The sequence below is a fragment of the Cupriavidus sp. C3SS-1 genome (assembly GCF_057073755.1).
Genome location: NZ_CP172701.1, coordinates 287,169 through 342,376 on the forward strand (window position 1 = coordinate 287,169; position 55,208 = coordinate 342,376).

The 55,208-nt window shown below is 61.6% G+C and carries 58 protein-coding genes (1 of these 58 only partly in view); 32 read left to right on the plus strand and 26 right to left on the minus strand.

Going from position 1 to position 55,208, the window contains the following annotated elements; translation table 11 throughout:
- Positions 1–905 precede the first annotated feature (905 nt).
- Positions 906–1,166, plus strand: a complete 261-nt coding sequence (locus tag ACIGJC_RS29835; protein ID WP_483715156.1) for a hypothetical protein — start codon at positions 906–908, stop codon at positions 1,164–1,166.
- Between the two features lie 787 nt (positions 1,167–1,953).
- On the opposite strand, the gene ACIGJC_RS29840 is transcribed toward ACIGJC_RS29835, so the two are convergent.
- From ACIGJC_RS29840 to ACIGJC_RS29905, 14 genes are all read right to left on the minus strand, one after another.
- The gene (locus ACIGJC_RS29840; protein ID WP_483715158.1) at positions 1,954–3,660 is read right to left on the minus strand and encodes an ATP-dependent helicase; all 1,707 of its coding nucleotides are present in this window, start codon (positions 3,658–3,660) and stop codon (positions 1,954–1,956) included.
- Entirely contained in the window at positions 3,650–3,820 is a 171-nt protein-coding gene (locus ACIGJC_RS29845; protein ID WP_483715159.1) for a hypothetical protein, read from the minus strand. Before ACIGJC_RS29845 ends, ACIGJC_RS29840 begins: the two co-directional genes overlap by 11 nt.
- Positions 3,821–3,903: 83 nt before the next feature.
- Positions 3,904–4,779, minus strand: a complete 876-nt coding sequence (locus tag ACIGJC_RS29850; protein ID WP_483715161.1) for an ATPase — start codon at positions 4,777–4,779, stop codon at positions 3,904–3,906.
- A 79-nt stretch (positions 4,780–4,858) separates the two neighbouring features.
- A complete protein-coding gene (locus ACIGJC_RS29855) occupies positions 4,859–5,476 on the minus strand; it encodes an IncC plasmid conjugative DNA transfer DtrJ family protein (protein ID WP_483715162.1) in 618 nt (205 codons plus the stop codon).
- Between the two features lies 1 nt (position 5,477).
- On the minus strand, positions 5,478–5,723 hold the full coding sequence (locus ACIGJC_RS29860) for a hypothetical protein (protein ID WP_483715215.1): 246 nt from the start codon (positions 5,721–5,723) through the stop codon (positions 5,478–5,480).
- Positions 5,695–6,201 carry a hypothetical protein gene (locus ACIGJC_RS29865; protein WP_483715163.1) on the minus strand — a complete coding sequence of 169 codons (507 nt, stop codon included), beginning with the start codon at positions 6,199–6,201 and terminating at the stop codon, positions 5,695–5,697. The genes ACIGJC_RS29860 and ACIGJC_RS29865 overlap by 29 nt, the downstream gene beginning before the upstream one ends.
- A gap of 6 nt (positions 6,202–6,207) precedes the next feature.
- Positions 6,208–8,064, minus strand: coding sequence for a conjugative transfer system coupling protein TraD (traD, locus tag ACIGJC_RS29870; RefSeq protein ID WP_483715165.1), 1,857 nt, complete (start codon positions 8,062–8,064; stop codon positions 6,208–6,210).
- A gap of 4 nt (positions 8,065–8,068) precedes the next feature.
- Positions 8,069–9,346: a TraI domain-containing protein gene (locus ACIGJC_RS29875; protein WP_483715203.1), complete on the minus strand. Its 1,278-nt coding sequence runs from the start codon at positions 9,344–9,346 to the stop codon at positions 8,069–8,071.
- On the minus strand, positions 9,346–10,329 hold the full coding sequence (locus ACIGJC_RS29880; protein WP_483715167.1) for a type IV secretion system protein: 984 nt from the start codon (positions 10,327–10,329) through the stop codon (positions 9,346–9,348). Before ACIGJC_RS29880 ends, ACIGJC_RS29875 begins: the two co-directional genes overlap by 1 nt.
- 16 nt (positions 10,330–10,345) lie before the next feature.
- Positions 10,346–11,092 (minus strand): conjugal transfer protein TrbJ, encoded by a 747-nt coding sequence (locus ACIGJC_RS29885; RefSeq protein ID WP_483715169.1) that lies wholly within the window; start codon positions 11,090–11,092, stop codon positions 10,346–10,348.
- Positions 11,093–11,123: 31 nt separating this feature from the next.
- Positions 11,124–13,568, minus strand: a complete 2,445-nt coding sequence (locus ACIGJC_RS29890; RefSeq protein ID WP_483715171.1) for a VirB4 family type IV secretion system protein — start codon at positions 13,566–13,568, stop codon at positions 11,124–11,126.
- Entirely contained in the window at positions 13,562–13,891 is a 330-nt protein-coding gene (locus ACIGJC_RS29895; protein ID WP_223999991.1) for a conjugal transfer protein, read from the minus strand. The genes ACIGJC_RS29890 and ACIGJC_RS29895 overlap by 7 nt, the downstream gene beginning before the upstream one ends.
- Positions 13,892–13,893: 2 nt before the next feature.
- On the minus strand, positions 13,894–14,244 hold the full coding sequence (locus ACIGJC_RS29900; protein ID WP_483714533.1) for a TrbC/VirB2 family protein: 351 nt from the start codon (positions 14,242–14,244) through the stop codon (positions 13,894–13,896).
- A gap of 18 nt (positions 14,245–14,262) precedes the next feature.
- A complete protein-coding gene (locus ACIGJC_RS29905; RefSeq protein WP_483714535.1) occupies positions 14,263–15,312 on the minus strand; it encodes a TadA family conjugal transfer-associated ATPase in 1,050 nt (349 codons plus the stop codon).
- Between the two features lie 430 nt (positions 15,313–15,742).
- On the opposite strand from ACIGJC_RS29905, the gene ACIGJC_RS29910 reads away from it, so the two are divergent.
- The 16 genes from ACIGJC_RS29910 (at position 15,743) to ACIGJC_RS29985 (ending at position 32,279) form a co-directional block, all read left to right on the plus strand.
- The gene (locus ACIGJC_RS29910) at positions 15,743–16,450 is read left to right on the plus strand and encodes a VirB8 family type IV secretion system protein (protein ID WP_483714536.1); all 708 of its coding nucleotides are present in this window, start codon (positions 15,743–15,745) and stop codon (positions 16,448–16,450) included.
- Between the two features lie 2 nt (positions 16,451–16,452).
- A complete protein-coding gene (locus ACIGJC_RS29915) occupies positions 16,453–17,343 on the plus strand; it encodes a TrbG/VirB9 family P-type conjugative transfer protein (protein ID WP_483714537.1) in 891 nt (296 codons plus the stop codon).
- Positions 17,344–17,447: 104 nt separating this feature from the next.
- Positions 17,448–18,617, plus strand: coding sequence for a TraB/TrbI/VirB10 family type IV secretion system protein (locus ACIGJC_RS29920; RefSeq protein ID WP_483714539.1), 1,170 nt, complete (start codon positions 17,448–17,450; stop codon positions 18,615–18,617).
- A gap of 31 nt (positions 18,618–18,648) precedes the next feature.
- Positions 18,649–19,407 carry a lysozyme family protein gene (locus tag ACIGJC_RS29925; protein ID WP_483715204.1) on the plus strand — a complete coding sequence of 253 codons (759 nt, stop codon included), beginning with the start codon at positions 18,649–18,651 and terminating at the stop codon, positions 19,405–19,407.
- A complete protein-coding gene (locus ACIGJC_RS29930; RefSeq protein ID WP_483714540.1) occupies positions 19,404–20,717 on the plus strand; it encodes a TrbG/VirB9 family P-type conjugative transfer protein in 1,314 nt (437 codons plus the stop codon). Before ACIGJC_RS29925 ends, ACIGJC_RS29930 begins: the two co-directional genes overlap by 4 nt.
- A gap of 8 nt (positions 20,718–20,725) precedes the next feature.
- A complete protein-coding gene (locus tag ACIGJC_RS29935) occupies positions 20,726–21,151 on the plus strand; it encodes a lytic transglycosylase domain-containing protein (protein WP_483714541.1) in 426 nt (141 codons plus the stop codon).
- A gap of 322 nt (positions 21,152–21,473) precedes the next feature.
- On the plus strand, positions 21,474–21,713 hold the full coding sequence (locus ACIGJC_RS29940) for a toxin co-regulated pilus biosynthesis Q family protein (RefSeq protein ID WP_483714542.1): 240 nt from the start codon (positions 21,474–21,476) through the stop codon (positions 21,711–21,713).
- A 71-nt stretch (positions 21,714–21,784) separates the two neighbouring features.
- Complete coding sequence (locus ACIGJC_RS29945) at positions 21,785–23,392, plus strand: type II secretion system protein GspD (protein ID WP_483714543.1); 1,608 nt, start codon at positions 21,785–21,787, stop codon at positions 23,390–23,392.
- Positions 23,393–23,407: 15 nt separating this feature from the next.
- Positions 23,408–24,094 carry a type IV pilus biogenesis protein PilP gene (gene pilP / locus ACIGJC_RS29950; protein ID WP_483714544.1) on the plus strand — a complete coding sequence of 229 codons (687 nt, stop codon included), beginning with the start codon at positions 23,408–23,410 and terminating at the stop codon, positions 24,092–24,094.
- 3 nt (positions 24,095–24,097) lie between these two features.
- Positions 24,098–25,327, plus strand: a complete 1,230-nt coding sequence (gene pilO2, locus ACIGJC_RS29955; RefSeq protein ID WP_483714545.1) for a type 4b pilus protein PilO2 — start codon at positions 24,098–24,100, stop codon at positions 25,325–25,327.
- A gap of 86 nt (positions 25,328–25,413) precedes the next feature.
- A complete protein-coding gene (locus tag ACIGJC_RS29960) occupies positions 25,414–27,129 on the plus strand; it encodes a GspE/PulE family protein (RefSeq protein ID WP_483714546.1) in 1,716 nt (571 codons plus the stop codon).
- On the plus strand, positions 27,126–28,166 hold the full coding sequence (locus ACIGJC_RS29965) for a type II secretion system F family protein (protein WP_483714548.1): 1,041 nt from the start codon (positions 27,126–27,128) through the stop codon (positions 28,164–28,166). Before ACIGJC_RS29960 ends, ACIGJC_RS29965 begins: the two co-directional genes overlap by 4 nt.
- A gap of 33 nt (positions 28,167–28,199) precedes the next feature.
- The gene (locus ACIGJC_RS29970) at positions 28,200–28,700 is read left to right on the plus strand and encodes a type 4 pilus major pilin (protein WP_483714550.1); all 501 of its coding nucleotides are present in this window, start codon (positions 28,200–28,202) and stop codon (positions 28,698–28,700) included.
- Positions 28,701–28,737: 37 nt separating this feature from the next.
- Entirely contained in the window at positions 28,738–29,217 is a 480-nt protein-coding gene (locus ACIGJC_RS29975) for a hypothetical protein (RefSeq protein ID WP_483714551.1), read from the plus strand.
- A gap of 7 nt (positions 29,218–29,224) precedes the next feature.
- Positions 29,225–30,463: a shufflon system plasmid conjugative transfer pilus tip adhesin PilV gene (gene pilV, locus ACIGJC_RS29980; RefSeq protein ID WP_483714552.1), complete on the plus strand. Its 1,239-nt coding sequence runs from the start codon at positions 29,225–29,227 to the stop codon at positions 30,461–30,463.
- Positions 30,464–31,055: 592 nt separating this feature from the next.
- Entirely contained in the window at positions 31,056–32,279 is a 1,224-nt protein-coding gene (locus ACIGJC_RS29985; protein WP_483714553.1) for an ISL3 family transposase, read from the plus strand.
- A 406-nt stretch (positions 32,280–32,685) separates the two neighbouring features.
- Here the strand turns inward: ACIGJC_RS29985 and ACIGJC_RS29990 are convergent, their stop codons facing one another.
- Together ACIGJC_RS29990 and ACIGJC_RS29995 are read right to left on the minus strand one after the other, a co-directional pair.
- Positions 32,686–33,726 (minus strand): CAP domain-containing protein, encoded by a 1,041-nt coding sequence (locus ACIGJC_RS29990; protein WP_483714554.1) that lies wholly within the window; start codon positions 33,724–33,726, stop codon positions 32,686–32,688.
- Positions 33,727–33,782: 56 nt separating this feature from the next.
- The gene (locus ACIGJC_RS29995) at positions 33,783–34,310 is read right to left on the minus strand and encodes a tripartite tricarboxylate transporter substrate-binding protein (protein WP_483714555.1); all 528 of its coding nucleotides are present in this window, start codon (positions 34,308–34,310) and stop codon (positions 33,783–33,785) included.
- A gap of 171 nt (positions 34,311–34,481) precedes the next feature.
- Here ACIGJC_RS29995 and ACIGJC_RS30000 point away from each other — a divergent pair, with 171 nt between their 5' ends.
- Positions 34,482–35,699: an RNA-guided endonuclease InsQ/TnpB family protein gene (locus tag ACIGJC_RS30000; protein ID WP_483714557.1), complete on the plus strand. Its 1,218-nt coding sequence runs from the start codon at positions 34,482–34,484 to the stop codon at positions 35,697–35,699.
- A gap of 670 nt (positions 35,700–36,369) precedes the next feature.
- On the opposite strand, the gene ACIGJC_RS30005 is transcribed toward ACIGJC_RS30000, so the two are convergent.
- Together ACIGJC_RS30005 and ACIGJC_RS30010 are read right to left on the minus strand one after the other, a co-directional pair.
- Positions 36,370–37,557, minus strand: coding sequence for a FlhC family transcriptional regulator (locus ACIGJC_RS30005; protein ID WP_483714558.1), 1,188 nt, complete (start codon positions 37,555–37,557; stop codon positions 36,370–36,372).
- 71 nt (positions 37,558–37,628) lie between these two features.
- Entirely contained in the window at positions 37,629–38,795 is a 1,167-nt protein-coding gene (locus tag ACIGJC_RS30010; RefSeq protein WP_483714559.1) for a hypothetical protein, read from the minus strand.
- Positions 38,796–39,562: 767 nt separating this feature from the next.
- Here ACIGJC_RS30010 and ACIGJC_RS30015 point away from each other — a divergent pair.
- The 6 genes from ACIGJC_RS30015 (at position 39,563) to ACIGJC_RS30040 (ending at position 43,309) form a co-directional block, all read left to right on the plus strand.
- Entirely contained in the window at positions 39,563–39,868 is a 306-nt protein-coding gene (locus tag ACIGJC_RS30015) for a hypothetical protein (protein WP_483714560.1), read from the plus strand.
- Positions 39,869–39,968: 100 nt separating this feature from the next.
- The gene (locus ACIGJC_RS30020; protein WP_483714562.1) at positions 39,969–40,397 is read left to right on the plus strand and encodes a hypothetical protein; all 429 of its coding nucleotides are present in this window, start codon (positions 39,969–39,971) and stop codon (positions 40,395–40,397) included.
- A gap of 8 nt (positions 40,398–40,405) precedes the next feature.
- A complete protein-coding gene (locus ACIGJC_RS30025; RefSeq protein WP_483714564.1) occupies positions 40,406–41,167 on the plus strand; it encodes a hypothetical protein in 762 nt (253 codons plus the stop codon).
- Positions 41,168–41,186: 19 nt separating this feature from the next.
- Complete coding sequence (locus ACIGJC_RS30030; protein ID WP_483714565.1) at positions 41,187–41,675, plus strand: single-stranded DNA-binding protein; 489 nt, start codon at positions 41,187–41,189, stop codon at positions 41,673–41,675.
- 261 nt (positions 41,676–41,936) lie between these two features.
- Entirely contained in the window at positions 41,937–42,980 is a 1,044-nt protein-coding gene (locus ACIGJC_RS30035) for a primase-helicase zinc-binding domain-containing protein (RefSeq protein WP_483714567.1), read from the plus strand.
- A gap of 110 nt (positions 42,981–43,090) precedes the next feature.
- Entirely contained in the window at positions 43,091–43,309 is a 219-nt protein-coding gene (locus tag ACIGJC_RS30040) for a hypothetical protein (RefSeq protein ID WP_483714568.1), read from the plus strand.
- Between the two features lie 693 nt (positions 43,310–44,002).
- Here ACIGJC_RS30040 and ACIGJC_RS30045 read toward each other — a convergent pair.
- A complete protein-coding gene (locus ACIGJC_RS30045) occupies positions 44,003–45,025 on the minus strand; it encodes a PRTRC system protein D (RefSeq protein ID WP_483714569.1) in 1,023 nt (340 codons plus the stop codon).
- Positions 45,026–46,158: 1,133 nt separating this feature from the next.
- Here ACIGJC_RS30045 and ACIGJC_RS30050 point away from each other — a divergent pair.
- Together ACIGJC_RS30050 and ACIGJC_RS30055 are read left to right on the plus strand one after the other, a co-directional pair.
- Positions 46,159–47,340 carry an integrase domain-containing protein gene (locus ACIGJC_RS30050; RefSeq protein WP_483714570.1) on the plus strand — a complete coding sequence of 394 codons (1,182 nt, stop codon included), beginning with the start codon at positions 46,159–46,161 and terminating at the stop codon, positions 47,338–47,340.
- A 257-nt stretch (positions 47,341–47,597) separates the two neighbouring features.
- Positions 47,598–47,984 carry a hypothetical protein gene (locus ACIGJC_RS30055; protein WP_483714572.1) on the plus strand — a complete coding sequence of 129 codons (387 nt, stop codon included), beginning with the start codon at positions 47,598–47,600 and terminating at the stop codon, positions 47,982–47,984.
- A 283-nt stretch (positions 47,985–48,267) separates the two neighbouring features.
- Here the strand turns inward: ACIGJC_RS30055 and ACIGJC_RS30060 are convergent, their stop codons facing one another.
- The 4 genes from ACIGJC_RS30060 to ACIGJC_RS30075 all read right to left on the minus strand — a co-directional run bounded on the left by ACIGJC_RS30060 (position 48,268) and on the right by ACIGJC_RS30075 (position 50,371).
- Positions 48,268–48,423, minus strand: coding sequence for a hypothetical protein (locus ACIGJC_RS30060; protein ID WP_483714573.1), 156 nt, complete (start codon positions 48,421–48,423; stop codon positions 48,268–48,270).
- A 13-nt stretch (positions 48,424–48,436) separates the two neighbouring features.
- Positions 48,437–49,387: a DNA/RNA non-specific endonuclease gene (locus ACIGJC_RS30065; RefSeq protein ID WP_483714574.1), complete on the minus strand. Its 951-nt coding sequence runs from the start codon at positions 49,385–49,387 to the stop codon at positions 48,437–48,439.
- 51 nt (positions 49,388–49,438) lie between these two features.
- On the minus strand, positions 49,439–50,047 hold the full coding sequence (locus ACIGJC_RS30070; protein ID WP_483714576.1) for a hypothetical protein: 609 nt from the start codon (positions 50,045–50,047) through the stop codon (positions 49,439–49,441).
- 69 nt (positions 50,048–50,116) lie between these two features.
- On the minus strand, positions 50,117–50,371 hold the full coding sequence (locus ACIGJC_RS30075) for a hypothetical protein (RefSeq protein ID WP_483714578.1): 255 nt from the start codon (positions 50,369–50,371) through the stop codon (positions 50,117–50,119).
- A gap of 84 nt (positions 50,372–50,455) precedes the next feature.
- Between ACIGJC_RS30075 and ACIGJC_RS30080 the strand changes: the two genes are divergently transcribed.
- Positions 50,456–50,587, plus strand: coding sequence for a hypothetical protein (locus ACIGJC_RS30080; protein WP_483714579.1), 132 nt, complete (start codon positions 50,456–50,458; stop codon positions 50,585–50,587).
- Between the two features lie 36 nt (positions 50,588–50,623).
- Here the strand turns inward: ACIGJC_RS30080 and ACIGJC_RS30085 are convergent, their stop codons facing one another.
- From ACIGJC_RS30085 to ACIGJC_RS30095, 3 genes are read right to left on the minus strand one after another with little or no spacing between them, the layout of a single operon-like run.
- Positions 50,624–50,749 (minus strand): hypothetical protein, encoded by a 126-nt coding sequence (locus ACIGJC_RS30085; RefSeq protein WP_483714580.1) that lies wholly within the window; start codon positions 50,747–50,749, stop codon positions 50,624–50,626.
- A gap of 23 nt (positions 50,750–50,772) precedes the next feature.
- The gene (locus tag ACIGJC_RS30090) at positions 50,773–52,233 is read right to left on the minus strand and encodes a 3'-5' exonuclease (RefSeq protein ID WP_483714582.1); all 1,461 of its coding nucleotides are present in this window, start codon (positions 52,231–52,233) and stop codon (positions 50,773–50,775) included.
- Between the two features lie 2 nt (positions 52,234–52,235).
- The gene (locus tag ACIGJC_RS30095) at positions 52,236–52,718 is read right to left on the minus strand and encodes a hypothetical protein (protein WP_483714584.1); all 483 of its coding nucleotides are present in this window, start codon (positions 52,716–52,718) and stop codon (positions 52,236–52,238) included.
- Positions 52,719–52,867: 149 nt separating this feature from the next.
- On the opposite strand from ACIGJC_RS30095, the gene ACIGJC_RS30100 reads away from it, so the two are divergent.
- The 5 genes from ACIGJC_RS30100 to ACIGJC_RS30120 form a co-directional block, all read left to right on the plus strand.
- On the plus strand, positions 52,868–53,347 hold the full coding sequence (locus tag ACIGJC_RS30100) for a hypothetical protein (RefSeq protein ID WP_483714585.1): 480 nt from the start codon (positions 52,868–52,870) through the stop codon (positions 53,345–53,347).
- Positions 53,348–53,503: 156 nt separating this feature from the next.
- Entirely contained in the window at positions 53,504–53,704 is a 201-nt protein-coding gene (locus tag ACIGJC_RS30105) for a hypothetical protein (protein WP_223999917.1), read from the plus strand.
- A 244-nt stretch (positions 53,705–53,948) separates the two neighbouring features.
- Positions 53,949–54,209, plus strand: coding sequence for a hypothetical protein (locus ACIGJC_RS30110; RefSeq protein ID WP_483714586.1), 261 nt, complete (start codon positions 53,949–53,951; stop codon positions 54,207–54,209).
- Between the two features lie 134 nt (positions 54,210–54,343).
- Positions 54,344–54,829 (plus strand): hypothetical protein, encoded by a 486-nt coding sequence (locus ACIGJC_RS30115; protein ID WP_483714587.1) that lies wholly within the window; start codon positions 54,344–54,346, stop codon positions 54,827–54,829.
- A gap of 74 nt (positions 54,830–54,903) precedes the next feature.
- On the plus strand, positions 54,904–55,208 hold the 5' portion of the coding sequence (locus tag ACIGJC_RS30120; RefSeq protein ID WP_483714588.1) for a hypothetical protein. It continues 34 nt past the right edge of the window; only the first 305 of its 339 coding nucleotides appear in the window; it begins with the start codon at positions 54,904–54,906; its stop codon lies off the right edge, out of view.

The following is a 55,208-nucleotide window of genomic DNA, read 5'->3' on the forward strand; positions in this document are numbered from 1 at the left end:
CGCCATCAATACGTCACGGTGAAGCGATGGCAGCACGAGTGGAGCGCCCCCCCATTGTGAACATACTCCAAACTGCGCTCATGCGCGTCGAAGCACGCAATTTGTCCGGGCCGCCGCACCTTTCAAGTGCGACTGAAGACCTCGAATCGCCTCCACACGCGTTGTAGCGCAAAACTGGATACCGGCAATCACGCACTTCAAACCGATTGAGGCGCAGGTCTGGCGAGTACTAGGGAACGGAGATGCTCGATAGCGTCGCGCGCCCTCGTAGAGGAAGGCGGGGTCGCCTTTGCTACCGGCTGCGAATCGTCTAAGGACAGCCCGGCTGCAGCCCTGTCCATCTCAATGAGCCATTTGTGCCCCCGAGCGTGCCCCAAAGAACTTCGAAGTCCGTTGGTCTCGGTGATCACAATGGATGCCGAGTCGACCTCGTAAATCCGCCCGCACGGCGCTGACACCCGCTTGCCGCGGTACCTCTCTACGAGTTGGGCGACCTGCTGCTGCTCCAGAGCCGCTCTAGCCGTGGCCGCGCGCTCATCTTCCTCTCGAGCCTTCTGCACTCGGGCTATATGACCAAAGTCGATGGGCCTTTCGAGCAGCGACTTAAGGTAGGCGAACAGCTCTCGCCCTCGGAGTGGCTTCAGAGCATGGCCGGCCACCGACACGATGTCCGAGAGCCGGTGGCCACCGTTCCGAGCAAGCCGCATGAGTAGAAACAGTCCAGATGCTTTGAGCTCTTGTTGTTGCACTAGTGGCACCAGATCGAAGGGCACTGCTTGATTGTTAATTCGCACAAAGGATCCCGACCCGGGATGTTTCTTCGTAGAAGACTGCTTGGGGTTGTTTACGCCGCTCACTCGTGAGAGAGGTGCAGAGCAGAGCCCTGATCCCACTGGAGCGATCTCGTGATCCATAGTGGCGCTAAACTGCCGATTCGCCATCCCAATGTGTTGGAGCAACTTTTCAGTGAACGCTATTCGCCCAACTACGTGGAGATTTGCTCTTGTGCGTTGTTGACGTTCACGCTCAATCAAGCCGGCTCGCTCAAGCGCTCCAAGCGCCCGATAGACGGTGGCCTCGCTGATCGCAAGGTGCCCTGCAATCGTCGCCTTCTTCAAGAAGGCGAGCGCCGTGGGGTCCGACTTGTTCAGCGCAAAGCGTATTAGCGTGGCCAGTACCTGCCGCGTCGTGATGTGCAATGCCCGAAACTCTTCGGACTCATAAGCCAATGCAATCGCTCTAAGGATGCGTTCGGGCAGCCGGTCGGCGTCACACCTCGCAGCTTTGGGTCGCTTAGTATTTGTGTCGACCGCGGCCAGAGAATGCGGCGCAGTGCCGCATGACGACTGTTTTCGGGCGAACGAGTGCCCTTCGAAGCCTGAATACATCTTCGCTCAAGTCAAACATGTGGAAACGAGCGTTGACAGCGAAGAGAGAGCTCCATACACTCGAGCCGTCGCTGGTCGAGAGGTTGTTGAAGCTAAGTCTTCGCTTACACGCCTTCTTTTCAAGCAAGAGCCTGGAGCGCCAACTCCAGGCTTTTGTTTTTTCAGAGCTACTTATGGGATCAAGACTGGCCTCCAAAGATTGCTAGGACGTCGGCCTAAGCGCAGTGGATTGATGACCGCGAATACGAGCGGCGTTCTGGGGCGATGCTCACGGGCAACCCGATTTGAGGGGCACGAGCGAAAATCTGCAGTGAGATCCTGGGGCACATGTTCACGCCGTTAGCAGTCAGCCCCGACCAAGTCGTTGTGTGCCGTCGATAGAACAGCGTGCGGCGTGAAATGACGGAAGTCCACCATGCAGGAAGTCACAGCGTTTGCGCGATCGTCTGAAAGGTCATCAGGTCGCTAGTGAAACGCCGTTCGAGTGCTGCGTGACTGAAGACCTGCGCCACATTCGCGGCGTTGCCACAATCTGGAGACCATCGCTGGTCAGATAGTTTGAGCATCATTCCAGCCGCGCCTCAAGGACGAAGCGTGAAGTCGGATTCTTCTTTGCCGTGCTGATCCGCAACTGTGCGCGAGCGCGTGTCACCGCTACATAGAACAGCCGCCGCTCTTCAGACTCGGTGCTTTTTTCATCCGGCACCACCGTTTCTTCGGCCCGGATGATCCATACCCGATCCCATTCGAGCCCCTTGGAACTGTGCATGGTGGTGAGAATGAGCGCGTCGGGCGCGGGCTCGTTATTGTCGCGGCGTAGGAAGTCCAGGCGCTCGGAGAATGGCCCGTTGAGCCGCGTGAGAACGTCGTAGGTCGTGGTAATGGCGCGCTTGGCCTGATCCATATCGGTGTGTTGCAACATCCACTCTCGCACCCCTTCGAGCACCAGCGAGTAGAACTGCCGGTCACAGAGAGATCGCCATTCCGCGAGCCGCTTCATCAGTTCACGGTACCGGTCAGCAGAATTCTCGGACAGGCCCATTTCGAGCAATTCCTTCTTCTGCCGTTGGTCCGTACTCGCACGGCCCTTTCGGTGAATGAGCTTGAGCTCTTGCGTGCCGATCCCGGCAAAGGAGAGCAGGGCGTCGACCCCGGCCGTCTTGGTCTTCTGCACCAGTTCAAGCAGGTTGCAGATCAACGCTGCCTCGGGCCGGTTCAGAATCGACTTGCCGGACGCCCGGTAATACTTGACGCCGTGCGATCGGCAGACGGCTTCTACGGGATCGAGAATCCGGTTCGTCCGCGCGAGTACTGCAGTGGACTGGCCTTCCCGCAGCGCCGGCGCAAGGTACTCCATGGCGGCCACCGCCTCGGCGTACTCATCCGGATAGCGCTGGAACAACACCTCGCCGCCCGGTCCCTTGTGCGCGACCAACTCCTTGGGAATCCGGTCGCGGTTGTTCCGGATGATCCTGTCGGCCGCGCCAAGGATCTCCGCGTAGCAGCGGTAATTCTTTCCCAACACCACCGGCTGCGCCTCGAACTGTCGAATGAACGATTCCATGCCGCGGAAGCCCAGCGCCGAGCGAAAGCCGTAGATGCTCTGGTCGTCGTCCCCGACCACGGTCACGATCGACCCGGCCTGGGCGTGCAATGCAATCCACTGATACTGCAGCGGATCCGTGTCCTGAAACTCGTCTACAAGCAAATAGGTCAACGGGTAGGGCGCGATGGTGCCGCGCTGCATGCCATCGACCGCCAGGCGAAGCATGTCCTGGAAGTCGATCTTCCCGTTTCTTTCCAGTGCGTCCTGATAGCTTTGGTACAACAGCGCCTCAGGGGTGTCAGCTTGTACCTGGCCGAAGTTGGTCTTGATTGCCTCGATGGCGGCAATGGCGTCCTCCACCTTCCAATCCAGTCCCGCGTCAGCGAGGACCTGGATGAGCAGACCAGTGCGGTCGCCATCGGTCGCAATGTCTGGGGCGCTCTCGCCCCCTCCACCCAACTGCCTGTACGCAAGCGAGTGGAAAGTACCCGCAAGCAGCCGCTTCTTGGCGCCCGGGCCGGCTAGCGCCAGGATACGTTCGCGCAGCTCCAATGCGGCATCCTTGCTGAACGTCACCGCTCCAACCGTTGCGTCGAGCTCGCCGAGGAGCATTGCCGCTTTGGTGGCAATGGTCTTAGTTTTCCCCGCGCCCGGGCAGGCGACCGCGACGCAATGCCGCCGCAGTTCCACCACTTCGCGCTGCGCCGGATTCAGTTCATCCAGCATGAGCCACCTTTTCATCGGGATAGAGGATCACAACAATATGATCCTCCGCGCCGCGCCAGTGGATCCCCTCGTCGTCGCGGATCACGAGCGTGCCGGACTCTTCATCGTGGGAAAGGACCACGCCTTCGCCGAATGATGCGAGATCGGTCTGGAATTCCACGGTAGCGTTCACAAGGCTCATGTTGGAGCAGTAGGTATTGGAGAAGTGTGCCGCCCATCTGACGAAGGGCGGCCAGGCATCACTCAGACGCCGCGAACTGTTGTCATCAGCTTCAGGTGAGTCATGTAGCTGCGCAGGCCGAGCGGATGGAAGGTCCGCAGGAAACGCGCGACTTCATCGTTGATATCGGACTGGTCGCGAATGCCGTTCCACACCATGAAGTCGAACTGGTCCATGGCGCGATCGAACTTTGCGAGGAGGCCCAGCACCCGCATGGAGAAGCGCGAATAAGCTTCCACGGTCAGGTTCAACGAGGGCACGGTGACGGTCGGCTCAAACACGATATCGTTCTTCGCGCGCATCTCCGCCTCCCGTTGCGTGCGCAGTGCCTCGGCGACGCGCAACTGCCCGTCGACATAGTCTTCCAGCCTGGACAGCGTGCGCTCGAAGTAGTCCTCCAGCGTCGCCAACTCTCCCTTGGCAAACGTACTGCTGCCGAAGCGTTGCAGGTTGATGCTCATGCGATTCATGAACGGCCACCACTGTTCGAACAGCGGGCGCAGACGCGTGTGATTGAGCTTGATGGCGACGGGCACGACAGCCGCGCCGGCAAGCTGCCGCGTGAGAATCTGGCTGCCGATCTCGCGGCGCCGACGAATGATCGCAGCGCGGTCCTCCGGCTTCAGATCGCGAAAGCGCTTGCGCGTGTTGGCGACCTCGGCCTTCTTTTCCTCGGCTTCCGCCGAAGTGATTAGGCCTTCCTTACGCAGCGTGTCGGCTGCGGCGTCCATCTCCAGCAGCTCGCGCTCGAGCGAGCCATCGTCAGCGCCATCAGTCGCGCCGGCCGCGGCGCCTGCCTCACCTATTACGGAGGTGGCGTGGGCCAGAGTGTCGGCCGCAGCAGCGTGCAGGGCTTCGTCCTGCGGAGTGACAACGGCGGTGTCGGTGATGGTGGTCATGCGGTTTCTCCTGAAAGGACCCCCAAGATGGGCGATCCGCGTTGAATGTATGAAAGTGCGGTAGAGCAGGTGAGTACGGCTAACGGTTCACGTGAAACGAGGCGGCGAGGCGCCAGGACAGGCTCCCTACGCCCGCGACGGCAAGCGTCCATACCGATGCGGGCAGCGAGATCGGCAGGAGCATTGCCACGGCACTGAGGCCCATTGCAGCAAGGAGGCCGTGTGCGGCCAGGTGGAAGCCAACAGGGCTTGCAACGCCGGCGGCAGCCGCCCGGATGCGTCGCTGGACCGCGCCGTCGTTGAGCATGACGGCGGCAAAGATCAGCGCGCCCCCTCCCCAGTTGCCGGCAATCGTGGCCCGATACACAGCGCGGTACAGTTCCATCCAGAAGCGTTGCATCCAACCCGCGGCAAAGCCGGCCGAGCCACCGTCGCCGACCACGGACTGGTTGGTGGAGCCCGCACAGGAGCGTCGGATCATGCCCGAGTCGACAAACCAATCGCGAAAGCGCTGGTTGGCGCGATCGGCCAGCGCAGCGGCCAGATCCTCCCCAAAGACTGATTCGACAGATGCCTGTTCTGCCGCGTCAACTTCGAACTTTGCGCTGTCGGGCAGGAGGGGCACGAGTGTCGCCATTAATACTGGCGTGACGACCAGCCACAGCCGCATGTGGGAAACGAAACGACTATTGGACATATCAGCGCAGTAGGGAATGAAGCGCGAGACACGGAATCGCGAGCAAGGCGAACAGGCCGCCCCAGAACAGCACAGGGCGGGACTGCTCGACTTTCAGCAGCGCCAAGGCGAACGCATGGCGACCGTTGGCGAACATCTCCGGTACCACGGCATTCGGGTCGCTAGAGCGAACCCAGGCCCGCATGTCGTCCACCTCGACGCGCGTCACGCGGGCGAGCCTAGCGATGAGCGAGTTGGCTACAGGCATCGTATTCCTCGAAGTAGCGGCGGAAGGTCGGTCCCTTGAGGACGCGTGCGGCCAGCTGGAAGGCGGCGCTGCGCGGCGTGATTGGCTCGGGGCAGGGCTCATCGACCATACGGCAGACATAGCCTGGCGCCTGGCGCGCCTCGAACAGCGGGATCGGCTCCAGGAACGGCGCCCAGACCACGTATTTCTCGCCTTTGAAGGCGGCGTAGCGCTTGGCATACAACTCGTGCGAACGGCCGAATAGGCCGCGCATGAAGGCGATGTTGCCGGAGCCCTCCTTGCGCTCGGCCTTGTAGCCGGCCAGCGCATCTACCAGCATTTCCTTCACCAGCGGCTCGTCGCGCACGATGAAGTTCAGGCCGATGAAGTCCACGAGACGGGTGCAGACGTCGTCCAGCTCCGGGAAGCAAATGAACACGGGCGACAGCTTGGCCGAGAGCTTGTGCTCTTTGACGATCTGGCGAAACAGGCTGGTCATGCGAACTTATCCTTCGATGATGGGAATGCGACCCTGGTAGACGGCGCCACCGGAGACCCGCAGGAAGTACTGGAGATTGGGCAACTGCGTAATCAGGCGCACGGGAATCAGCGGAACCTTCTCAAGTTGCCGGGAACGCGACACCGACCCGCTGAACTCGCCCACGTGGGCCTCACTGCCGGTGCTCGTCGTGCTCGACTGGACGATATTGGTGATGGCGGTTTCGCCCACCTTGTCCGAGAACCACTGCGCCGTGTCGGTGTCTTCCAATCGTAAGATGATCTGGTTGTTGAGGTTCGCCAAAACCTGCAGCATTTTTGCTGCGTTTCCGAGTTTGGCCTCCAGATCGGACCGGCTCTGGAAGGCGACGAAGGCCTTGAAGCCCGCGCCGCGCCCCTTGTTGAGAATCTGGATTACCTGCTCGTTGATCGCCTCGGCCACCTCGTCGATGATGAGGACGACACCGGGTGGCTTGTCGTAGAAGTTGTAGATGGTGCCGGCCACCGAAGCGATGTCGGACAGGATCATCGAGGCGATAGCCTTGGCGACAATGCTGTTGGACATGGAATCAAGCCCGACACACAGCACCGCCTTCTGCTTGATGATCTTGTCGATGTCCCAGATTTCGCGGTCGTCCTCGAAATCGTCCGCCTTTGGCGCGAGCATCAATCCGGTCTCGCCGGTCGCCAGCATCTGCAGCAGCGGCAGCGCCGATGCGATGATGCGCATGTAGTGCTCGCGGTCGTGTGTGAAGGTCGAGACCAGGCCATCGATCGACTCGTGTCCTTGCCCGACATTGGCGAAGCGCTGGAGGTAGAGCTGCACCATGCCGTCGAGCACCGTTGCGCCGCTCTTCTGGCCGAGCTTCTGCATGAAGCCGTTGACCTCTTCCTCCCAGTCGGCCAGTCCGTGTTCGGGGAAGAAACGCTTGAGGCAGCGCTCCAGCAAGTTATTGATGCCGGACTGCGCGTAATTGAGGATGGAGCGCAGGTTGGGCTTGTCGCCGACGTACAGCTCACCCTTGACCGCGCGGTCGATGAAGAGAAACGCGAAATCGCGGAACGGGCCTTGCTCCATCAGCTGCGCGATCCGACTGGGGATCTCCGAAGGCTGCGACCAGTTCTCCAGTGGATTCAGGCGAATCGATTCAGAAGGCGCGGCCTGCTTCCAGTACAGAAACTTGCGTCCGGTGCGCTCGCATTCGCGCTTTACACGGTCCTTCAAGTCCCGGTCGTTCTTTGGATCAATGATAATAATCACGTCCTCGGCGTTGTGGATCACCTGCGTTGCAATGAGCTCGTAGGTACGAGTTTTGCCCGCGCCGGTGGTCCCGCCGACCGCAGTATGTCCGCCCAGTGCCTTGTAGTGCAAGGGCACCGGAGCCTTGTTCGGCTCCATACCGTGGATCCATGACTGCCCTTGTGGCGTATGGTCACGGATGCTCTGGGCAGGGCCGAAACGGGCCTCGATCGCACTGCTGACTTTTGGTGGCAACCACCGCGGCAGGCCGGGGATTTCGGAGGATGGCATACGCAGGATGTCGTGCGCGATCTGGCAATGCTTCTGTGTCCACTCGAAGCCCGTTCCGAGATACATGGCGTCGTCGCTCTTGCGCAGCTTGGCGCTTGCAGAGAGCAGTTGGTCGATGTTCACCTTGGCGAGCCATTTGGTCGAAATGGCCATGCGAAATGACAGTGCTCGCCAGACCTGGGTGCTTCGCCAAAGCAGCATCGCTACGCATGCGGCGGCGAAGTATCCTGCATGGGGCATGCCAGACGCAGCAATCAGAGGAACACTCCCGGCCCATCCGGCAGCGGCGCGCGCCTCGAACATCGGGCGAAAGTGGTTGATGTACTTGGTCATGGACTCAGGCAGGTGTGTTGCGGCGCGGCAGGATCAGCGTGCCGATGCGTTCGTGCAGGATCAGATCCGTCCCCTGCAGGGCGTACAGCAAGGACAGCTTGCGCAGGTTCTCGATCAGCGTGTCGCTGGCGATGCCGTAGTTGCCAACCATTTTCTTGGGTAGAACGAGCCCCTTCTCGGCCCACACGACTTTGACCTTTCCGGCGGTGACGTCCTGGGCAAGGGCGCGGAAGAATTCGCTCATCATGCGCGAGCCGCCAAGGAGCGCGGCGAACGGGTCCGGTGCATCGCGGCGCGTACGGCCCAGAGACGCCGCATCGATGGCGGGCGCCGCGGGTGCGTTTGGTGCCGAGACTGGTTCGGATGCCGAGGTGGCTGGCGCCACCGGAGCGATGGTCGCGTCGGGGAGCGGAGCAGGATCGACGGCTGGCTGCTGGAACAATGCAGCTGCGGCCGCTGCCGCGCTCGGTGCAGGAGGAACCGGCTCATGGACGCTGGCCGGCGCGAGTGCCGTGGCACTGGCTACAGGCGAAGCGGGCGTGACGGCAACCGCCATTTGGTCGGCTGAGGGTGGCACAGTGGTATCGGGAGCGAACACCGCGCGCCGTGCCTTCTGTTCATAGTCCCGAACGGCGGCGACGGCCTGACGCACGATCTTGTGCAACTGGGCTTCTAGGCCATTCGGCATCGGCGCGGGATTGATGGCACCGAACAGTTCGGACAGCACGGGGCCTTCGAGCCATGACAGGGCATCGGCGCCCAAGATCGAGCGCGCGAGTAAAGCGCTGCGCATACGTTCTACCGGCAGCGCCCCTTCGAGCCGGATGACACGGTAGGGGTTCCCGTCGAGCCATGGGTGAAACGCACCGTGCGCGGCCGGCATCCACTGCTCGCCCGTATCCTCGCGTACAAAATGAAAGTATCGGCAGGGCTCATCCAGCCACGTGCAGCAAGCTGCCAGAAAGAGCGCGTAAAGGTACTGCGGCTCCAGCCGGCGACGACGCTCCGATGGTTGGTCGGCGGCGAACTTCTGCCCGCCCGACAGACGCATGGCAAAGTAGGCCGTCTCCACCGTGGCGCGGAAGGCGCCGCCCGGTTCCGCGTGCTGCGCGGGCTGCAATGGCATGGTGGAGAACCAGTTGGCGCAGGCGTGCAGGACCGATAGCCACCTGGCATCGAAATCGGCCGGGTTGGCCTCGTTGGCATATTGCCGGATCAGGGCAATGCGCTTGTCGTGCGAGGCAAGCAGGGAGGCGGCGTCCTGGGGAAGGTGCTGGTTCATCATCCCCCTGCCATTTTCTTGCCAATGTTCCACCCGCCGTGCGCGATGCCGCTCATGGCGGAGCCACCGGTTGCGCCAGATCCGCTCCCGAACACTGCTCCCGCAAACTTGGGAATCTCAAGCGAGACAAGTAGCAGCATGATGGCCATCCCCAACGCGTAGGCCGCTGCCGCGACGGTATCGGTGCCGATTTGATTGACCGTGCCCAAGTCCGGTTCCATGGTGCCTCCGATCAGATTGGAGAGAACGGCCGCGATCACGGTGTACATGCAACCGCCAATCATGAAATCTAGCCACGACATGAAATAGCGACGCGTGTAGTCGGAGAGGGCGAGTGCGACGGCGAGGGGGCCGAGCACGATGCCAACAGCCACTTGAATTTCACCGAGAATCATGAAAAAGGCGTAGACAAAAGACGTCAGGGCCACAACGATGAACGCGAAGAACAACAAGAGGGCACTGACAATCCCTTGCAGCAGCTCACCGGCTGTGATGACGCGCCAGACGGAATCCCAGAGCTTGCCGGCGGTCACGGCCAGCGTTGTCGCGGCGCTCAGCTTGTCGCTGCGGCTGAGGCCTGCGGCCAGGGTCTTGAACCACTCATACAGGCCCTGGGAGAAGCCGTCATAGGCTAGATAGATGGCGGCGAAGATGCCCACCACCGTGATCGTCTCAATGAGGCCGACCCATGCGCCGACGGGGTGCATGGCGCCCATGAAGCGGAAGCTCGCGAGTGTGAGGGTGATGACTGCGAGGGCGAAGGCCAGCTTGTCGGCCTCGGGAGATACCTTGTGGCTCAAACCGAGGGCCGACGCGATCAGGCCACTGGTAATGTTAGTCGCCTGTCCGACGGCCTGCTTCAGGCCCTTTTCAGCACTGTTGGTTGCAGGAGCAGCGGGGTTACCGGCTTGGGCGAACGCGCCGTGCGTGATCAGCCAGCAGGCGAACAGGCACGCCAACAGTGCTCGAAGAATCTGTTTCATGGTCACGCCGTCGGCCTTACTTCCGGAACACACGCGACACCAGCTCGCGCAACTGGGCATCTCGGTCGCGCTGCAACTGGTCGGCGTTGTTCGTGCGCTCGGTTTGCTCGGCATTCGTCTTCTGGTCCTTGACGGCGTCCGCCTGCGTTTTGGCGCCGATCAGTTGCAGCAGGTCGGCATTCTGGCCAGCCATCACGTCCAGCATCTGGTTGGTCAACTGAGCCGTGGCCTGGGCGGTCGTGTTCAGGTTCAGGTCAGACTGCAGGTCTCGCCGGCGCTCGGCGAGCTTCTTGTTGTTGGTTGTCACATCCTGACCAAGATCGAACAGGCGCTTGGCGGTCTTGTCGCCGGTGGCAAGCAAGGTGCGCTGGTCTCGGAACCATTGGTCGGGGGTCTTGCCTGAGGCCGTGACCAGACCCTGCACGTTGGAGAGGAAATCCGCGGTCTGGGTGACGCTGCCATAGAGGTCCTTGACGGCGCTGCCATAAGCCTGGTAACGCGTGATGTCTTCCTGGATGCCCTTGGCCTGGGTGGCCATCGCGATGGGATCGAGGCCGACCGCCTGTTGCAACTGGTTGAGCATCATCTTGCTCTGATAGACGATGTTCGTGTTCTCGTAGATCTCGGTCTTGAGCGCCTGGGCGGCGGTCATCGTGTTCTTGATGAAGTTGGCCGCATCGAATACTGGCCAGCCGCTGGCGTGGGCGAGCGGCGACATCATGAGCGTTGCCGTGACCAGCGCGGCGGAGAGAGCCTTTTTCATGGGTGGGTTCCTGATTGAGGAGGGGAGTTCACTAGCCGCGGGCCAGCACTTCGCGCACATACCGCTCCTGCCAGTCGGGCAGGCCGCTTGCGTAGTGGCGATCGAGCACTTCCTGCGCGTAGCCGTCGGAGCGCAGCATGGCCACCATCTCCTTGCTGAACGCGGTCTGAAGCATTCGACTCTGGCTTCTGGTGGTCCAGTAGTAGTCCCTGTTCGGCACGGCCTCGGCAATCAGCTTGGTCTGATCCAGCGTGAGGCCAAACACATCGCAGTAGAGATCCTTGCTCGTCACGGCCTGACTGTTGGGCAGGTAGATGATGTTGGCGATGTTGTCCTTGAGAATCTCAAAGTCGGCCACGCGGGCAATCTGCTGCAGCGACTGCGTCGCCATCCAGATTGCGCCGTTGAGCTTGCGGATCGTGACGATCCAGGTTTCCAACCGCGCGTAGAAGCGAGGATTGGTGAAGAAGAACCCGGCTTCCTCCACTTCGATGATGGTGTAGCGCGTGCCCATCGACTGGCTGATGCGGTAGAACGCATAGTCCATGAACAGGGCCGCGGCGCGCGGGAAGTTCGAGAACAGGTCGCCCATCTCGATCGAGAGATCGTCGCTGACCTCGAAGGCGTCCTCGACGTGATCGAAGAAGTGACCGTACTGCCCACCCTTTACCCAGATCTGCAGGCGCTCACGCAGCGTGGCGTGTAGCTGCGTACACAGATTCGAGAGTGTCCAGCGCTCACGAGGAAAGCGGGAGAGGATCTGGACAGCCTGGTAGAGATCGGTGCGCTGTTGCGGCGTGCAGCGGAAGTCCTCGTCCTCAATGGCAAACGCCAGCCAGTCGGCGAGGTACGCGTGATTGGCGGCGTCACCGAGCAGGGACAGCGGGTTGGTCTGGGTGGCGGCCTGGAAGCGGCCGGTCACGTCAACGAACTTGCCGCCGGCCAGCAGGGTCGGGATGCGGGTAGAGCGGTCTTTGTCGAAGCGGACGCGTCGTGCGCCCTGACGGCCCGCCTGCGTGACAAGGAAATTGAGGAAGACGGACTTGCCCGCGCCGATGGGGCCGAGTACGAGCAGGTGACCGTTCCCGCCAGGCTGGTGCATGTCCACCCGTTGGGACGTACGATGGCGCGTTGGCAAACAGGTCAGCGGTGGCGTCTCCCGCCCCGACAGGTTGGAGAGCCAGTTGTTGCGGGTTGGGCCGGGCCGCACGGAGCGTAGGGGCGCAATGTCGGAGACCGCCGGGGTCTCTACGAACTGGAGCCGGCGCTGCTTGTCCCAACGACCGGGCAGAGTGCTGTTCCAGGCTGGCAGCAGATTGGCTTTCTCACGAATCGGGGCGAAACCGGCATTGGTGATGGTGCCCACCACCTCGCTCACGGCATCTTCGCATTCCGCCTCGGTGTCGCCGTAGACGATCACGGAGATATTGACGAAGCCATGCTGCTGGCCTTCGGCGGTCAGCCGGCGCAGCGCGTCGCCAGCCTCCGCGGCCAGTTGCTTGCGTCCCTCGTCGTTCTCCGCTTCTTCCTTGGCGGCCATCTGCTTGATGATTGACCAGAGATTGAAGCTGGCCATCTTGTAGAAGCGGCGAATCTTCTCAATGTGGCCGGTCGCCTTATGGGTATCGAGGAAGCGATAGAGAATGCAGACGTCAAGTTCGACATCGAGCTGCGTGAGCGCATCGAGCGCAGCCTCCTGAAAGCCCATCCATTCCTTGATGGCGACGATGGCGGCATAGCGCTTGCCGTGGGCCGACTCAAAGTAGAGCTTGTCCGCGCCGCAGGTAACTTCAGACTCCGTCAGGTGGGTATCCAGCAGCGTGACGGGGAAGCGCACCGGGCGAGGGGGCACGGTAGGGTTGGCCGTCTGGTGCAATGCGGCTAGGCCTTCTTGCATCGACAGGCGAGAGAGGCCGAGCTTGGTTGCGCCCCCGGTGAAGGCGTCGAGCATGGACTCGAAGCGTTTGGCGTCGGCCTCGGTCCGCTCCAGATCGAAGGCAAAGGCATTGCGGGCCAGCAGCACGTCCTTGGCGGTCGCGAACGCGGCGATGGCGACGTTCTTCCCGCCCTCGGTCATGTGGTACGCCATGCGTTCGAAGATCTTGTCGATCCCGTTCTCGGGCGTGTAGGCCAGCGCAAGAGAGTGCGAGTTGTGGAAATACCGGCCGCTGGCCATGTTCTCGCGGTTCAGCGCATCGAGCCGCGCGTCGGAGGCGGCCGGGAAGGTGCCTCCGATGTACTCGCGAGTGCGGCGGTGGCGTAAGCGCCACCAGGCCGTGATGCGACTGTCGAAGCTGCGACAAGCCTGGTCCAGCTGGTCGCGGGCGCCCGACACGTCGTTGCTGTTGGGGCTGTCCGCATCGATGCCGTGAAAATCATAGGTCGCAAGCAGCGAGCCATCCTTGTTGAGCACCAGATCGGGGGTGACGAGTGTCATCCACGGTGCGATCTCTTGCATGGGGCGATGCTTTAGCATGGCAGGTCGCTATCGAAGCCGTACGGGCGGCGAAATCGGGGGCTGAACTTGCCATGCCACGGCACCGGCTTATACACGTCGCCGTAGTGGTTGTAGGCGTTCAGCACGAGGTTCCACCATGGGTCGCGGGTGGTAAGCCAGCGCAAGAAAAGGTGCACGCACAGCCCGAGCAGGAAGAAACCACCCATGGTGACCACGCCGCCCGAGTAGGTTGCGTAGCACAGCAAGGCTGTAATGGTGCCGTTGGCGATGGCTAGGCCCCGAACCGCGCCGCCCATCATGCGGGGCAGGGAGAGTGAGCGGCTGACGGTATGCTGGCGCATGATCAGCAGTACGCGGTGAGGCCCATGTTCTTGGCGATCGGGATCGCGGCCGCGGCAATGCCTACGCCGACAATTGCCGTCATGACAATCTTGACGATGGTCGATTCGGAATTGGCGATGCCGACTGCTCCAAGAATGATGACGACGACGCCGATCACGAAGAGTACCGGGCCGCTCACCAAAGCCATGATTGCGCAGATCATGTTTGTGAGGCCGCTGAACATCCCAAGGTCGGCTGCAAAGGCGCTTTGCGCGCTCAAAAGCAGCGCGGCCCCTAGCAAAAGGGCTGCTTGTTGCGAACGGATGCGGTTGGCTCTGGCTTGTAGGCCGGGCAGCGATTTGGGTCGGAACATGGGTTGTTGCACTCCTAGTTAGAAAACACGTTTGACGACATAGTCGTTTTGGTCGAAGCCCTGGATCTCCAGGATTTCCGATACGTGCCGCATCTCGCCCGTGCGGCGCATGTGCAGGACGTATTGAAAGCACTCGGCGATGAGCTTGCGCATGTCATTGAGCTCCCAGCGGGAGCCGGCTGGGATGCCTAGCATCGCCATACCCTCGAGGCGCGACAAGGCAGAGCGGGCGTTGTTCGCGTGCATCGATGCCATGCCGCCGTCGTGGCCGGTGTTGAGCGCTTGCAGCAGGTCGTAGGCTTCGCCGCTACGGACTTCGCCCACGAGGATGCGATCGGGGCGAAAGCGCAGGGATAGGGCCACCAGTTGCTGGGTGGTCACGCGAGTGTCTGTGTTGGAGAGCAGGCGCACCTTGTTGGGCACGGACATCTTGAGTTCCATCGTGTCTTCGATGGAGAGCACGCGCTCGCTGTGGGGAATCTCGGCCACCAACGCGTTGAGCAGCGTCGTTTTGCCCGACGAGGTCCCGCCCGCGACCAGAATGTTCTTGCGCTGCCTGACCAATTCGGTGAGGGCGTCCTTGAGCGCATCGTCTTCCAGCGGCCCGTTGAAGATGGGCTTGTCGTTGGCAGTGCTGCGCGCCACTCGCGAGGAGAAGGCGCCCATCTCGACGTAGTCGGCGAGCGACAGGTTCTTCTCGCGATGGCGACGGATGCTGAGGGCGTTGCCGTCGATGGCGGTCGGCTGCATGACAGCGGCAATCCGCATGCCCTGATAGCCGGCGTTGATGATGCCCTGGTCGGTGCCGCGTACGGCGGACTTCTGCACTGAGGCGGCGAGTGCGCGGATCGCGCCTTCGATCATCGCTGGATCGAGCCGGATATCCAGTTGCTGGAGTTCACCGTGCCGCTCGATCCAGACGCTGTCGGCATGATTGATCATGACCTCCGCAACGTCGGGCGCTTCGACATAGCTCTTAATGGGACCAAGCGCCTCGAAGAACATCGCGACCGCGCTCGCTTCGAGTTGGTCGAACTGGAGGGGGGAATGTGCGGTCGTTTCGGACATGCCGCTATTGTTCTTGTTCGGCGTGCGCGTGTGCGGCCAAAAGCTATGCGATTTTCGCGAGCTTTCTGCGGATATCGCACTCGGGCATGGGATCAAGTACATATGGACCCCACTCATAGGACGGCGAACTGACTTGCTACTGGCTTGGTGGTCAGCGGCGGCTAGTGCTTTCAGTCCAACAGGTTGGACTGGAATCTGGGGAAAGACGACAAGAAAGTGTGAGCTTTTGGGGAATAGGTCGGACGCCTCATCGTGCATCGGACCGAAGAGGACCGTACGAATAGCTTCCGTCGTCCACGCGAGAGAGATGTATCTCGGGCGCCGTGTCTAACTTCCAATAAGCGGAAAGCTGTCGAAAATCGCATAGCTTTCGAGGCGCAACAGGGCGCGAATCACTGGTTCAATTAGCGGCATCCAAACGGGGTGCCGCATGCCACTGTTCTCACGTAGCAATCAAGCCAAGAAGGATCTCTCTCCCGCTCCCGGCATGTACGCCGGCGACGATGTCACGCAGTTTCTGTTCGATCGGACTGCGCGCGTCGTGGTGGAGCGCAATCACTGGAAGCTGGCCGCGCTGGTTGCCGCGTTGATCGCCGTCGCAGCGGTGATGACCCGCCAGCCTCCGGAGCCGGTGGTGCGGGTGGTCGGCGTGTCGGGCGATGCCAATGGCAGGCCGGTCGCACGCGAGTTGGAGGCCTACCAGCCGAAGGCGCTGGAGATCCAGGTCGCGTTTCGTGATCTTGTCACGCGCATGTTCACCATCGAGCCCGTGCTCACGGCGCAAATCGAAGACTCTCGCATCTTCCAGAACATCAACAGCGCGAAGAAGCAGATGGTGGGCGCGGCGCGCGAGCAGTTCGAGAAGTGGTTGTCCGAGGACGCGCCATTCCGAGCCATCGCGCAAAGTCCGACCCTGGTGCGTGAGGTGCAGGTCACCAATATCGCCTTGCTGCCCGACAACACGGTGGCTGTGGAGTTCGTCACGTCAATCCGCGATGAAGGCGCGAGGCCGCGTAAGCAGCGCTATGCGATGACGTTCCGCTACCAGATTGACCCGCCGAAGAGCGACGCCGCCCTTACTGCGAATCCGTTTGGCATCTACCCCGTCTTCTTCAGCATCCAGAAGTCCGCTGCCTGACCATGTCCAAGTCCCTGCGCACCACCCTTACCGTTGCTGGCCTGACCGCAGCCATTTGCCTTGCGCTATCGGCCAGACCGGGATTCTCCGCCGAGAAGCCGTCGCGCAAGGCGCCTGCCCCGCTGCCCACACTGGGTATTGGCGATATGGCCGACGCGATGAATCCGATGAACCCGTTCAACGGCGGGGCCGAACCGGTGGCCCTACCCGGCGATTCGCGTCTGGTGGTATTTCCGTACAGCGCCGATCAGATCTTTCGTGTGCTGACGGCGCCCCTGAAGGTGACGACCATCGAGTTTGCCGCCGATGAACAGATCCTCGGCGACCCGGCGTGGGGCGAGAACATCCGCTGGAGTTTTGATACCGATGGGGCGAATCACCTCTATGTGAAGCCGCACGCCGCGGGGCTGGTGAATACGCTGTCTGTCAATACCAACAAGCGCAGCTACGAATTTACGCTGGTCTCCTCGCCGCTTGGCGGGATCTTCTACCAGAAGGTAAGGTTTCGTGTGCAGACGCCGTTCGGCGCCAAGGTCAAGGCTCGCAACGACGTGCAAGGCCAGGAGAGCGAACGCGGAAGTGGCGGCGTGCCCGCCGATGCCGTTGCTGTCTCGCCGGACAAGCTGAACTTCGACTATGGCGTGTCGGGTGACGCCAGCTTCAAGCCCGAGACCGTCTTCGACGACGGCAAAGCGATCTGGATGCGCATGCCAAAGACGACGGAATGGCCGGTCGCGCTGGTGAGAGATGGTAGCGACTACGTGGTGGCCAACTTCATCCGGCGTGGTGACTTCCTCGTGCTGCAACGCCTGGCCGACGAGGTCGCCCTCCGCTCGGGCGACACGGAAGTCATCGTGCAACGCGGCAAACGCCGCTTCCTGGGTCTCTTCTGAGGAGGTGCACCGTGAAGCCGCAATCCGTGACTGACGTTTCCGACGCGCAAGAGCGCCTGACCAAAGGGAAGGTGCCCCGCAATATCGTGATCTCACTTGGCGTGGTGGCTGCCGCGCTGGTCGGCTCGCTTGGCTACTACTACCAGAGCGGCATGGAGTCGGACCTGGCCAAGCAAGCCGAAGAGAAGAAGGCGAAGAAGCTGCAGGAGCGCACCGGCAACCCGGACAACGGTGGACTGGAGCAATTGATCCGCAAGCAGCAGGATGACGCCCGCAAGGAGGCGGATAAGCAAGCTGTCGAAGCGGTGAAGGCCGAGCCCGCAGGAAAGGGACCGGTCATGACAGCGAAGGATTTTGTGCAGCCGTCAGCCGGTACGGCTGCCCCTGCCGGTGAATTGGCGAAGGCCAATGATCTGGATACCGTCATGACCTCGCCGATTTTCAAGGCCGACGGCAAGGCCCTGCGACGGGATGCCGGCAAGCGTCAGCCGGACCTGGCAGGCGTGGTCGATCCAGTCTTGATGCGCGCGCAGCAGCAGTCTGCGGTGGCGAATATGGACGGCGTGGGTGGCGCTGGCTACCCGGGCGGCATGGGGGCAGGAGCCCAAGGCGCCGCACCGGCCGGCCCGACCTCGAGCGACAAGGAGTTCCTGCGCGGCGCGGCGGCCACGGGCTTTACTCGCACAGGGTTCGCTGGAAAGCTGGCACCTTGCACGGTGAGCCAGGGGTTCATCATTCCCGCCACCTTCGTTGGGGGCCTGAATTCCGACAAGCCGGGAGAGTTCCGCGCGGTCGTCTCCCAGGACGTGTACGACACAGTGCGTGGCGATTGCAAGGCGATCCCGGCGGGTTCCACGCTGGTGGGCACGTACAGCAGTGACATTGCCATTGGGCAGGAGCGCATCCTGGCCGCCTTTGTCCGCATGCAACTGCCCAACGGGAAGTGGGTTCCGCTGCTCGGCATGGGGGGCGCGGACCCGAACGGCTACGCCGGCATCAGTGGCGACGTCAACAACCATTTCTTCAAGATCTTTGCTGGTGCGCTGATTATCGGCGTATTGGAGCAGCACTTTAACGACTCCAACACGGCGACGACGGTCGGCCCCAATGGGCTGACGACCTACGGGAACACCGCCGGACAGGTGGCGGCCCAAACGGCACAGTCCATTCTGAACCGTAACCAGAACATCCGCCCGACGATCACGACCAAGCCGGGACAAAAGCTGCTCGTGCAGGTCAAGCACGACATCGTGCTGGAGCCGTACCGTGACTAAGTTTGGTGTTGCCGCCCTGCTAGCCCTGGCCATGTCAGGCGCCGCTGCGCAGACCATCGAGGCCATGGTGAGTCCGACTGCGCTCGTGGTGCGTGAGGGCACGGCTGCCCGTGTGGTCACGCTGCCGGGCAAGCCAGTCCTCTACTGCGGGCTGGATCCGTTCCTCGGCTGGTCAGCGCGTCTGATCGGAGCCACCTTGCGCACGGTGCCGGGGCTCCAACCGGTTCTTGAGGCCAACGGTAAGTCTCTACCGCTGGCAGCGCTGCTGGCCCGCGACGGTTGGCTGCGTCCAGAGCGACTGGACGACGGCGCACAGGTTGCGCTGGTTGAGCGTCGCGGCGGATGGGCGTGCGCGCCCAAGACCGAGCCCTTCGCGGAGATGAGCGCCAGGGTCGACCCGCGGATTCTGGCCGGCATCGCCATGAACGAGTCGGCCTATCGAGGTCGTCCGTGGCCGTGGACGCTTAACGTCGCCGGGCGCGGCTTGTACTTCGCCACGCGCGAGGACGCGCACGCCGCCATCGAGCAACTGCTGGCGGCCAAGCGCTGTGACTTTGACGTGGGACTTATGCAGATTAACTGGTGCTACCACGGCAAGCGCTTCGCCTCGGCGTGGGACGCCCTGAGCCCTGCCACCAACATCCGTGTGGCTGAGACGCTTCTTGTCGACAACCTGCAGCGCAGCGGCTCCGCAATGAAGGCTGTGGCTTGGTACCACAGCGCGGACCCGGCACGCGGCGGCCCGTACTTCAGCCGATTCATGAATCACTATCAGGCATTGCAACGATGATGAAGCCGCTTCTGATCTCCGTGCTGGCCCTGGCGGCGAGCGGCGCTGCCTTCGCAGCGGATACCGATCCGCTTGACTTCGACTACCAGGTGGTGGCGCGGGCGAGTGATCGTCCTGCGCTCATCTTCAATGACGGGGTGTCAACGTATGTGCAGCCACGGGCCGGGCAGAACGTCTCCGCAGACGGCGCGCAGCAGAATGGGCCGTACTGGGTGATCGACGGAGTGCCAGATGTGGTGCGCTACAGCGTGAACGGCCAGCAGGTCGTGGCACGCTTGAAGCGTGCGAATGGCTTCACGACTGAGCCGCAGGCTGTGGCCGGTGACTCCGGAAGCCGCGCGGCAATTTTGGGGCGAATTGCCTTGATTGGCAATTACACGACGCTGCCACTCGTTCGCGCGGGACGCTGGTCCATGCCGCTGGCGCAAACGGTCAAGACCATCGCACCGGTTGGCTGGACCGGCACGGCGCAGAAGGATATCCCGCTCACCGATGAGGTTTCGCTTGAACTGCATAGCGGCGAGAATTGGCTCCAGGCGCTTTCGCGCCTGCTGGAGCGGCGCAATCTCTACGCGGAAGTGGACTTTGCTCGCCGCAACATCGGCCTGCGCGCCTCGCCGCCCAAGGGCTTCGCCGTAGCCGGTGAGGTGCCCGGCGAAGCAGCGCCGGGCAGGGCGCTACAGGCTGCAGCCAGCGGCCAGGCTACAGCAGCTCCGGTAGTCCCGCCAACCCCGGCAACCGCGGTGGCGCCGGCGCACTCCGACTCCACGCCACCCTCGGCTTCCGTCGCTGGGAATCTGGTGCCAGAGGGACCGACGCTGGCCTCCGCGTTTGGCGCGGTGGCGATCCGCGACAACAAGCAGGGCCGGATTGAGATCCGGTTCGACACTGAGCCCAAGGACCTGGTGCTGCGCGACGCGTCCGACAGCAAGATCTGGACGAAGTGGGATGGAGCCCGGCGTGTCTTGTCGTTCTCCACGGTCGACCGCTTCACGGCGAGCGCGGAAGGCAAGTCCGTGCAGGTGACTCGCGCGCCCGAGATCGACTACGAGTTCCCGCGCGAGAACAGCGCTGGCCTGGACATGATCTTTGAGAAGGACGGGGCGACTTACCTGAGCTTCGCGAAGTCGCTGGTCAGCGTCTCCGTTTTCGGCGATGACCACCAGCGCAACGGCGAACAGAAGGACCGCTACTACAAGTTCAACGGCATCGCAGCGCGCCTGACCATCATCGCAGACGGCAGCGTGGTCTACGTGGACCGTGTGCCGCAGGTCCGGTTCAAGGAACGGCCCGGGAAGGTGGGGCTGTGAACCTTGGCATGATCGCGTCCCTCATCGCCTTGGCCGTGCTGGCCAGTAGTGCTCGCGCAGACTGTCTGGACGATGCCGCGGTGTTTCACGGCATCAGCCCGCTTTTGCTGCGCAGCATTGCTCTGCAAGAGTCTGGCATGCGGTCATGGGTCACCAACCGTAATGCCAACGGCTCCGAGGATATCGGCCTCATGCAGATCAACTCGATCCACCTCCCAAGGCTGGCCCAGTATGGCCTCACGCGTCAGCACCTCTTCAACGGGTGCGTCAATGCCTACGTGGGTGCGTGGATTCTGCGCGAGAACATCCAGCGCTTTGGCCCGACGTGGAAGGCAGTGGGTGCCTACAACGCGTCCTCGCCCGATAAGCAGTTGCGGTACGCCAACCAGATTCATGCGCGGTGGCAGGCGCTACAAAGCGCCGCCTTGCGGTAGTTCCAACCGTTCATTTGAAAGCAACGCTATGTGCCATTCCTCACGAACCATCCGCATTGCCGTCGCCACAGCGTCGCTTCTGAGCTGCGTCGTCCTCGCACCGTCAGTCCACGCTGCACAGCTGTCGACTGACGGCTGGCAGTCATTGCAGCCAACACGAGCCAGCAAGGCCGCCATTGACACTACGCTGCTGGCCTCAAATCACCCGTCGCTAGGGGCGTCGAGCCAGCCCAATGTGCAGTCAGCCGCTAGTGCTGCACCAGCGGTCGCGCCTGCAGCCGCCCTACCAGTCGCGCCGGTCGTCGGTGATGTCTACCGCCTCGTGAAAGGCGAGCCGCTTCAACAACAGCTTCAAAGGTGGGCCGCACGTGCCGGTTGGACCGTGGCTTGGAATGTACCGGATGGCTGGATCGTGCCGGGTGACAAAGACTATGGCGGCGACTTCGAGGGCGCGGTGCAGCGAGTGGTCGAGGAGCTGGCCAGCAACGGCGCCGATGTGGTCGGCGACAGCTGGCGCGGCAACCGCACAGTAATCATCAGCCAAAACGGAGTCGTGCAATGAACATGCAATGCCAACGCTTTACCGCCGCCGCCGCCGTTGCGGCAGCCACCTTGCTGTCGGGTTGCGGCGTGATGCAGACCCGTGAAGTTCAAAGCGGGATCTCAGCCGACGCGCAGGCACGCTACGCCGATGCCCCGCGCAGCCGCCCCGTGTTCCGAGTTCATGAGGGCGCGTGGTTGCTCGGCGAGAAGATCCGCGCCAGCAAGCCGCAGCCCGACATCTACGGCAAGCACGTGGTGTTCAAGGGCACCATTGGCTCGCTGAACGAGGCCGCCAACTGGATCGCACAGAGCGTCGGCGTGCGCGCGACCGTGGAGCCGTCGGCGCTCGCCTTGATGACTGGCGCGTCCACGACTGCCTCGGCGTCCGCGATACCGGCAGGTTCTGCCCGGCCGAACGGGCCGATCCCGACTGGTGGCATGCCGCGCGTGGACCTGGCCGCACCGCTGGCCGGGGCGCCCGTGTCGGGCGTGGGCGCCGGTGTCGCGGCGGTATTGCCGCTGACTCTGCGCTACGGAGGCAACTTCAAGGGCTTTCTGGATGCCGTCGAGGCACATTTCGGTGTCTGGTCCCGCTACAACGATGGCACGGTGACGTTCTTCAGGACGGAAACCCGTACCTTCATGCTGCCGAGCCTTGCCGATGCGTCGTCCATGAACGGTTCGATCACCACGGCGGACAGCAGCTCCGGCGGGATCTCGGGGGCAACCGGCAACGGGGGCGGTGCCGGCGGTGGCGGCGGCGCCGGTAGGACCGGGCAGACGATGAACATGTTCATCGAGATGAAGCCGTGGGAGACCCTCCAGGCCACCGCGAAAGCTGTCGCAGGTACGACCGCGGAAGTCGTTGTCGACAAGAATCTCGGCACGCTGACGGTCACGGGTGATCCGGTGCAGTGCGATCGCATTGAACAGTTCGTGAAGAGCCTGGCCGCCATGTACGGCAAACAGGTCGCCATCGACGTTCAGGTCTACGAAGTGCGTGTCACGCGCGACGACAACTACGGGCTGAACCTCTCGCTCGCCTACCAGAGCTCCAGCGGCCAGCCTGGCGTCTCATTCAGTTCGGCCAGCACGCCGACGGTCTCGGGTGGTGCTTCGCCTGCGACGCTGGGCGCAACAATCATGAGTGGCCCGTTTGCTGGCAGCAAGGCCGTGGTTCAGGCGCTTTCGACGCTGGGCAACGTGTCCCAAGTGGTTTCGCGATCGGGCGTGACGCAGAACGGCAAGGTGTTGGCCCTGCAGACCGCCACGTTGCAGGACTACGTCGCCCAGGCGCAGACGACGCTGGCCGCGAACGTGGGGTCAACCAGCTCGATCCAGACCGGAACGGTCACCTACGGCTTTACGAGCAACTTCCTGCCGAAGGTCGTCGATGGGCGGATTCTGATGAACTTCGACATGACGCTGTCGGACCTCTTGCCACTACAGCCGTTCAAGTCCGGCGGCGAGGCGAATCAGAGCACGGTGCAGCTTCGCACGATGCCGACCAATCGGTTCACGCAGTCGATCACGCTGAAGCCCGGCGAATCGCTGGTCCTCACGGGTCTGCGTAATCAGAAGGCAACGACGACCAACAATGGAATCGGCGAGCCGTGGATGGCCGCGCTCGGCGGTGGTGTTGGCGCCACCCGGGGCGATACGGTCATAGCCATCATGATCTCGGCCCGCTTGCTGTAACACGGAGACAATCCCATGCAGAAACGCGCATTCATTCGTCGTTGGACGCCGTTCGCTCTGGCCGGCGCCGCCATCGTGTGTCAGGCGGCAGCCTTCCCGGTCAACGCGGCGGCAATGTCCAACCCAGCCGCGGCGGCGATCGCGGCAGCCGGGGCCAGTCCGGTGACCGCACAACCGGCCTCAGGTGTAGCGGCACAGCCGTCCCTACGCGGAACGGCTTCGTCTGCGGCGAACAATCTGCCTCCCGCCACCAGCAGCGGACCTGCCGGCGAGGCGGCTCAGGTACCACGCCATACCGACGCGCCCGAGTTGGCAGCGCTGCAGGCCCAAATCGCCTTGTGGAAGGCGCGCGCCGAAATCGCCAAATACAAAGCGGAGGTTAAGCGCGCGGAGGACTCGCTGACTGCCGCTGCGCCGGGCACCGCACCGACTGGCGGTGCACCCGCCATCTCGTTGACTGCCCCGATGCCGACTGGCGGCGGTGCTATCGGTGATCGCGTCAAGGGCATTTCGCCGGAAGCGCCCCGGCTGGTGTCGCTGCGCGCGTTTGATGGGCATTTCAACGCCATCGTTGATGTCAACGGCCGCACGGTCCCGGTGCAACCCGGTGACGCTCTCGACGGGGGCTGGAAGGTCGTGAGCATCGACGACGGTGGCGTCAAGCTTGCCAACGGCAAGCGCGTGCGCGTGTTGAGGCCGTAAGCCATGGCGGAAGTCCTGTCATTTCCCGGGCTGAAGGGCGGCTTTGCAATCGGACTGTCCTGGCAGCATGAGGAAGCCCAACCAAGCAAGAGCGCGCTTCGTGCGCGAGCGCTGGACCTTGGCCGCAACGTCCGTTGGTGCGCGGTGCACGTAAGCGCAGAGGGCGCCATCCAGACCGGATTTTGTGAACCCGTCACGGGCGTTGAGCCGGCTGGCCTGAAGCCTCTCGCAGCGATCGTGGCGGGTCAGCACCGGCAGCCATGGATGGGGCTGTTTCACCTCCGGGGCAACCTCTACTGGTATGTCGCAGTCCGACAGGGACACGCCGTCATCGCCGGCGGCGACCGGGTCGGCACGCTGGAGGAGCTCAATCCGATTCGTGACCGGCATCGTGCCCTCGGGGAATGGACGGAGAACGAAGGCACCATGCGCGATCTCGCGGCCATGGCGCGCGCTTCGAAAGGCGTGTCAGTCATGCGAGATGCACTGACCGGACCCTGGAAGTCGAAGTCCTACGCGTTGGCTGCGGTGGCGGGCGTGATGGCCCTGATCGCGGGCGGCTGGTACTGGTATGAGCAGCAGCAGGAGGCCGAGCGTGAGGCACAGTTGATGCGACAGCGCGCCATCGCGGCGGCGCAACGTGCCAACGAGGCGGCTCGCAAACAGGCAGCGCCCTGGGTCGAGATTGCTGCGCCGACGGACTTCATGCGGGCGTGCCACCGCGCGTGGGACCGGCAGCCCCTCTCGGATACGGGCTGGACGCTGGCTGGATGGCGATGCAAGCCGGCCACATCGACTGCACTGGCGATCGAGACCACATGGAAGCGTGAAGGTGGTGTGGCCGACAACGCGCCGGGCGTGCTGTCCGCAGATGGGAATCTGGCCACGGAGACGCTGAGCGCACCGGCTGCCTTCCTGCCTTCCTCCCGCGCCGTGCTCTCGTCGGTCCAGGCGCAGCGCGCGATGTGGACCTATGCGCAGGCGAACGGCTTGAGCTTGCAGCTGACGATGCCACCCGCGCTGCCGCCAGCGGATGGGAAGAACCCGGTTGACCCGTGGCTGGTGATGACCGCAGATCTTGGCTTCGGCGAGCCCCCATGGCTGGGCCCGGGCGAGGGGATTGACGCCGTGGCCGGCGTTCGCCTGATGGAGATCAGCTACGAAGCGGCCAACCAGGCATGGAAAGGGACAGCGAAGCTTTACGCAATGCGCAACGGCGCGAGGAATGAATGATGATCTGGACAATCACGCGTCTTTGGCGCGGCCCAGGCAAAGGGACAGGGCAGGACGTTGCAACGGCTGCAAGAGCCGAGCCGTCCGTGAAGGCGGATCTTCTGGCGTTGGCGCAGCCCCCAGAAGTTCTCGAGCCTCACATCATCTATCCGCGGAGCCTGCCTGCGACCTTTGATCGTGTTGCCTTCAACCTGAACTACCTGACGGCCGAGCAGGCCGCGACCCTTCGTCAGCGTGCTACGGATAGCGGGCTCTATGTCGAGGACGTTGCCAGGGAGTTTGGCCTGTTGGAGGAAAACGTGCAGCAGGTGCTGGCGGTGCAAGGCTGCGACATCTACGTGGATGCCCGGCACTTTGGTACGCCGCGGCTTCTGACCTGGGAGTCCAAGCTGCGACGCAGCGGCGCAGCACCGCAGATGCGTAAGGTCTCGGCACAGGAGCTGGCAGTGCTGCGCCAGCAGCGCGGTTCCGGTCAACAGCTGGATACCGACTTGCAGACGTTGACGCTCGCACGTCGGCTGATCTCGGATTGCGCCGCCCTGATCGCCTCGGACATTCACATCCTGGTCCGCGATGACCATACCGAGATTCAGGTACGGATCAAGGGCGATTTGCGTACTGTGGCGGCGCTGTCGATGCGTCGCGAGGAGGGGGAACGCCTGATCCGCGCCATCTACACCGGCCTCGCGACGGTAAAGGCGGCGACATACAACCCGCTCGACGTGCAGGACGCGCAGATCGCGGGAGATGCATTGCCCGGGACAGGGTTGTCGAGCGTTCGTATCGTGCGCGGGCCGGCCTATCCAGTGGAGGGCGGCGGTGGCTTTCTTGTTGCCCGACTGCAGTACCGAGAGCATCACGAGGGGGCGCTGAAGGCGGACGCGGTGGAGGCCGCGAAGCGACTGGATTTGCGCGCGCCGCAAGCGCCGAGCGGTGAGTTCAAGCTCGGCCAGATGGGATACACGCCGCTTCAGGTGGAGCTCGTTTCGCAACTGTTGCGCCGGCCCATGGGGGTGATTGTGGTCACGGGGCCGACCGGAAGCGGCAAGACGACGACGCTGTTCGAGTGCACCCGGCACCAGGCGCGCCTCTTTCCGGAAAAGCGGCTCGTCACCATCGAGAACCCGACCGAATACCCGATGGACTGGGCGGTCCAGCTCACCACGGAGAGCGAGCGGTTCCCGGAAATGTTGCGCATGACGCTGCGGATGGACCCGGATGCTGTGCTGCTTGGGGAAATCCGGGGTGTCGAAGAGGCCATCGCGACGTTGCAGGCCGCGGCAACGGGCCATTTGGTGCTCACGACACTGCACGTAACGGATCCGTTCGAAACGTTCTCGCGGTTGATGATGCTGGACCACGTTCGTCTGGCCATGGGGGTGATCGCGAATCACAACCAGATCATCGGCCTGATTGCCCAGCGAATCGTGCCGCTGCTTTGTCCGAAGTGCTCACTGCCGCTCGAGCGTGCCCCGCAGGCGCTGCCGGACTATATGCAGAGAGCCCTGCAGTCTTGGGGCGACCTGTCCGGAGTCCATGTGCGGGGAGCCGGCTGTGACCATTGCCATGGCGAGGGAATCGTTGGCCAACAGGCTGTCGCCGAAGTGGTCGTGGCAAGCGAAGCGCTGATGCAGGACTGCATCAACGAAGGCGTGTTGGTCGCACGCCGGAAGCACCGCGCGCGCCCGGGGTCGGACAAGCCCATGATCGCGCACGCGATGGACCTTGTGCTCGCGGGTCGCCTGAGCCCGGTCGACGCCGAGCGCAATGTGGATGCGATTCCGATGCGGGAGGAACTATGAGCGGACTGGCTTGGACCATGCGCCGGCGCCTGTACCAACAGGCATCGAGCCAACTAGAAAACGGGCTGACCCTGGCGCAGATCATTGAGGACTTCCGTGAGCGGCAAGCGCGGCGCGGCCGCAAGCGAGCGGCGGAGGCGGCGCACGAAGTCGGTCGTCAGGTGCGGGATGGCAAGACGCTGATGGCTGCAATGGGGCCGGGCCTGAGCGACCTTGAACGCAGCGTGCTGGACGCTGGTGAGAAGGCTGGTCAGTTGCCGGACGCCATGCGCCTCGTGCTGGACGTTCGTGATCTGACGACGCGCCTGCGTCAGAAGCTACAAGCGAGCTTCTTTGCGCCGGGGGTGTATCTCGTCACGCTGTATGCGGTCCTGTTACTCATTGGCGGCTACATCGTTCCGCAGTTCCTGGGCGTCCTGCCCATCGAACGGTGGACGGACTGGGCCTATGCCATGTACCTGTCTGGTGAACTTGCGGTGGGCTGGCCGGCGCCGTTGCTCTTCGGAGGGCTGGGAGGCTATGTCATCTGGAGTTGGTGGGCGCTTGCACGGTGGACCGGTTCAAGCAGGCGGTTCTGTGACCAGCATGTCTTCCCGTTCACCGTGTACCGGGAAATCACTGGCTTCACCTGGTTGCTGTCCTTTGTTGCCTTGCTTCGCGCGGGGGTGCCGGACATTGCCGCGTTGGAGAGCCAGATCGCCTCGGCGTCGCCGTGGCTGGCCTCGCGCCTGCGGCCGATCCGGCTTGGACTGGCCGACGGCCTGGATCTGGCAGAGGCCATCCGGCAAGCGGGGAACGGGTTTCCATCCCTGGACCTGATTGACGAAATTGGAGCCTACGCCGGCTTTGATGACTTCACGGAAAAGATCACCGTGGCCGTCCGTCAGCACGCGGAAGTCATTGAGCGACAACTGCTCGCGAAAGGGATGGTGATGTCGGCGATCTTCACTGGCCTCATGTTCCTCGCCTTCATCGTGCTTCAACTCGGTGCCAACTCTCTCTCGTCGATTCTCACGTCATCGATGGGGCAGTTCTAAAGTCGACGTGCTCAAACCTGATAGGAGTGTCAAATGGATGGAATTCTTGGGCGCGTCGTCGCTACTGTGTTGGGCCTGCTTGCGCTGGTCGGGATTGCTTACGCCAGCTATAACGGGTTTCAGAACCACAAGGCCGGTGTAGTCGCGACGAACATCACGCAGATCATCACGAACGCGCGGGGAGGGTTCTCGCAGGGCAACAACGGCTACACCAACTTCACCACAGCGAATGTGCCGGCCATGATTACTGGCGGAATGTTCCCGACAGACATGGTGCGTGGCACGGCCCTGGTCGATACCTGGGGAAACACGATGACGCTTTCGTCGGCCAACAATGGTTCGCAGGGCGTCATTGCGTTCGGTGGCGGCAATGCACAGACCGCAAAGCAATGCGTCAGCGCGGCGCTTAGCCTGAAGGACTACGTCACGCTGGTCGTCGGTACCACGACCTTCACGCAGACGACCCTGCCTGACCAGGCGACCGCTGGTGCCGCTTGCAGTGCGACTGCCACCTTCACGCTCACATTCCAGTGAGAGATCGGCCAGGCGCGACGACCTAAAGGGGACGAGCATGGGATACCTCGTGTTGCCAATCGCCGCGGTGCTGTTCTGCGCGGGAATCATGGCGCAGGGCTGGCAGCTGGCACTGGCTGTGCCGGGGGCCGGGGTTCCCGGCCGCATGGAGTCAGTCGCGACGGTGACTGCCCAGCAGGCGCAGGCGTATGGCGCCGCGTGCGTGATGACCGCCGGCGCCACGCCCGGATTGGTCGGTGCGAGTGTGACGCCGGTGCTGCCATCCGGGATGGTGACGCCGGCGGGTGCCGGCTGCATGGCCGTTGCCAAATCTGGCGGCGGACGAGACGTGTACGGCTACGTGCAAGTGTCTTCCGGCGCTGGCGCCGCGCTACTCGGCAGCACGCAGGGCAGTCTCGCGTGGTTCCGGATTCGAAGCCATGGCACGGCCGTCAACATCGCCACGGGCAGTACTTACAACGTGCCCGCGACCATTCCCGTAGGCGCGCTGGTCCACTGGGTCCAGCTGAACACCTGAGAAACGCATGGAATCGATCGTTGGATATCTCATCGCGCTGATGCTGTCGATGCTGAGCCTCGCAGGCTTTGCGACGTGGGCAAAGGCGGGGGTGACGAATGTGCAGACGGCGGCCGCGGCCAGCCAGATGCTGGTCTTTGACAAGGCTGCGTTGCAATACGTGCAGGACCAAGCCGCCACGCTCGTTACGCAAGCGACCGCTACTGTGCCTGTCTCAGTGACGCCAGCGATGCTTGCCAGCGGCGGCTATCTGCCCGCCGGCTTCTCGGCGACAAACGTGTTCGGGCAAACCTGGTTGCTTCAGGTCCTGCAGCCGACACCGAACAATCTGCAGGCGCTTGTGACCTCACAGGGCGGCCGCGCCATTACAGACACGCGGCAGCTCGTGCAGATCGCTGCGCAGACCGGCGCGCAAGGCGGCTTTGTTCCTTACGCCGGGCAGAACGGCGATCCGACGATGTCGGCGACCAATGCCTACGGGGCATACGGTGCCTGGCAGGTGCCACTAGCCAACTTCACGAATCCCGGCAGTGGCCGCCTCGCTTCATTGCTGGCTTTCACCGGTGCACAGGCCAACAACGGCTACCTGTATCGAGTACAAGTTCCAGGGCACCCTGAACTGAACAAGATGCAGACCTCCATCGACATGGGGGGCAACGACCTCAACAGTGCGGGCCGGGTAACGGCGAATACGGCGTTGACCAGCGGTGGCGATACCTATCTGACAAGCACGGGCACGCCGGGCGCTGCGTGCGGCGTCGGACTCAAGGGCTCTATTCGCACAAGCACAACAGGCACCGGGTTAGTGATCTGTAACGGCGTGTGGGAGCCGATTGGTACGGCCCTTGCGGGCGTTACGAGTGGCACGTCATGCAGCACGCCCAATCAACTTGCAACAACAGCGGGCAATGCCGCCTACATTTGCCGCGGTGGGGTCTACGTTTCGCTATTGAACTTGTTACCGAAGAACACGGAGCAGGCCCGATACGTCGTTGGCGACAACAATGTAACCGTGCCCAAGCCGGCATGTGACGCTGGGGGTTCTCCATCGTTTTCATTTGAGGCTCGCACGATGGGCACCGACTTTAGCGCGGCGCCGCCTTATACCGCCGTCCGCTATAGCGCGGATGACTATGGTTGGGCTTGGGTGCCACGCATCGTGCTAGTCAATATGAATGGCAGTCTTGAAAGCGGCAACAACATCGGTCTGCAGGGCGTCTTCAAGGCTGAGTGCTACTACCCATAAATAGAACCACACTATGATATCGATCGCTCGCCGCGCGCTCGTCTTCCTGTCGGCAGCTTGTGCCCCGGCCCTGTGTTGGGCACAGGGGCTCAATGTCCAAATGCCGTATGGGAGCAATTGCCCTGGTGGCTACCATTGGGAAAAGATGAGCGGCTTTTCGCAGTGCATTCCTGATCCGCCCCCTGTGCCACCACCGCCGCCACCGCCGCCCGCGCTGACCTGCCCGGATCCGATGTCGACAAAATCCTATGCTCAGGCTGATCTGGTGGCGGACCAGTCGGATAACGGAGGCCCCCCAATGTGGCAAATTTACGTCTTCTATATGGGCAGTTTTAAGAGCTACTGGACGGACGGAGCGTCGGCAGACATTTTCGCCACCTTGGATTATGCCATTCGAAATTCGGGCTTGATCCCAGGATCAGTGTTCTGGAATTTCTCGGGCGTACAGTATCGGCAAGCAATTTGTACGCCATAGCGGGGTAAAAAAAAGGTTCTTCGCCGATCTGCGTGACCGTTTAGAAACAAAAAGGGCCAACACGCCCACCACTGTTATCTTGGAGTTGCGACACAACAAGAATCAGGAAGGTGGAGGTTGGCCCCACGCGATTGTATGGCCCAGCTCGGCTGCTGGGAAGGCTATCGCTTGCGCGATAGTTGGGAAGAGACCCGCAATGGGCAGCGTATTTGCATCATCCGGCTGGAACCTAAGGGGCGCCGTAGGCGGTGCTGCGATGGCTGTGGTCGGGGCGTTAGCAGTATCCATGATCGGGTAGAGCGGCGCGTGCGGGATCTGCCTGTGTTCGAGATTCCGGTGGAGCTTATCGTGCCGCGACTTCGTCTGGCTTGCCGGCGATGTGGCCCGAAGCTGGAGCGCCTGGACTGGCTCGCGCCCTATGCGCGGGTTACGACGCGGCTTGCGGCCAGCGTAGCGCAACTGTGCAAGGTCATGTCGTTGCGCCATGTCGCGGCCTTCTACCGGTTGGCCTGGACCACGGTCAAGCGCATCGATCTCCGCCATCTTGAGCGGGAATTGGGGCCGGTCGATTTGAGCGGGGTCACGGTGATCGCGATGGACGAGTTTGCGATCCAGAAGGGCCATCGCTATGCCACAGTCATCGTCGAGCCGTCGAGCAAGCGGGTACTCTGGGTCGGGCGCGGTCGCTCCCGAGAGGAAATCCGGCCCTTCTTTAAGCTGCTTGGCCCTGAAGGCTGTGCCCGGCTTCGCGCCGCGGTGATGGACATGAATACCGCCTACGACCTTGAAGTGCGGATGCACTGCCCGCAAGCGGAGATTGTCTATGACCTGTTCCACGTGGTGGCCAAGTACGGCCGTGAGGTCATCGACCGCGTCAGGGTGGATGAGGCTAATCGGCTGCGCGGCGACAAGACCGCCCGTAAGGTGGTGAAGTCTTCTCGCTGGTTACTGCTACGCAATCGGGAGAACGTCACTCGTGAGGCCGATCAGATCCGGCTTGATGAAATACTGGCTGCCAACCAAGCGCTGATGACCGTCTACGTGCTCAAGGACGATCTCAAGACGCTCTGGACATATCGGCATCCCGGCTACGCCCGGCGCTTCTGGCAAGGGTGGTACGAGCGCGCAATGGCCAGCGGCATCGCACCTCTGTGCCTGTTCGCCAAACGCCTCAAGCCATACTTACCAGGCATCCTGGCTCACAGCCGCTGGCCGTTGGGAACCAATCTGGTGGAAGGCATCAATAACCGGATCAAGGTCATCAAACGGATGGCCTATGGCTTCCGCGATGACCATTACTTCTTCCTCAAGATCCGGGCGGCCTTCCCCGGAAATCGGTGAAGAACCAAAAAAAAGCAAGGTCGCACGGCGCCAGTAGTCGATGCATCATAATGAAAAAACCCGCCACAGTTGGCGGGTTTTTCTTTGTGTGGATTGGTGCATAAAGCGGCCTTACGTCGGTGGTTGCGTCACGGCCATGATTCACTTTCCCCTTCTACTTTCGCGTGTGTTCGCTGGTGCGCGGCGGGCGGAAGACTTCTCGCGTCGACGCCCGGTGCTCCGCGATACAGGGCTCGCCTTCCAGCACCTGCTGGAGAGTGTCAGCGACAAGCTGGGTGGCGAGAGAGAGGCGGTCCTCGCGGCATGTCCTGCAGCTGATGGGCTTCTAAGCGCCGGTTGTTGTGCTCGCTGGCGCCAATGAAAAAAGGCCACACGCGGCGGCCTCCTTGCTTGCGATCACGGACGCTCAGTTGGCCTTGAACATCCAGCTCTTGGAGACGGCAGTACCATTGCGCGCACCAGCGAAGGTGGCCGTGTAGGTCTTGCCACTCGGCAACGGGCTGAGAGGAATGAAGAAGGCCACGCCAGGAAACAGCATCGCATCGGCCTGTGCGCCGCTCGCAGTCGTACCGCTCAGCGCGTTGGTGGCCACCAGTACACGGCCAGGGATGGTTGCGCCCACGCTGTCCACCAGGGTGAAGTTGCTGACTGTCAGCGCATCGCTGAAAGCATCTGCACGCACGCGCACCATCAACGGATGACCCGGCGCAGTGATATCCGGGGCCGGTTGCGGGCTTTCTGCTGGCATCGTGCCATCCACGGATGAGCCATCAATCGGCGCGACACCAATTGCGTTTGCCGCCATCAGTTGGCCCGCGCCGACCGGCTGCGAGTTTGCCAGGGGCGTGCCGGTGACTCCAGTTACCGTGCCCATATCAATCGAGCACGAGTATTCATTGATACCCAAGCCAACCGTTTCAACAGGCCCGGTAAGTGCTTGCAGATGGTAGACGCTGTTGGTCATTCGCAGACAAAGCGGCACCCAACTCACTGGCAGAAGTCCAGTACCGTTGGCCGATTCAGAAATCCACTGCGCCGCGTCGATACCCGCCTTCGTTGCACGGCTGCGCGGGGTCGCTTCATAGTAGGACGGGTTGCCAGCCGTCTCATCGTGACTTACGACCAGATTGGCCTTCATGTAGTCGGCATGGGCCTGAGCTGCCACGTCGAGCGTGGCGTCCTGGCGCAGCAAGCCAACGCCCACGGCGCTGCGGAACGAATTTAGCTGCTCAAACAGCTGGGTGCGCTGATCCGTGTAGGTGGCTGCCGGAACGCTGGTAACCGGCGCGATGGAGGTCGGCGCTTGCGGTGTCGTCGGCGTGGTCGGAGGGGGCGGCGCCGCCGGAGACGACGAGCCGCCACCATCACCTCCACCACCGCAGGCAGAAAGGGCAAGGGCCGAAGCCACAGCGATTGCAAAGAGAGAGAAATTGTTCTTGGTTTTCATATTGTTTCCTTTTGCTGGAAAGTTGTGGCTCACCGTTCGAACCACTTAATTCCAGCTTACCGAAGGCAGCACAAAGTCAAGTCGCTGGCGTCCCGACGAAAAGCAGCCAAGGATGGCCGCACGGGTTCATATTCGGCAGAATTTTTCTCAAACTTAACCCCACTTCGAGGGGGAGCGTAAGGCCTGCCGGGGCTTTCGGGTACCGCGCCAGCGATCTCACCTGTCGTGCCAGTAGGTCCCGCAGTGGTTGCAGAAGTGCTGGTCGCGATTTGACGATGGTGCCCACGAATGCCTACGGGGCATACGCGAATGGCTGAAGATGGAAGCGTATCGAAGTAAGCGGCCAGGTGCCCGCCAATCAAGTCCGCGATCACCTGAGAGCTTCCCTTATATGGAATATGCCTCAGATTCCGCAGGCCGGTGGTTTGCGCGAATAGTTCTCCGGCCATATGCGTGATATTTCCCGTTCCCGCCGGTCCATAGTTGACTGGCTCTCTTCTTGTCGAGACAAATCGGACGAATTCGTGCACTGAATTCGCTGGTGTCTTCGTATTGACAACAAGAACCAGCGGCGTGAATGCCACTAGCCAACTTCACGAATCCCGCCAGTGGCATCGACATGGGGGGCAACGACCTCAATAACGCGAACCGTGTAACGGCGAATACAGTGTTGACTAGCGCGGGCGATACCTATCTGGCAAGCATCCGAAAGAGGCTATGGGGCGGCTCTCATCGGCCAAGTTTATAATTGGCCAATGCAACGACTTCAAGCCTTCAAATACGAACTGAAGCCGACCGGCGAACAGCAGCGTGACATGCGCCGCTTCGCCGGCTCGTGCCGGTTCGTCTACAACAAGGCGCTGGCGTTGCAGAAGGAAAACTACGAGGGAGGCGGCAAGTTTATCGGCTATGTCGCCATGGCAAAGCACCTGACGGGATGGCGCAACGGGCCGGAGACACCGTGGCTTAAGGACTCTCCCGTTCATCCGCTGCAGCATGCCCTCAAGGACCTGGAGCGGGCCTACAAGAACTTCTTCGCCAAACGGGCCGCGTTCCCGCGCTTCAAGAAGATGGGACAAGGCGACAGTTTCCGCTACCCCGACGCGAAACAGCTCAAACTGGACCCGGCCAACAGTCGTATCTTCCTGCCCAAGCTTGGATGGTTGCGCTACCGCAACAGCCGGAATGTGCTGGGCGATGTGCGCAACGCCACCGTATCCGTGAGCGCGGGCAAGTGGTTCGTCTCGATCCAGACGCAACGTGAGGTCAGGCCGCCCGTGCCTCAGGCCACGAGCGCCGTCGGCATCGATGTTGGCGTGACCCGCTTTGCGACGCTCAGCGACGGAACCTACCTGGCGCCGCTCAACAGCTTTAGGCAGCTCGAAGCCCGGCTGCGCCGAGCGCAGCGGACGATGAGCCGCAAACAGAAGTTCAGCAGCAACTGGAAAAAGGCAAAGGCCCGCGTCCAACGCATTCACGCCTGCATCGGGAACGCCCGCCGAGACTACCTGCACAAAGCCACGACCACGATCAGCCAAAACCACGCGATGGTGTGTATCGAGGACTTGCAGGTGCGAAACATGTCCAGGTCGGCAGCGGGCAGCACCGAGAAGCCAGGCAGGAGCGTTCGGGCCAAGTCTGCCCTGAACAAAGCGATTCTGGATCAGGGCTGGTTCGAATTCCGCCGCCAGTTGGAATACAAGTTGGCGTGGGGCGGCGGCTGGCTCGTTGCTGTGCCGGCCCAGAACACGAGCAGGACGTGTCCGGCGTGCGGTAGCGTCAGCGCGGACAACAGGCTTACGCAAGCTCGGTTCGCCTGCATCGAATGCGGTTTCGAGAAAAACGCCGACGTTGTCGGCGCGATCAATGTTTTGGCGCGGGGACACCGCGTTGCAGCCTGTGGAGAGCCGGTGCAGTCAGGCCGCTCTGCGAAGCAGGAACCCACCGAAGTGGCTGCGCAGTTCACCGCGTAGCGCCGTAGGAATCCCCTTCCATTCCGCCGACAGGCGGTGTCGAGGGAAGGGGAGGATGTCAATCCAGCTTACCGAAGCCGACGCAAAGTCAAGTCGCGCCGTCATCCCGACGAAAGGCAGCCAGCTATCGGCTGCGTTGGCCTTCTTCGGCAGGGAGGGGACGAATTTTAACCCTTAATTCGAGGGGGTGAGAGAGGCATCGGCATAGCGGGTGTCTATCACGACCGTCGCAAGCAAGCAGGGTATTACCGTCACGAACAGCTCAGCTGTCGTATAGGTACGATCCGCAGTGGTTGCAGAAATGCTGGTCCCGATTCAACAGTAGGCCGGCATTACGCCAGAGCCGAATGCTACTCGAATTGCAATTGGCGCATGCAATCCCCCGCTTTATCCGGCAGTGGAGGTACTTTTCCAAATGCTGAGCCAGTGTCACACGCCTACTACGGGTGACAAAGAGAAGCAGAAATGGCGTGGTTACGGTAAGTACATAGGCCAGCGCGTCCCATAAGAGAGGATTCTTGCCGCGCCTGTACGCAAGATACGCTGTAATGGCTATGCAGAGCCCTTGGAAGGAAAGTAGTCCGATATGCATTGTACTTCTACGTATTCGAGACGGCGCAATTGCCTGCGCTGCATTCGTTGGAAAGTGTCTGGATCAAGAATCAGCGGTCTAATGCGCATCTCCGCTGCGCCGGCGACGCCGCCAGGGTGCCGTGGCGAGTGTGCCGGAGCAGGTCGGGCACGAGTAGGATCGGCTAAGCTCAATCCGCGTGCCGCTGTTCGCTATCAGGTAGTCGGTCCCGCACGTCCTGCACGCGGCGAGGGACACCTCCGATTCTTCAGCCATGGTGCGCGCCAGATAGCTGGCGCGATCGGCTGTGAGTCGGAGGTCCGAGGCGAAAGCTTGCGCCGTGACGTTATAGGCAGCAATCAGTGCTTCCGGTACTTTTGCATCCTGGCTGATACAGATGCGGTAGAGCCACAGAAAAACTGTGGACTGCACGCGTGTATTGGAAGACTCGAAATGCCACGCGACGGAGCTTGGCATCTGGCCGCAGGGAGAGGACTCACCGTGGTATTCGTGGTAAACCTTTCTGGCCTTTGCCGAGTTGATAGAGAGAAGTGAGGCAACGCTCGAAGCGCGGCAGCCCATGGCGGTGAGCATCATGCAGTAGACATCAGTCTGCAAGCGATCGAGGCGCAGGTGTGTCCAACCTTGCTTGCCTTCCGGCTTTTCGACACGGAGTTGGGAGAAGCGCATGAAATAGTGCCCCAACATGTCGTACGATACGCGGTCGGCCGAATGTTCAATGAAGAAGACCGGGTCCGAGATGCGCCATCGGAAAAGGGGGAACTGTATTCGGTTCACTGCGAGGTCGAGCTGATGCTGCGGCAATCCACGTAGGTAGTGAGCAAGCTCCAAGCTGATGCCGAGCAGAGGCGCGGCGAGAATGCTGGCATGCAGCAGTTCAACCATGAGCCACACGTAGGCACGGTTGTTGTGATAGAGAAGGATCTTGTCCACACTGTCGAGGACAGGCATTTGCATTTGCACCTTGTCTACCGCCAAGGTTGTCGTGCGTCCGGCGACCAGCGCCTTCCAGTCCTCCGCCGATGTAATCGATGGGACCACGGTCATAAATGGCGTGCCCATCAGCTTGCGAAAGCCAGCCTCGTTCTTGCGCAGCGCAGCGATCTCTTCCTTTCGGACGCCAAACGTCTGAGCAAGCGTGGCGTGCCGGATCAAAGCCTCCTCCATATAATCGGTGAGGTGATAGTTGGTTGAGCGAACGCGTTCGGCTGACAGTTTCGACAGTCCAAGCTTGTCGAAATCGCCGCGCAAGATATCAAGCTTCATTACAGTTTCCTCGTGCAGTATTTATTTTTTTTAAATGTTTGAGTTTCGAAATCCTCACTTTGCAGGTGGGGTTACTTTGTATGGTTGAGTGCCGCGACCAACTCCCCGTGATAGCGAGAGACGACGGCCGCCATCGTTTCAAGTAGAGGGCGGAACCGGGCGGAATCTTGGTTCATTAAGACTCGCAGTTGAGTCCGAGAAAATTTCGTTGCCATGACTTCGAAGTGTTCCTGGAGGTCGGCCAGCAGCGCCCGAGTATCCGCGTCGTTAGACTCTGCCGCACTGGCGGTCTCCAGCCGGTGCAAAGTGTCTTGGAGTTCCTGCTTAGCGGCGGCCAGCCGCTGATTGACGGCTTCGATGGCCGCTTCAACGGAGATGTAACCTTCAGGTGGCACTTCACGGACGACTTCTTTCGTTTCGATCCGAGACTTGGCATTGACGGCTTGATCAAGGAGGCGGTCGCGCTCGTGAGTCAAATCGTCAATAGCGATCTGAAGCTTGCTCACAGCATTGTTACTTCTGGCGAGATCGACTTGCGCGTCCGAAAGCGCCGCGCGATGTGTGTCACGTTCAGTGGAAGCCTGGTGGGCTTGCGCACGGAGGTGCTTGATCTCGAACTCCATGTCCCGTTGGTGGGTGACCGCGTGGGCGAGCTCTTCCCTCACGCCTTCGAGTTTTGCCGACGCTTCCAATAATTGTTCGTCGGACTGGCGGGTCTTGAGCATCAGCTTGCGGACGTCGTCACGGGTCAGTTCATTGTTCTTCTCCTTTGCCTCCATGATTACCAGTAGGTCATCGTCTGACACCTTTTCACGGACCAGCATGGCCAATTCTCCAAAGGTGAAGAGGTTGACCGCCCTGTTGTTATCCAGGAAGCGTCTGTACGTCTGCATGTGAACGTACATGGACGACCTTCCCAGGCTCAGGACTTGCTTGCAGTAATCCAACAGTAGGGCGGCTGCATGCCTGCGGGCGAGTCGCCGGTTATCCGAAGAGGCCTCGAAATTGCTGAGCATTGTCGAGTGGATCTGAGCAAGTCTTGCTCCGACAGCAAGCTGTTCCGTCTGAATGCGCTCTTGGCTCAGCAAGATTTCTCGGCTGGCTTGGACAATGCGTCCAACCTCGGCGGAGTCGAAGCGGTCGGTGAGGACTGCGCGCGCGAGCTGCACAAGCTGAGCCCCCTTGTCCTCAAGTGGGTCGTCCGAGAGGATGGATGGAAGGTTGTTAGATTGATCCATAGATTTTTCTTTTTCGTGGTCTTGTCGCCGGCGAAGCCGGTTGTTCCAACCGTACATGCACCGTCAGCTTGTCAAGGGCGCGACGGGCGGGCCGAAGGGCGAGTCGGAACCCGGTGCGTTCCCACTTGGGCAGGGAACATGTCGAGCTTATGCGCGTCTTTCCGGGGCAATGGTCTGGAAAGACGACGAATGGGGCATAGCTTTCGCCGCTCGTGCTCGGACTATCGGCAAAATTCGGAAGGGGTGTAGGTGTTTACCCCTATAGTGGGGGGGTGTCGGGGAGCGGCTGTTTGGCAGTTTACGTATTCACAATTAAGCAAAGCGGGGCGCCGAATACTGCTAGCTTTCCGGAACTTCTGATTACCCCCGGACTCGCTGCCAATCGGTGGCGCACAGATTGCGCAGTAGGCCCAGCGCCCACGTCTGAGCGTCAGTTTTTGTGCTCAGTCCAACAGGTTGGACTGACTTTCCCGGAAAGACGCATAGTTTTGGTGAGCTTTCCGGGGATTCGGTGGGCCAAAGATGGATTACCGTTCTATGAACACACGCGTCCCAGGCGCATCGACATGACAGGGCAAAGCGCCACGCTTGCTTCGTCCCATGACTTCCCTTCAGTTTGCGAATCCCTGAGCAGTGTCCTTGCCCGATGCCGTGTGCATTCGGCAAGCGCGTTGCCGCTTCAAGGATTCCTTGCTCTTCTGAGCATCGAATAATCGCCCGATATTTCTGTCGGGAAATCCTATTTTCAGTTTTCAAGAGAGAAAACCATGGAATCCTTGTCCAATCTGCTGCGCTCGCCTATCCGCCTGTTCTTTTCGCTGATGGCGATCTATGTGGCAACACAATCAGCGGTTTGCGCGTTGTTTCTCGCAATCGTCGGGGTATCTTGGGTCTATCACAATGTCTTCGGTCGCTCGCACATCGTGCCGACGCCCCGAGACGTTACGATGCCCAAGCCGCAAGCTGCACCTGTTGACCAGAGCGATTCGCAAGCGCCTCAAGCTCGTGCGTATGCGAAGTCCCCTGTCGTCGTTCCGTTGAAGCGCCAGGAAGCTGCTCGTCGCAGCGCCTGACCTGGTCCGCCCTCGTTCTAGAGGGCGGCTCTATCCACCTGTCGTGGGAACCTTGTTCCCACCGGCAGGTGGGCAATAGGGTTCCCATTCGGAGAACCCTATGGAAATGAAACCCGCCGCCTGGCAACTCGATTTCTTCGGGGACGCGGCACCTGTCAAAATCATCCCGCCAAAGCGCGACCCGTTGCCCGATCCAATTCACTGGAGCGACGGCGTACGTGAACAAATGGTTGACGCGCTGATCAGCCTCGCCTGCGATAGCCGTCGCGGCGACAATGTTCCCGAGTCCCTGGCCGATTGCGCCGATATGCTCCGTGCTCGCATGGAAGGAAGGGCCGTCGAGAAGGAAGACTATGACATGACGCTGGGCTGGATCTTTGGCTATTGGGACGGGGCGTTGCCCTATGCCTATGTCTGCGCCGTAACCGGCGTGAGTCCCGAGGTCCTGCAAGACATCATTCTCAACAACTCCCGTCTCAGGCGCGACCTGGCCGAAGTCCGCGGGATGCGTTGCGGGTCTCTGCTCTAGGAGTTGTCATGGCATTTCTTCAGAGACTGCTTGGCGCACTCCAGGATGCTCTCCAGCCTAGCACAGTCACACAAGAGCCCGTCCATTCGCCAATCGTTGGCACGGGGTCGAGCAACGAAGCCTACATCGAGATCAGCGGCGTCCCGAATCTCTTTCGCGACGAAGGCGGGCGCATCGTTCACTTCGTGGCAGCCTTCGAGCCCCGACCGACAGCGACCCGCTTTGGTCAGAAGCTCTTGCCAGACCCGGTCCCGTACTGGTGCATGGCTGGAGAATATCCGGGTGCAAAATTGGCTGATGTCATCGCTGGAGCGATTCGCGCAAATGCGACCCCGGCAGCGAGCATTGCGGCGACTAGCAACAACGGCGCAAGCATCCTATCGCGTAAGCCCTCCAGTGATGTCCTAGATGCCGTACCTGCGACGGTCAGCGCTCCCGCGCGCCGCGCGTCGAGCGGATCTGCGCATCGCGGCAAAATCATGTTCTGGGGCGAAGCCGAGTTCCCTGATCGCAAGCGCATCGGCCGGACCTACCAATCGTTTGCCCTGAAGCTAGAGACAGCGACAGGCTCCGAGACGCTGCAGGGCGAGGGCCTCAAAGACGCTATCTCCGAATCCGGGTGCCAACTTGGCGACTGGGTGGAAGTGCGGCGGCGGGAAAAGGTTAAGGTCCAGGCGTTCCACCAGAGGTCTGGAAAGCCAAAGCTGGACGATAACGGTCAACCCGTCCTGTGGGATAAGTGGCTGTGGTCGATTACGCGTTCACATTAATTTGAAAGGAAATCTCCATATGGCATCAGTCAACAAAGTCATCCTCGTCGGCAACCTGGGCGCGGACCCTGAAGTCCGCTACATGCCGAGTGGTGATGCTGTCGCCAACCTTCGCCTTGCTACCACCGATCGCTACAAGGACAAGCAATCCGGCGAGATGAAGGAAGCCACCGAATGGCACCGTATCTCGATGTTCGGAAAGCTTGCCGAGATCGCGGGCCAGTACCTGAAGAAGGGGTCCTCGGTGTATATCGAGGGCAGGATTCGTACTCGAAAGTGGCAGGACCAGTCCGGCCAGGACAAGTACAGCACCGAGATTGTTGCCGACCAGATGCAGATGCTGGGCGGTCGACAGGGCGGCGCAAATGATGGCGATGGCTACGGCCAGCAACCTTCCCGCCAGCAGCAGGCCCAGCAAGGTGGCCAACAGGGGCGGGATACGTCGGCGCGTCAGCAATCGGCGCCGTCGAATGGCTTTGAGGACATGGATGATGACATCCCGTTCTAGCCAAGGTAGGTCGCTAACCTGATCCGCAATTCGCTGATCATCTAAGGCATCCTCCCATTTCCCCCGTTGCAATTTCCTAGTGCCGTCGGCTTTCGCCGGCGGCACTAGGCAACCATCTCCTTCCGCCCGATTCCGGGCAGTTCCCCCAACGTTCTCGCGATTGTTGAAAAGACCCCCTGGTCCGGCCGGGGTGTCCTTTGAGCAAGCGTTTCCCCGCCTGTCTCAGGCATCGACCAACCATCATTCCGAACAGGAGTGCAAATGAACTTGAACTGGAGTCCGGCCCAGTGGTTGTCCGTACTGCTCAAGTACGGCATCCCTGAGTCGTCCCTATCCGGGCGCCCCTCGGCGTGCCCCGTTTGTGGTGGCAAGGACCGCTTCACCTATGACAACAAACGTGGCCGCGGTGACTGGGTCTGCCGGCATTGCAACGACGGCAGTCCGATGGCCGGCGATGGGCTCCAGCTCATCTGCCGGTTCACAGGCTTGTCGTTTGCTGCGTTGGCTAGCGAGATCGAGGGTGGCAAGCCGGTGTGCCTGGTGCCCCGGGCCTTGCGCCTTGCCCAGCCGAAGCCCGCAATGTCGGACGAGGCCAAGGCAAAGCGCATAGAGCGGGTCTGGTCCCGTGCCTCGGCACTGGCGCCGGGCGACGCTGCCATGCGATATCTCGCCGCTCGAGTACCAGGACTAGTTGCCCCGCGTCCTACCGCGTTGCGGCTTGCCGCGATGGACTATCGCCATGAGGGTGTCGTCTACGGACGCTACCCGACGATCGTCGCGCAGTTCACGCTACCAGACGGTCGGATGGCGACGGTGCACAGGACCGCACTGGATCCGGCCAAGCCGGCGAAGGCTTTGATTGTGACGGCTGACGGAGAAGTTCTGCCGGCCAAGCGCAATGATGTGACGGCGCATCCGCTGGCTGGCGGCGCAGTGCGGCTCATGCCTCCGCGCGATGGCGTACTGGGTGTGGCCGAAGGGCTGGAAAATGCCTACGCCGCCTACATGCTCTTTGGCGTGCCGACGTGGCCCTGCCTCAACCGGGTGCTGCTCAGCCGCTTTGTGGTGCCCGAAGGATTGGGCATCCACACGTTGCATATCTTCGCCGACTTCGATGAGGTTGATCCGAAGACGGGCAAATCGCCCGGAATGGCGGATGCGCTGGCCCTGGCAAAGCGGGTTCGCGGTGAAGGTCTTACCGTTCACGTACACCGACCCATGGTGCGTAGCACGGATTTTTGTGACCAATGGCTGACCGCCAGCCGGTTGCAGGACATTGCCGGCAAGCAGGCTGTCTGCGCGTAGCCGGTCGTTGCAAGCGCCGCACTTCGGGGCGGCATCCTCTTCTCTATCTGCCCTGCGGGTTCTGCCCGCACGGGAGAACCCTTTCGGCAGCTCACTTCTTGGAGCTTTCCATGTCGTTCAAAGGGTTCAACGTGATCGTCGGTCGTCTGCAAATTCGCGCCATGCGTCAAGTGCCATCGGGGACAGTCCCGGCGCGCCAGTCCGAAGCCGACACTTACCATGTCTACCGTCGCAATGACGACGGATCCTCACAGCTTCAGCATACCGAGGCTGACTTCGATTCTGCCTTTACGTACTGCGCAGGCCGGCAACGGCCGACGCGCCACTAGGCGACCATCCATGAACAAAAAAGCCCGGCAAATTCGCCGGGCTTTTTTGCTTTCTGCGGCTCACTTCGTGCGAACCGCCCACCACAGTCGAAGGGCGCATTCCCACAGCGCGAAGCCGATGCCGAACGTCAGCAGAAACTTGAAAAAGCGGATGATTTCATATTCGACCGACATGGTGGTTTGCCTTTGTTGTTCGTTGGTATGGATTCTACTTTAGCGGCTATCTCGCAAAGTCAAGTCGAGGTCCAGATGGGCTCAGTACCGCGCCATTGCGTCGTTAAGGGCGGCGAGATCAATGCCCGCTAAGAGGTCTGGGGTGCCAGGATCGGTAGCCTCCTGCACGTTTGTAATCACGTTGGGAGGGGAAGGCGGAGTCGTTACCGGACCCCGCGCCTGCGCCTGGGGCTGTGCAGGGTCCTGTGCCAGCATGGCTGGCTCAGGCAAAACCTGCTCGTAAAGTGGTCGGTGCGGGGCGACCTGAGGCGCAGGTTCAGGACTGGTTTGCACTGGCGTGCCCGCCATCGGGGGCCAAAGGAGATTAGAACCACCTGGACTCCCCGACTGGAGGCCGCGCAAAGCCAGCATTCGCAACATGAAGGATCGCTCACGTGCACCCGAGAAGTGCCGCAAATAGGCAAGCAACTCGGGCTCGGACAGCGTCACGGTTATCTGCAACTTGTCCATGGTGTTGTCTTATGCGGTGCGGGTTGCTTGCCTTGCGGCGCCGATCGTATAGAAGCCGCGCACGTTTGCAAAGCAGGGCACATCGATCATGTGGATGACGTTCTGGGGGAAGGCCGCGCGAATGGCCGGTGCATACAGTTGCGCGCCACCGCCCGTCAGAATGATCGACCTAAGGTCATCGGGGCGGCCAACCCGTGTCTGGATTTCCTTGACCGATTGCTGGGTGATCGCCATCGCTTCCTTCAGGTACGGACCCACATCGAGATCCTTCCCGAAGTACACGAGGGGCTTGGACTCGCGGATGGCCTTGTCGATTCGCTCGATACCTTCGATCGGCTGGACTTGATCGGCGGTGATCAGGCTCGCTACCTGTTGGTACACATGTGCCGCACCGCCAAGAACGCCGCCGCTGCGGGTGTCGTCGACGGTGTACCCGTGGGCGACAACCCAGTCAGTGGTGAAGTAGCCGACGTCGATCACGAGGTACGCATTCTCCGGGTCGTACTTCTTGCCGCTCTGCTGAATGTAGCTGATGAGGGTCCCGAGCGGTTGGGGCAGCGGCAGTACGCTGCCAATGTGAATTTCCCCCCAACCGAAGTTGTGGCTGCCGGAAAAGCGGTCCTTCAGATGCTCGGCGTACTTCTGCGTGTTGTGGACCGGTAAGCCGAGAACCAGCCGATCCACCTCACGCGCACCTGCGTAATGCAGGGCGCCGCCGAGCAGCGCCGCATAGTTTGGCGTTGCCGCAAAGTCCTCCGACAACGCCCGCCCTGTGTGCACATGGGCGCCGCTGATCGAAACGTCCGGGCCGACCTCATAACGTGCGCCGTCCACTTCGACGGTAACAACATTGCGGGACTTGAACAGGCCGCCACCAAAATTGTTCAGGGCGGTGTTCGCCGCCAGCGGGGCCAGCGACGGAAACATGTTCATAGTGATGTCGGAACCAAGAGCCCAGGCGGACTTGGTGTTGCCGTAGCCGACGTCGATGGCGATGGTCGAGTGTTTGATATGTTCAATGTGTTGTTTCATGGCTTCCTCTCAGTTAGTTTGGGCTTCTCGGTTCGTGAGCCAGGGGCGGAATTGGAAGGCCCAAGTCGGTCGAAGTGCCACTTGATGCCTTCATGTGGCACTTTGAAGTGCCGCTTCATCTTGGTTCACGTGGCACGATGTGGCACTTGGTGGGGCGTGGGCCTTCGATGTGCCACCAAGGCCTACTTGGTGGCACATCGTCATGACCCACTTTACCGTTGGAAATGCGATGTCAAGGGATCGAAAGCTCGGGAATATGAGATACGTTTCGAGGCAAGCCGAGGTTGCACGTCGACGCGTGGCTCGCTATCCTTGGCACACTTCTCGCGTCCCCGACGCATCGACCTCGCCGCCAGTTTGGCGGCCATCCCAAGCACTGACACTGCCCAAAATGGGTCGTCAGTCGCGTCTATGTACGAGCCGGATATTGATCCGGTTTTTTTTCAATTAAATCAAGTGGACAGTGTCGGATAGTGAGGACACCGGACACCGCGATACCAAGCCGATTTGCGGTCTGTTTGTGAAAGTGGACCGTAGTGTGGACGATTCCGAAGCCGGACACCGGACAGTGTTCGAAGAGTCGCCAAACGAATGAGATACGTCCCTACAGCCTGAGGCTGGGCACGGATCACGAAGCCCGACACACCGCGGCGGAGATGATCTGGCTTCGGGGCGGGGAGCTGGTTGCGAGCCACGACTGTGGCTGACGCAGGCTTCTGAGAGCATGACGATCCGGGGGGCGCTACCGGTACCAGAACGGCGCATCAGGAATCACCCACCACGGCGGAGGCCGCGAACGCAAGGACGACAATCCTGGCGAGCGAGGGCCGGCATCGAAACGATGCACCGGGTGGATGGCCGCGCAGCGGCACACGAGGCAAAGGCCTGTGTGTTCGCGAAGCGGACAGTCACGACGCATTGCTTCCATGCTCAGGGCTGATCGGTTGGCATCGCTAAAGGACAGGAAGAAGTGGACTCCGGCATGGTGGCCGGTTAGCTGGATGCGGTAGTCCGGCGCACCACGTGGTTTAGTGTCGTTCGGGGCGGCATTACACCTCGCGTAGAAGCTCGCCCATTGGGCGGGGCGGAGGCATTCGCTTTGGCGAATCAGGCCGCCGATTGGAGTAACGACGATGAGCAAGGGCATCAACCTCCGCGCGGTACTGGCCGCGTACAACCTCCCCGAAAACTTCAAGGCGGCTTTTGCAGTGTTGGCGTTAGAGCACCTGCACTTGCCGCAAAGCGGAACGCGTGTCAGTGGCCGGTCGCTGTCCCAGCTAACGCAGCGGCAACGGGCACAGGCGCTGCTGAAAATGTTCGTGGATCTGCGCAAGGGTGGCTTCGCGCTGACGACGCCGTACAACCTCAGGCAAAAGCATGTCCAGTGGCTGGTGCAATCCTGGGTGGAGGGACAGAAGCTGGATGTTGGGTCGGTGGAACTGCGACTGACGCACTTGCGCGCGCTCGCCGCGTGGATGGGCAAGACAGCCATGATCGGGAAAATCGAGGACTACGTTGAGCGTCCGGCCGACTACAAGCGAAGCTACATCGCGCGAAAGGATCGATCCTGGGAAGGCAACGGGATAGATGCGCTGGCGAAGATCGAGGAGATTGCGGGGACGGACCGTCACGTCGCGATGCAATTGAAGTTGGAAGCTGGATTCGGCCTGAGGGCGAAAGAGAGCTGGTGTTTGCGACCGGTCCATGACGTGTTGCCGTCCGGACATTTGCACACGGTCGACGGAACGAAAGGTGGTCGGCCAAGGAAGGTCCCGATCGAGTTCATCTGGCAATACGACCTGTTAATCGAGGTTGCCGAATTGGCGGGACAGACGAACCCAACTCGTGGCACGCTGATTCCGCGGCACTACACCCTGAACCAATGGCGGCGGCATTTCTACGCTGTTCTGGAAAAACACGGTGTCACCAAGGACGGGTGTGGCGTGACAGCGCATGGCCTGCGGCATCAGTACTTTCACCAAATGTACGAGCGGATGGCTGGGCAGGCTGCGGCCATCAAGGGCGGCGGGAAGGTGATTGACCGCGAACGGCACGAGGAAGCGATGCGCAAGATTGTCGCGGCTGCTGGGCACAGCAGGCAGACGAAGGCAAACGCATATCTGTCGACCTACTCGGTTCAGGCTGCAGAGTCCCGCCCGGCGGTCACGCCGGAGATGGCTGCTCAGGCGGTGAGAGACGCCGACGGCGTGAAAGCTAAGGCGGCTGTCGCGCTTGGAATCACGCGGCAAGCACTGTACCGAATTTTGGCAAAGCTTCAGACCATCCAAACGGGAGTAATCAATGAAGGACATTAAGCAGCACGAAGATCGCGTGTACGGAACGGACGAGGTGTGCGGCATTCGGGCGAGGGGCATTGGTCCGGACGAGTTGGAGAGTTGGCCCCTGGTGAGCCTGCCCGAGTATGTCATTGCTGTTGCGCGTGCGAGCGCTGCCGACCCGGGGCAGGCCGAGCTGGGCGAACTGGAAGAAAGCGCAAAGGGCCCGACGAGGGTTGCGGACCGAGTGGGGAATCCTTGTGGTCGACTTGCGGCGAAGGGAGACAGATGGACACGTGCTGAGCGTTGAGGCGTTTCTGGCGGCAGATCCCTATCTAGAAGTACCGGATTTGCGACGGAAGGGAGGCGAGGCTGCGGGGGACTACCTCAGCGACCTGATGAACTGCGCCATCCAATTGGGGGCTGGAGGGGAGTTGGTGGAGGAATTGTCCGGGATGGGACTGGAGTGGGAAGACAACTGCCAGACCGGGCAAGTCTTCTTCTTTATCGGTTTTAGCGAACCAGGGCAGGAGCTGGATTTTGCTGAACTTGGCGTGTCGCTCGCATCCTGGCTCGTGGAGTCTGACTTCGACCAGATTGTGAATGATGTTGGAACGCCGGCAGCGTTACGGACAGAGACTGAAAGGAGCCTGCTTGCGATGACGAGGGACAGGCTGCACTAAGTAACGGGATCGAGTGTCGCCGTGTTTTGCTGTGAACAGCGAGCATCGCGGCAGCCGTTTAGCGGCTCAGTGCATATTTCGGACCGGCATTGAAGGTGGCCGGCTCGCCGGACTTCCGCGCGTTCAACCGGTTGAATGCGCCAGCACAGAGGCAAGCGCAGGAAAGGGTGCAATGCCCGGCTGCACGTTACATTGGCATTGCCGGGCTGGATGTCACCACGTATCAATAGGGTGGTCGAAGCTGGACGGCGCGTTCAACCGGTTGAACGCGCTCGCCGAGTCATCAGCGCAGGAAGTTCGGAAGCCAGGGATCGTTATCGAAATGCCCGGTCGCGCCCCACCAGCAGATGAAGAGGACGGCGGCGACAACGCCCACGACTTGGAAGCGGGCCCGTTGATCGGTGCGCAGGGTGTGGATGATCTGTTTGATGCGTTCCATTTTTGCTTCCTGGTTACTGAGGATTGAACACGGCGTGCACGAACGATATCGCGGAGGACTGTCGGAAGGCATAGTGATGCGGCTGGGCCTCGCGCGATGCTGACCGTTCGACGGCGGTGGCCGTGAGTGTGGCGAGACTGACCCGTCGACCCGTCTTTTCACCCGGATGGGGCGTCGGCGCAAGCAGTGTCATTGGCGTATCCCGATAGGCCTTATCCAGGCGAGGAAAAGGATCAACGCCAGCGAAGCCAGCCAGTTCGGCGATGCTCACGACCGCATACGAGGGCGTCGCGTTATTACGGGCCACGTAGGCGGCGGCCCCGACACCGGGCACATAGACCGCCTTCCACAGATAGGTCGGGATCGAGATCCGGCCATTGAGCCGCGCCGCCTGCTGGGCATCGAATGCCGGGCCGGTCACCACGAAGGCCTGACCGTACTCCCGCACCATGCGACGGGTCGACGTTTCGATGTGGCTCCACAGTCGGCGATTGCTGGTCGATGCCTGCGGTACGACGTTCGCAAGACTGAAGCTCTCGGCTTGCGATGCCTGGTCCGGGAAATCACCTGACGGTGCAAGGTGGCCACGATCCAGCCCGGTGCCACGACCATAGTCCGACAGGCGAGCCCGGTCTGCGGCGGGAATCTCGGCCTCCTCGTAGAACTCACTGTCTCGGGGAACAGAGCGGGCGGCCAGTACGGCTTGGGCAGTCAGGTTCTCGGCCGACCAAAGAGCGGTGCGGGTGGTTGCGGACGTCTGCAAGGCATAGCCGCGGTAACAAATGAAATGCGTGCGGCTGGCATAGGCCGACGCCGTTAGACTCGGCTGGCCGTTGGTCCCGAAGACCTGTGGGCAGGTCGTGGTCGGGCCTTTGGCGTAGGCGGCGCTGCCAACGGTGTTGGTGACAGCCGCACTGATGGCGGTTGCGGCGATGGCCGCGGCAAGGAACAGAGGTTTGCGCATCGTTAGGAGCTGGAATGGCGATACCCCTATCTTGCCAAGCCGAGCGGGAAGTCAAGGGGCCGACTTCTTCCCCGAAGAAAAAGAAATCGGCGGGCTGCTTTCGGGAGCGCAATCGAGGGCGCGTGCGAGAAATTCTTCCAGAATGATCGTGCCGCCAACCAGCTCTTCTGAGACCGTTGCCGGCAAGGCGTCGATAGGCTCGATGTGAACCCAGGGGCGACCGTCGATCTGGACGAGCTTCGCGCGGCGCATCAGTTTGCGATAGCGGTCGGCGTCCCGGAGCAGCGTTTCGGCGGGCACCAGGTCCTGGAGGAATGGCTCAGGCTGCAACAGCTTCTCCGCCAAGGCGGCAAACAGCGGCCCGCGCTCTTCCCAATTGTCTTCGTTGCGAGCGATAAGTGCGAGCACTGTGCCGAGGTCGGAACTGGATAGCTCCCTACGGACGATCCCTGACAGCTCGTGTTGCGCGGTCGGCCGCAGGGTCACGCGCGTATTCCAGATACCCCGGAGCACGGCGTGAGCTTGGTCATACCCGTCGTCGATGGATTGGGGTGGGGTGGACATGCCGCAGCCGGTGCAGACCATGACCGCCTCGAAGCGGTTGGCAATGAATCGAGGCTGGCTGTCGCAGTGGGCGCAGTTGAGAAGGTCGTCGGCCATTGTCGGGCGGATTGGCGGGAGTCAGGCGCGCATTATGCCAACTTCCGAAAGCGGACTGCCCATTCGAGGCTAGGTGGTGGGCGGCCGAAGGCCAAGATACTGTTCGCTGATGGCGAGCAGTTCAGTAATCGCTTGTTGCAAGGATTGTTCCGGGATTGCTTGATTCTGTTGTGCTCCTGGTGTCGTTATCGGCACGCCGGCAGCGCGGGTAAGTGTGTTGAGGTGATCCTGCAGGTGGGCGGTGTCGTCGCCTACCAGTTGCTGGAATCCCGGAGCCGCCTCGTGCATCGCCTCGGCCGCGACGCGGGCAGTGTACCGGCCCATTTCCGGATGCTGCCTTGACAGGCAAATCTTCGGCGTAGGCTGGTTGCATCACCGGCGCCTCCTGTCCGGTGCCTTAGATCAACCATGCCCGCATCTATCCCTTCCCCCTCGAACCATCAGGGCCCCGACAGCGCCTCGCCCGCATTGCCGGATACGCCAGCAGCCGCTGACGACCTCGAGATCACCGCCGGCGGCATCCTGAAGATCATGCCGTGAGCGCGAATTACCAGCTTTGGGCGTGGCGAGGCCATGTTACAGCCTGCATTCAGCGTAGCCGCCGAGGCCCCTGGCGCGTTCCAGAGCGCGCGCGTAGTCGGCGGGGGACTCCAGCACCTTCTCCAGGTCGTGTTCCTCACTGCCGATGCGAACTGTGATCATTCTGTGTTCCCTATATAGAGTGGTCAGACGCCGGCATGGCGGAACATCGCTTGCAGGCTGCGATCGATCCCCGAAATGTCCAGCGTGTGCTGCGCCCGTGTCAGCGCGACATAGAGCAAGCGCTTCTCGTCGGCCGGCAGCGTCTTTCGGCCATCGTCCTCGCGGCGGAAGCGGAAATCATCGGCCAGCGTCACGGTGGGCCATTCCAGGCCTTTGGCTCGGTGCACGGTCGACACGACGTAATCGGCCTGGTCTTCTGGGGCGATGGCGGCAAGCAGCTGCCGCAGGTAAGTCGGGCCTTGCTCGTCAATGAGCTTGACAAGCGGCTGCAGGTCGCGCCCGGCGAAGGATTCGGCGTATTCCTGCACGTCGAGCCAGTTCTCGAACAGGGAAAGGGCGGCTGGGTAGTGCGTGCGCTGGCCAGCGAGCAGGCGTTCGGCGCCGTCGATGAAGGCCTCCAACTCCTCCTTCTTGGTCCGGGCAGCCACCCTGTAGCCGCGCTGCAGGCCTTCGGCAACCTTGGCGAGTAAGGTGGTGTTCTTGCGGCACAGGATCGCGTTTGGCCGGATCTCGGCGGGTGCCGCGTGCTGCACGACGCGCGACGCGATCGCGGCCTGGCCGCGTACCGGAAAGTCCTCGTCCATCAGGCGTAGCATGCGGCTGGCAAGGCCGGCGATGGCGCTGCCGAACCGGAACGATTCCGTGAGCCCCTTCACCGGCGCCTTGATGTGGTCCATCGCGTTGACCGCGCCGCGCCATTCGTAGATCTGCTGGTACGGATCGCCTACGTAGACGACTTGGGACGACTGCCCGCGCAGCACGGACAACATCAGACCGTCGGCGTCCTGGGCCTCGTCGAACAAGATGAAATCAGCCGGAATGCGAGGGCGGCTCAACTGCCACAGCTTCACGTAGGTTGCGTGACTGACTGCGGCTACACCCCTCGGGTCGATGCTCTCGCGCCAAAGCGTTTGGACGTGTGGCAGCAGTTCCGCGCGCAACGCGTCAGCCAACTCCTCTTCGATCAGCGGATCGACCGGGATATGCCGCGCCTGGGGCTCGGCCTGCGCCGACGAGCAGAAGCGCGCCACGCCGTCCATCACCATGCGGCCCAGCTTGCCGGTGGTCAGTTCGACGGTTTTGCCGATGGTCGTCGGTACCTTGAGTGGGCCAAGGCCATAGCGCATGGCCATGGCGTGGGCAGGCTCCACTGGATATTTGAGCTTGCGGGTAATGTCCGGGGAGGTCGAGCCGAACGCAAGCGAATGCACGGTCCGGCAACGCGTGTTTGCGGGGAACTTGCGCTGCGCTTCCTGGGCGATGTCCTTGTTGAAGGCCAGATACAGGCCGCGAGCGCGTGGCCGTGCCTCGGACGCCATTCGGAGAAACGTCGTCTTGCCGGCACCAGCGTAGGCTTTGACCTTGAGCGGGCCGCCGGCGGAGACCGCGGCGACCGCATCAAATTGTTCTTGGGTTGGCTGCATGCTCAGACTGGCAACGCTTCCTGCACCGGCATCGCAGCCGCGCGGGCCGCGCGTGCCGCATTGTGTCGGGCTTGGCAATCGGCGACACGGCGCGCCTGGTTACCGCTTTCCACATCTACCATCCAAGAGAAGTACGTGGAGGTAGTCGGGCCAACCCATGTGGCCCACTTGGCGCGGATGACGGCCCGAACATCCTCGGGCTGCGCGAAGTAGATGCGGCGAGCGTCGCGCCAGCACTTTGCATTGAAGGCGCGCATGCTTTGCTCAAACGCCTCGCCGCGCACGGTACGGCGGTCCAATTCCGCGTCCAACGAATGCTGCTCGGCGGCGACGTGATCGGAAAACAGCGGGTAGCGGTCACGCTCGCGGGCCTGCTTGCGCGCAAAGGCTGCTTGCCGGCGGGCGTTGAAATCGATCGGATTGTGGCGTTCGTAGCGAGTGAAGCGCATGGTAGGGATCGGATGATGACGTAATGAATCCAGCATATCGGCCTTCCCGCAAAGTCAAGGCAGCCTCTGGACCCATCGCCGCAAGCACCATTTTGCGTGCGAAGAGGGGCGAATCGTCCGGCGAAAGGCGTATGATTTCGCACGTCTTTCGCCGGATAGCCGGCATATTTCGACAAAAAACTCCCATGAAGGAAATCGACCTCGGTAACCGGCCGCGCGACGAGCGGACCCAGATCGCCTCGGGCGAGCCGCTCTACCGCGAAGTGGACACCATTGATGCGTTGACCTTCCGGCGTCTGCTGGATCGGGTCTTCTGGCACCCGCCCGCCGAAGTGCTGCGCTTCGAGGTGCGCGCCATCCCGTCGGAGCAAGGCAGTGAGTACACGGTTACAGCGATTCTGGGCGACCAGGGCGAGGTTTGGTTCGACGCCGATGCCGTTCCCGCTCGTTGGGATGCCATAGCCACGTTCGAGTTGTCGTGGGCACTGTCGCAACTGCACGCTGCACAGCACGGGTTGGATCTACGGGGCTTTGAGAAGCCCGGGGGCAGGCCGGGGAATGAGCGCATGCCCGACTACTCGTCGGTCCAGGACCCCGCCGAGGTCGCGCGTCATCGCTGGAATGTCGTGAACCGCCTGCGCAAGGCGGGAATCGCGTTGAAGTAGCGCAGGGGGCTTTATCGCGGGCTGGCTTTGCGCTATCCTGCGGGCTACTTCCGCGTCTCAGACGCATCGACCCGCCGATCCGTTGGCACATGTTTTTTTCACCCATTGGGGCTTTGTCCCGATGGGGCATGGCTCCGTCTTCGGTCTGGATCCATCATGCCTGTCGTTCACGCTCGTGAAACTGCCATCGCCATCGCTGCGTTGGTTGTCATTCTGTTCGTTGCCCTTTTCTTCACTGTCACCACGGTGAATCTCTCCCTGCTCGCCATGCAGCTTGTCTCATGCGCGACTATCGGCCTTGCCGTAGCCTCCGCATGGGTACTCACCAAGTTCGCACAGCTGTCTGATTTGGCCTGAAGGCCGCCATACCTTTACTTCACCCGCGCGGGAAAGCCTCCCGCACGGGAAGGGCTATTTCGCGCACTCTTTTGGGAGTACGCCATGCAAGCCGATTGGACTGCTGTCAATGTTGTGCGCGATATCCTCGGTGACGAGAATCTCGCTTTTGAGGTAGCTGCTTGCAGCCTCGATCAAACGCTCGTCAAGGCCGGAGACTTCCCGTGCTTCGGCAACGGGCAGCCCTCAGCCTTGGCAGTATGCGTTGTACGCCGAACCGAAGGTATTCCCTCCGGAAATTGAACTGCCTGATCTTGGTGGAACGGATGCGATCAGCATTGCGGCCGCTGCTCACGAAGCGCACCATGCCCTTCTGTGGCAGCGCCATCGCGACGACACCTTCAGGGACGAAGGCCTCACGAACGAGCTCGCTGCAGCATGGTTGGGCCGGAATCTCACCGGCTTCAAGCTGCACGCTGCGAGCGAGTCGATTCTGCTCAGCAACATTAGTTACGGTCTGAACTGACCGCCATTCCCGCACGAACCTTTGGTTCGTGCGGCTTCCATTTTGCCTGGCCGGGAAGCATCCCAGTGGGGCGCTTCCCGGTCATTGGGCCTTGTTCCCAATGGGGCATGGCTCCGCCTTTCAAAGGAAATGCCATGCGTTACCAGAAGACCATTAGCACCGAAGTTGGTCCTGTGCCTTGTGACGAGTGCTGTGCCCAGGTCGGGCAGGCGGATTACGAAGCCCAATCGCGTTTGGAGTGCGCTGTCTATATCCGGCAGCTCCAGCGTATCTTCGGCAACCCGGACCCTGCCATCCTGTCGTTCGTCCGCCAAGGCTTTCCGCATGACTTCGGCAGCTATCACGAAGTCGTCGCCGTGATGACGGCCGCCGGCGCCGAGGTGTTCGACGAGTCGATGCTACCGATGACCTGGGACCACATCGCGCGCGCGGAACTTACCTGGCTGCGGATGCAGGCTCAGTGGCGTGAGATGGTTGTGGCAGGGGCCGCTGAATTGATGGACGTGCCGCAATTGTTTCGTAGCAACGAGATTCCAGACTTCCCGGACCATCCGGTCGCGGGCTGGTGGGCTATGGGCTTTGCGCCCATGCCTAGCGGGCCGTCGCTCTGCCTCCATTAACGTCCATCTGGACCCAATCTGACCCCCGCGGGAGACTCCCGTGCGGGTGCTCTCCCAGTTCCAGGAGAGACCATATGTACAACGAAATCATCGAGCGCTTCATTGCCGCTCAGAAGGCTGCGCGCGCGGCGTACCTGTCCGTTGCCGCATTCGAACGCGAGGTACTGGGCGACGTCCCTGAGCACTATCGGACGGTCGAGCTGCGTACCGAGTACAAGACGCGGGACGAAATCCGCAAAATGTGCAGGACCCTCGCCGGAAACGTCGTAAATCGCGCCCGGCGCGATTTCGCCCCGCCCGGCAGCCGCCTCGACATCAAGGATCACGACGAGCACGAGATCGCTGGGTTGGATATCGAAGACGCCTTGAACAAGGGACG

Excerpts from the sequence above, each read along its gene's own strand:
- ACIGJC_RS29840 (WP_483715158.1), bottom strand. The coding sequence starts at position 3,660 with ATGCTGGATGAACTGAATCCGGCGCAGCGCGAAGTGGTGGAACTGCGG.
- ACIGJC_RS29850 (WP_483715161.1), bottom strand. The coding sequence starts at position 4,779 with ATGACCACCATCACCGACACCGCCGTTGTCACTCCGCAGGACGAAGCC.
- ACIGJC_RS29855 (WP_483715162.1), bottom strand. The coding sequence starts at position 5,476 with ATGTCCAATAGTCGTTTCGTTTCCCACATGCGGCTGTGGCTGGTCGTC.
- ACIGJC_RS29860 (WP_483715215.1), bottom strand. The coding sequence starts at position 5,723 with ATGCCTGTAGCCAACTCGCTCATCGCTAGGCTCGCCCGCGTGACGCGC.
- ACIGJC_RS29865 (WP_483715163.1), bottom strand. The coding sequence starts at position 6,201 with ATGACCAGCCTGTTTCGCCAGATCGTCAAAGAGCACAAGCTCTCGGCC.
- traD (WP_483715165.1), bottom strand. The coding sequence starts at position 8,064 with ATGACCAAGTACATCAACCACTTTCGCCCGATGTTCGAGGCGCGCGCC.
- ACIGJC_RS29875 (WP_483715203.1), bottom strand. The coding sequence starts at position 9,346 with ATGAACCAGCACCTTCCCCAGGACGCCGCCTCCCTGCTTGCCTCGCAC.
- ACIGJC_RS29880 (WP_483715167.1), bottom strand. The coding sequence starts at position 10,329 with ATGAAACAGATTCTTCGAGCACTGTTGGCGTGCCTGTTCGCCTGCTGG.
- ACIGJC_RS29885 (WP_483715169.1), bottom strand. The coding sequence starts at position 11,092 with ATGAAAAAGGCTCTCTCCGCCGCGCTGGTCACGGCAACGCTCATGATG.
- ACIGJC_RS29890 (WP_483715171.1), bottom strand. The coding sequence starts at position 13,568 with ATGCTAAAGCATCGCCCCATGCAAGAGATCGCACCGTGGATGACACTC.
- ACIGJC_RS29895 (WP_223999991.1), bottom strand. The coding sequence starts at position 13,891 with ATGCGCCAGCATACCGTCAGCCGCTCACTCTCCCTGCCCCGCATGATG.
- ACIGJC_RS29900 (WP_483714533.1), bottom strand. The coding sequence starts at position 14,244 with ATGTTCCGACCCAAATCGCTGCCCGGCCTACAAGCCAGAGCCAACCGC.
- ACIGJC_RS29905 (WP_483714535.1), bottom strand. The coding sequence starts at position 15,312 with ATGTCCGAAACGACCGCACATTCCCCCCTCCAGTTCGACCAACTCGAA.
- ACIGJC_RS29910 (WP_483714536.1), top strand. The coding sequence starts at position 15,743 with ATGCCACTGTTCTCACGTAGCAATCAAGCCAAGAAGGATCTCTCTCCC.
- ACIGJC_RS29915 (WP_483714537.1), top strand. The coding sequence starts at position 16,453 with ATGTCCAAGTCCCTGCGCACCACCCTTACCGTTGCTGGCCTGACCGCA.
- ACIGJC_RS29925 (WP_483715204.1), top strand. The coding sequence starts at position 18,649 with ATGTCAGGCGCCGCTGCGCAGACCATCGAGGCCATGGTGAGTCCGACT.
- ACIGJC_RS29930 (WP_483714540.1), top strand. The coding sequence starts at position 19,404 with ATGATGAAGCCGCTTCTGATCTCCGTGCTGGCCCTGGCGGCGAGCGGC.
- ACIGJC_RS29935 (WP_483714541.1), top strand. The coding sequence starts at position 20,726 with ATGATCGCGTCCCTCATCGCCTTGGCCGTGCTGGCCAGTAGTGCTCGC.
- ACIGJC_RS29945 (WP_483714543.1), top strand. The coding sequence starts at position 21,785 with ATGCAGACCCGTGAAGTTCAAAGCGGGATCTCAGCCGACGCGCAGGCA.
- pilP (WP_483714544.1), top strand. The coding sequence starts at position 23,408 with ATGCAGAAACGCGCATTCATTCGTCGTTGGACGCCGTTCGCTCTGGCC.
- pilO2 (WP_483714545.1), top strand. The coding sequence starts at position 24,098 with ATGGCGGAAGTCCTGTCATTTCCCGGGCTGAAGGGCGGCTTTGCAATC.
- ACIGJC_RS29965 (WP_483714548.1), top strand. The coding sequence starts at position 27,126 with ATGAGCGGACTGGCTTGGACCATGCGCCGGCGCCTGTACCAACAGGCA.
- ACIGJC_RS29970 (WP_483714550.1), top strand. The coding sequence starts at position 28,200 with ATGGATGGAATTCTTGGGCGCGTCGTCGCTACTGTGTTGGGCCTGCTT.
- ACIGJC_RS29975 (WP_483714551.1), top strand. The coding sequence starts at position 28,738 with ATGGGATACCTCGTGTTGCCAATCGCCGCGGTGCTGTTCTGCGCGGGA.
- pilV (WP_483714552.1), top strand. The coding sequence starts at position 29,225 with ATGGAATCGATCGTTGGATATCTCATCGCGCTGATGCTGTCGATGCTG.
- ACIGJC_RS29990 (WP_483714554.1), bottom strand. The coding sequence starts at position 33,726 with ATGAAAACCAAGAACAATTTCTCTCTCTTTGCAATCGCTGTGGCTTCG.
- ACIGJC_RS30000 (WP_483714557.1), top strand. The coding sequence starts at position 34,482 with ATGCAACGACTTCAAGCCTTCAAATACGAACTGAAGCCGACCGGCGAA.
- ACIGJC_RS30005 (WP_483714558.1), bottom strand. The coding sequence starts at position 37,557 with ATGAAGCTTGATATCTTGCGCGGCGATTTCGACAAGCTTGGACTGTCG.
- ACIGJC_RS30010 (WP_483714559.1), bottom strand. The coding sequence starts at position 38,795 with ATGGATCAATCTAACAACCTTCCATCCATCCTCTCGGACGACCCACTT.
- ACIGJC_RS30015 (WP_483714560.1), top strand. The coding sequence starts at position 39,563 with ATGGAATCCTTGTCCAATCTGCTGCGCTCGCCTATCCGCCTGTTCTTT.
- ACIGJC_RS30020 (WP_483714562.1), top strand. The coding sequence starts at position 39,969 with ATGGAAATGAAACCCGCCGCCTGGCAACTCGATTTCTTCGGGGACGCG.
- ACIGJC_RS30025 (WP_483714564.1), top strand. The coding sequence starts at position 40,406 with ATGGCATTTCTTCAGAGACTGCTTGGCGCACTCCAGGATGCTCTCCAG.
- ACIGJC_RS30030 (WP_483714565.1), top strand. The coding sequence starts at position 41,187 with ATGGCATCAGTCAACAAAGTCATCCTCGTCGGCAACCTGGGCGCGGAC.
- ACIGJC_RS30035 (WP_483714567.1), top strand. The coding sequence starts at position 41,937 with ATGAACTTGAACTGGAGTCCGGCCCAGTGGTTGTCCGTACTGCTCAAG.
- ACIGJC_RS30040 (WP_483714568.1), top strand. The coding sequence starts at position 43,091 with ATGTCGTTCAAAGGGTTCAACGTGATCGTCGGTCGTCTGCAAATTCGC.
- ACIGJC_RS30045 (WP_483714569.1), bottom strand. The coding sequence starts at position 45,025 with ATGAAACAACACATTGAACATATCAAACACTCGACCATCGCCATCGAC.
- ACIGJC_RS30050 (WP_483714570.1), top strand. The coding sequence starts at position 46,159 with ATGAGCAAGGGCATCAACCTCCGCGCGGTACTGGCCGCGTACAACCTC.
- ACIGJC_RS30060 (WP_483714573.1), bottom strand. The coding sequence starts at position 48,423 with ATGGAACGCATCAAACAGATCATCCACACCCTGCGCACCGATCAACGG.
- ACIGJC_RS30065 (WP_483714574.1), bottom strand. The coding sequence starts at position 49,387 with ATGCGCAAACCTCTGTTCCTTGCCGCGGCCATCGCCGCAACCGCCATC.
- ACIGJC_RS30070 (WP_483714576.1), bottom strand. The coding sequence starts at position 50,047 with ATGGCCGACGACCTTCTCAACTGCGCCCACTGCGACAGCCAGCCTCGA.
- ACIGJC_RS30075 (WP_483714578.1), bottom strand. The coding sequence starts at position 50,371 with ATGGGCCGGTACACTGCCCGCGTCGCGGCCGAGGCGATGCACGAGGCG.
- ACIGJC_RS30080 (WP_483714579.1), top strand. The coding sequence starts at position 50,456 with ATGCCCGCATCTATCCCTTCCCCCTCGAACCATCAGGGCCCCGACAGC.
- ACIGJC_RS30085 (WP_483714580.1), bottom strand. The coding sequence starts at position 50,749 with ATGATCACAGTTCGCATCGGCAGTGAGGAACACGACCTGGAGAAGGTG.
- ACIGJC_RS30090 (WP_483714582.1), bottom strand. The coding sequence starts at position 52,233 with ATGCAGCCAACCCAAGAACAATTTGATGCGGTCGCCGCGGTCTCCGCC.
- ACIGJC_RS30095 (WP_483714584.1), bottom strand. The coding sequence starts at position 52,718 with ATGCTGGATTCATTACGTCATCATCCGATCCCTACCATGCGCTTCACT.
- ACIGJC_RS30100 (WP_483714585.1), top strand. The coding sequence starts at position 52,868 with ATGAAGGAAATCGACCTCGGTAACCGGCCGCGCGACGAGCGGACCCAG.
- ACIGJC_RS30105 (WP_223999917.1), top strand. The coding sequence starts at position 53,504 with ATGCCTGTCGTTCACGCTCGTGAAACTGCCATCGCCATCGCTGCGTTG.
- ACIGJC_RS30115 (WP_483714587.1), top strand. The coding sequence starts at position 54,344 with ATGCGTTACCAGAAGACCATTAGCACCGAAGTTGGTCCTGTGCCTTGT.